This is a genomic window from Brenneria sp. hezel4-2-4, from assembly GCF_013155275.1.
Classification (GTDB): domain Bacteria; phylum Pseudomonadota; class Gammaproteobacteria; order Enterobacterales; family Enterobacteriaceae; genus Brenneria.
In genome coordinates, this window is the sequence record NZ_JABJXS010000008.1 from 1 (window position 1) to 57671 (window position 57671).

47 protein-coding genes, 1 tRNA gene, 1 rRNA gene and 1 pseudogene (1 of these 50 running past the window's edge) are annotated in these 57671 nt (G+C 52.0%); 26 read left to right on the plus strand and 24 right to left on the minus strand.

Annotated features, from left to right (window positions below; all coding sequences use genetic code 11):
* The first annotated feature begins 6 nt into the window (after positions 1-6).
* Positions 7-122 (plus strand): 5S ribosomal RNA (rrf, locus tag HOY33_RS15100).
* A 111-nt stretch (positions 123-233) separates the two neighbouring features.
* Here rrf and mobB read toward each other — a convergent pair.
* Positions 234-752 (minus strand): molybdopterin-guanine dinucleotide biosynthesis protein MobB, encoded by a 519-nt coding sequence (mobB, locus tag HOY33_RS15105; RefSeq protein ID WP_172290967.1) that lies wholly within the window; start codon positions 750-752, stop codon positions 234-236.
* Positions 742-1320 (minus strand): molybdenum cofactor guanylyltransferase MobA, encoded by a 579-nt coding sequence (gene mobA, locus HOY33_RS15110; RefSeq protein ID WP_172290968.1) that lies wholly within the window; start codon positions 1318-1320, stop codon positions 742-744. The genes mobB and mobA overlap by 11 nt, the downstream gene beginning before the upstream one ends.
* A gap of 123 nt (positions 1321-1443) precedes the next feature.
* On the opposite strand from mobA, the gene HOY33_RS15115 reads away from it, so the two are divergent.
* From HOY33_RS15115 to polA, 4 genes are all read left to right on the plus strand, one after another.
* Positions 1444-1713: a YihD family protein gene (locus tag HOY33_RS15115; protein ID WP_172290969.1), complete on the plus strand. Its 270-nt coding sequence runs from the start codon at positions 1444-1446 to the stop codon at positions 1711-1713.
* A gap of 80 nt (positions 1714-1793) precedes the next feature.
* Entirely contained in the window at positions 1794-2780 is a 987-nt protein-coding gene (locus HOY33_RS15120; protein ID WP_172290970.1) for a serine/threonine protein kinase, read from the plus strand.
* A 23-nt stretch (positions 2781-2803) separates the two neighbouring features.
* A complete protein-coding gene (gene dsbA, locus HOY33_RS15125; RefSeq protein ID WP_172290971.1) occupies positions 2804-3427 on the plus strand; it encodes a thiol:disulfide interchange protein DsbA in 624 nt (207 codons plus the stop codon).
* Between the two features lie 380 nt (positions 3428-3807).
* Positions 3808-6597 (plus strand): DNA polymerase I, encoded by a 2790-nt coding sequence (polA, locus tag HOY33_RS15130; protein ID WP_172290972.1) that lies wholly within the window; start codon positions 3808-3810, stop codon positions 6595-6597.
* 376 nt (positions 6598-6973) lie between these two features.
* On the opposite strand, the gene yihA is transcribed toward polA, so the two are convergent.
* Complete coding sequence (yihA, locus tag HOY33_RS15135; protein ID WP_172290973.1) at positions 6974-7618, minus strand: ribosome biogenesis GTP-binding protein YihA/YsxC; 645 nt, start codon at positions 7616-7618, stop codon at positions 6974-6976.
* Between the two features lie 217 nt (positions 7619-7835).
* On the opposite strand from yihA, the gene yihI reads away from it, so the two are divergent.
* Positions 7836-8369: a Der GTPase-activating protein YihI gene (gene yihI, locus HOY33_RS15140; RefSeq protein WP_172291109.1), complete on the plus strand. Its 534-nt coding sequence runs from the start codon at positions 7836-7838 to the stop codon at positions 8367-8369.
* Positions 8370-8630: 261 nt separating this feature from the next.
* On the plus strand, positions 8631-10004 hold the full coding sequence (gene hemN / locus HOY33_RS15145; RefSeq protein ID WP_172290974.1) for an oxygen-independent coproporphyrinogen III oxidase: 1374 nt from the start codon (positions 8631-8633) through the stop codon (positions 10002-10004).
* 99 nt (positions 10005-10103) lie between these two features.
* Here the strand turns inward: hemN and HOY33_RS15150 are convergent, their stop codons facing one another.
* From HOY33_RS15150 to glnA, 5 genes are all read right to left on the minus strand, one after another.
* On the minus strand, positions 10104-11621 hold the full coding sequence (locus HOY33_RS15150) for a cellulase family glycosylhydrolase (protein ID WP_172290975.1): 1518 nt from the start codon (positions 11619-11621) through the stop codon (positions 10104-10106).
* Between the two features lie 397 nt (positions 11622-12018).
* Positions 12019-12141, minus strand: coding sequence for a YshB family small membrane protein (locus tag HOY33_RS15155; protein WP_172290976.1), 123 nt, complete (start codon positions 12139-12141; stop codon positions 12019-12021).
* Between the two features lie 221 nt (positions 12142-12362).
* Positions 12363-13775 (minus strand): nitrogen regulation protein NR(I), encoded by a 1413-nt coding sequence (gene glnG / locus HOY33_RS15160; RefSeq protein WP_172290977.1) that lies wholly within the window; start codon positions 13773-13775, stop codon positions 12363-12365.
* An 8-nt stretch (positions 13776-13783) separates the two neighbouring features.
* Positions 13784-14833, minus strand: a complete 1050-nt coding sequence (gene glnL / locus HOY33_RS15165) for a nitrogen regulation protein NR(II) (protein ID WP_172290978.1) — start codon at positions 14831-14833, stop codon at positions 13784-13786.
* A gap of 294 nt (positions 14834-15127) precedes the next feature.
* Positions 15128-16537 (minus strand): glutamate--ammonia ligase, encoded by a 1410-nt coding sequence (glnA, locus tag HOY33_RS15170; protein WP_172290979.1) that lies wholly within the window; start codon positions 16535-16537, stop codon positions 15128-15130.
* A 369-nt stretch (positions 16538-16906) separates the two neighbouring features.
* On the opposite strand from glnA, the gene typA reads away from it, so the two are divergent.
* From typA to fabY, 4 genes are all read left to right on the plus strand, one after another.
* Positions 16907-18730 carry a ribosome-dependent GTPase TypA gene (gene typA, locus HOY33_RS15175; RefSeq protein ID WP_172290980.1) on the plus strand — a complete coding sequence of 608 codons (1824 nt, stop codon included), beginning with the start codon at positions 16907-16909 and terminating at the stop codon, positions 18728-18730.
* A 159-nt stretch (positions 18731-18889) separates the two neighbouring features.
* Entirely contained in the window at positions 18890-19501 is a 612-nt protein-coding gene (gene yihX, locus HOY33_RS15180; protein WP_172290981.1) for a glucose-1-phosphatase, read from the plus strand.
* Positions 19502-19575: 74 nt separating this feature from the next.
* Positions 19576-20013, plus strand: a complete 438-nt coding sequence (gene dtd / locus HOY33_RS15185; RefSeq protein ID WP_172290982.1) for a D-aminoacyl-tRNA deacylase — start codon at positions 19576-19578, stop codon at positions 20011-20013.
* 42 nt (positions 20014-20055) lie between these two features.
* Positions 20056-20997, plus strand: coding sequence for a fatty acid biosynthesis protein FabY (fabY, locus tag HOY33_RS15190; protein WP_172290983.1), 942 nt, complete (start codon positions 20056-20058; stop codon positions 20995-20997).
* A gap of 30 nt (positions 20998-21027) precedes the next feature.
* Here fabY and HOY33_RS15195 read toward each other — a convergent pair whose 3' ends face one another.
* The 7 genes from HOY33_RS15195 to gmk form a co-directional block, all read right to left on the minus strand.
* Entirely contained in the window at positions 21028-22722 is a 1695-nt protein-coding gene (locus tag HOY33_RS15195) for an AsmA family protein (protein WP_172290984.1), read from the minus strand.
* 160 nt (positions 22723-22882) lie between these two features.
* Positions 22883-24274: an NCS2 family protein gene (locus HOY33_RS15200; RefSeq protein ID WP_172290985.1), complete on the minus strand. Its 1392-nt coding sequence runs from the start codon at positions 24272-24274 to the stop codon at positions 22883-22885.
* A 151-nt stretch (positions 24275-24425) separates the two neighbouring features.
* A complete protein-coding gene (gene recG / locus HOY33_RS15205; RefSeq protein ID WP_172290986.1) occupies positions 24426-26504 on the minus strand; it encodes an ATP-dependent DNA helicase RecG in 2079 nt (692 codons plus the stop codon).
* Complete coding sequence (gene trmH, locus HOY33_RS15210; protein ID WP_172290987.1) at positions 26504-27196, minus strand: tRNA (guanosine(18)-2'-O)-methyltransferase TrmH; 693 nt, start codon at positions 27194-27196, stop codon at positions 26504-26506. The genes recG and trmH overlap by 1 nt, the downstream gene beginning before the upstream one ends.
* 5 nt (positions 27197-27201) lie before the next feature.
* Positions 27202-29301 (minus strand): bifunctional GTP diphosphokinase/guanosine-3',5'-bis pyrophosphate 3'-pyrophosphohydrolase, encoded by a 2100-nt coding sequence (gene spoT / locus HOY33_RS15215; RefSeq protein ID WP_172290988.1) that lies wholly within the window; start codon positions 29299-29301, stop codon positions 27202-27204.
* A gap of 18 nt (positions 29302-29319) precedes the next feature.
* Positions 29320-29595, minus strand: a complete 276-nt coding sequence (gene rpoZ, locus HOY33_RS15220; RefSeq protein WP_048636744.1) for a DNA-directed RNA polymerase subunit omega — start codon at positions 29593-29595, stop codon at positions 29320-29322.
* Positions 29596-29649: 54 nt separating this feature from the next.
* Positions 29650-30273 (minus strand): guanylate kinase, encoded by a 624-nt coding sequence (gene gmk / locus HOY33_RS15225; RefSeq protein WP_172290989.1) that lies wholly within the window; start codon positions 30271-30273, stop codon positions 29650-29652.
* Between the two features lie 315 nt (positions 30274-30588).
* On the opposite strand from gmk, the gene ligB reads away from it, so the two are divergent.
* Positions 30589-32340 carry an NAD-dependent DNA ligase LigB gene (ligB, locus tag HOY33_RS15230; RefSeq protein ID WP_172290990.1) on the plus strand — a complete coding sequence of 584 codons (1752 nt, stop codon included), beginning with the start codon at positions 30589-30591 and terminating at the stop codon, positions 32338-32340.
* A 248-nt stretch (positions 32341-32588) separates the two neighbouring features.
* On the plus strand, positions 32589-34268 hold the full coding sequence (gene eptB, locus HOY33_RS15235) for a kdo(2)-lipid A phosphoethanolamine 7''-transferase (RefSeq protein WP_172290991.1): 1680 nt from the start codon (positions 32589-32591) through the stop codon (positions 34266-34268).
* Positions 34269-34475: 207 nt separating this feature from the next.
* On the opposite strand, the gene uhpT is transcribed toward eptB, so the two are convergent.
* The 4 genes from uhpT to uhpA form a co-directional block, all read right to left on the minus strand.
* Complete coding sequence (uhpT, locus tag HOY33_RS15240; RefSeq protein ID WP_172290992.1) at positions 34476-35867, minus strand: hexose-6-phosphate:phosphate antiporter; 1392 nt, start codon at positions 35865-35867, stop codon at positions 34476-34478.
* A 141-nt stretch (positions 35868-36008) separates the two neighbouring features.
* Positions 36009-37349 (minus strand): MFS transporter, encoded by a 1341-nt coding sequence (locus tag HOY33_RS15245; protein WP_172290993.1) that lies wholly within the window; start codon positions 37347-37349, stop codon positions 36009-36011.
* Between the two features lie 8 nt (positions 37350-37357).
* Positions 37358-38860 carry a signal transduction histidine-protein kinase/phosphatase UhpB gene (gene uhpB / locus HOY33_RS15250; protein ID WP_172290994.1) on the minus strand — a complete coding sequence of 501 codons (1503 nt, stop codon included), beginning with the start codon at positions 38858-38860 and terminating at the stop codon, positions 37358-37360.
* Positions 38860-39450, minus strand: a complete 591-nt coding sequence (uhpA, locus tag HOY33_RS15255; protein ID WP_172290995.1) for a transcriptional regulator UhpA — start codon at positions 39448-39450, stop codon at positions 38860-38862. The genes uhpB and uhpA overlap by 1 nt, the downstream gene beginning before the upstream one ends.
* Before the next feature lie 242 nt (positions 39451-39692).
* Between uhpA and HOY33_RS15260 the strand changes: the two genes are divergently transcribed.
* The 5 genes and pseudogenes from HOY33_RS15260 (at position 39693) to HOY33_RS15275 (ending at position 41711) form a co-directional block, all read left to right on the plus strand.
* Positions 39693-39769: transfer RNA gene (locus HOY33_RS15260), tRNA-Pro, on the plus strand.
* Between the two features lie 159 nt (positions 39770-39928).
* Positions 39929-40066, plus strand: a pseudogene (locus HOY33_RS20830) (integrase); the annotation flags it as partial.
* Positions 40067-40162: 96 nt separating this feature from the next.
* Complete coding sequence (locus HOY33_RS15265) at positions 40163-40402, plus strand: type II toxin-antitoxin system RelB/DinJ family antitoxin (RefSeq protein ID WP_172290996.1); 240 nt, start codon at positions 40163-40165, stop codon at positions 40400-40402.
* Positions 40402-40689: a type II toxin-antitoxin system RelE/ParE family toxin gene (locus HOY33_RS15270; protein ID WP_172290997.1), complete on the plus strand. Its 288-nt coding sequence runs from the start codon at positions 40402-40404 to the stop codon at positions 40687-40689. Before HOY33_RS15265 ends, HOY33_RS15270 begins: the two co-directional genes overlap by 1 nt.
* Before the next feature lie 488 nt (positions 40690-41177).
* Entirely contained in the window at positions 41178-41711 is a 534-nt protein-coding gene (locus HOY33_RS15275) for an Ail/Lom family outer membrane beta-barrel protein (RefSeq protein WP_233356450.1), read from the plus strand.
* A 37-nt stretch (positions 41712-41748) separates the two neighbouring features.
* On the opposite strand, the gene HOY33_RS15280 is transcribed toward HOY33_RS15275, so the two are convergent.
* Positions 41749-43353: an EAL domain-containing protein gene (locus HOY33_RS15280; RefSeq protein ID WP_172290998.1), complete on the minus strand. Its 1605-nt coding sequence runs from the start codon at positions 43351-43353 to the stop codon at positions 41749-41751.
* 196 nt (positions 43354-43549) lie between these two features.
* The gene (locus tag HOY33_RS15285; RefSeq protein ID WP_172290999.1) at positions 43550-44749 is read right to left on the minus strand and encodes an NAD(P)/FAD-dependent oxidoreductase; all 1200 of its coding nucleotides are present in this window, start codon (positions 44747-44749) and stop codon (positions 43550-43552) included.
* Positions 44750-45029: 280 nt separating this feature from the next.
* Here HOY33_RS15285 and pitA point away from each other — a divergent pair, with 280 nt between their 5' ends.
* Positions 45030-46538 (plus strand): inorganic phosphate transporter PitA, encoded by a 1509-nt coding sequence (gene pitA, locus HOY33_RS15290; RefSeq protein WP_172291000.1) that lies wholly within the window; start codon positions 45030-45032, stop codon positions 46536-46538.
* 230 nt (positions 46539-46768) lie between these two features.
* Here the strand turns inward: pitA and uspB are convergent, their stop codons facing one another.
* Positions 46769-47104, minus strand: a complete 336-nt coding sequence (uspB, locus tag HOY33_RS15295) for a universal stress protein UspB (RefSeq protein ID WP_172291001.1) — start codon at positions 47102-47104, stop codon at positions 46769-46771.
* A gap of 566 nt (positions 47105-47670) precedes the next feature.
* On the opposite strand from uspB, the gene uspA reads away from it, so the two are divergent.
* Entirely contained in the window at positions 47671-48108 is a 438-nt protein-coding gene (uspA, locus tag HOY33_RS15300) for a universal stress protein UspA (protein WP_172291002.1), read from the plus strand.
* A gap of 135 nt (positions 48109-48243) precedes the next feature.
* Here uspA and HOY33_RS15305 read toward each other — a convergent pair whose 3' ends face one another.
* A complete protein-coding gene (locus HOY33_RS15305; protein ID WP_172291003.1) occupies positions 48244-48600 on the minus strand; it encodes a YceK/YidQ family lipoprotein in 357 nt (118 codons plus the stop codon).
* Positions 48601-48921: 321 nt separating this feature from the next.
* Between HOY33_RS15305 and ibpA the strand changes: the two genes are divergently transcribed.
* The 6 genes from ibpA to dcuR all read left to right on the plus strand — a co-directional run bounded on the left by ibpA (position 48922) and on the right by dcuR (position 56313).
* Complete coding sequence (ibpA, locus tag HOY33_RS15310) at positions 48922-49335, plus strand: small heat shock chaperone IbpA (RefSeq protein ID WP_172291004.1); 414 nt, start codon at positions 48922-48924, stop codon at positions 49333-49335.
* A gap of 123 nt (positions 49336-49458) precedes the next feature.
* Positions 49459-49911, plus strand: a complete 453-nt coding sequence (ibpB, locus tag HOY33_RS15315) for a small heat shock chaperone IbpB (RefSeq protein ID WP_172291005.1) — start codon at positions 49459-49461, stop codon at positions 49909-49911.
* Positions 49912-50190: 279 nt separating this feature from the next.
* The gene (locus HOY33_RS15320) at positions 50191-51849 is read left to right on the plus strand and encodes a putative transporter (RefSeq protein WP_172291006.1); all 1659 of its coding nucleotides are present in this window, start codon (positions 50191-50193) and stop codon (positions 51847-51849) included.
* A gap of 563 nt (positions 51850-52412) precedes the next feature.
* Positions 52413-53825 (plus strand): anion permease, encoded by a 1413-nt coding sequence (locus HOY33_RS15325; protein ID WP_172291007.1) that lies wholly within the window; start codon positions 52413-52415, stop codon positions 53823-53825.
* A gap of 159 nt (positions 53826-53984) precedes the next feature.
* Positions 53985-55598, plus strand: a complete 1614-nt coding sequence (locus HOY33_RS15330; protein WP_172291008.1) for a sensor histidine kinase — start codon at positions 53985-53987, stop codon at positions 55596-55598.
* Positions 55591-56313, plus strand: a complete 723-nt coding sequence (gene dcuR / locus HOY33_RS15335; RefSeq protein WP_172291009.1) for a two-component system response regulator DcuR — start codon at positions 55591-55593, stop codon at positions 56311-56313. Before HOY33_RS15330 ends, dcuR begins: the two co-directional genes overlap by 8 nt.
* Before the next feature lie 82 nt (positions 56314-56395).
* Here dcuR and HOY33_RS15340 read toward each other — a convergent pair whose 3' ends face one another.
* On the minus strand, positions 56396-57671 hold the 3' portion of the coding sequence (locus HOY33_RS15340; protein ID WP_172291010.1) for a 2-hydroxycarboxylate transporter family protein. Its footprint extends 77 nt past the window's final position; 1276 of the gene's 1353 nt are visible here — the last part of the coding sequence; its start codon lies beyond the right edge, outside the window; the stop codon is at positions 56396-56398.

Here is a 57671-nt window from a genome sequence, read left to right on the forward strand (position 1 = left end):
AATTTGCCTGGCGGCGATAGCGCGGTGGTCCCACCTGACCCCATGCCGAACTCAGCAGTGAAACGCCGTAGCGCCGATGGTAGTGTGGGGTCTCCCCATGTGAGAGTAGGGAACTGCCAGGCATCAAACAAAGCGGAAAGCCTCATGCGAAAGCATGGGGCTTTTTGTTTTATGTGCTGTTACCCCGGAAAAGTAGGATACTGACGTAAGACGGATATCTTGACAGCGGACTGCTATCTTGACCGCTGTAACCAGCGATGGATAAATATGGCGATCTGCTCAGGTTGATTGATATCCAGCTGTGGGATCGATGTTTTCAGCGCCCGATCTGAGGCAACGGCGATGACAAATTCGTCCAGTAAATCCTCCAGCGATCTTCCCAATTCCTGACGAAATAGTACGATCTTGCTGATTTTCTCCTGCTTGAATCCCTCTACTAAAATAAGATCGAGAGCGGTAGCGTCCATCTTCTTCGCCAGATCACATAAATTGGGTGTTTGCTGATCCGGTGTTTCCGTCATCAAAGCCCACCGTTGGCTGCTGACCACCATGGTTTGCTCTGCCCCGGCTTTACGCAGTTCATAGCTGTCCTTGCCCGGGGTATCAATGTCCATGTGATGATGCGTGTGCTTGATTAAGCCAACCCGAATGCCGCTACTCTTAAGGATGGGGATGATTTCTTTTAGTAGCGTTGTTTTACCTGTACCGCTATAAGCCGCAATAGCGAGTAGACAAGGTTGTTCAGGATTCATGGTGGCGCCTCTGGAAGTTTGACAGGTCTTCAGGGAAATTCAGGTTATGGAATGCGTCAGGCTGGTCGGCAAATGAAACGGCGGTTGCTTCCACCTGTTCCATAAAAATCATTAGCTTACGATCGCCATGACTAAGATAATCTTCCAACGGCTTCATAAGGCATCGATTTATCAGCAGCAAAGTGGGATGACCACGGCTGCCGTCAGTGGCGTAAGCGGCGTTTTTCCCTTTCCGCTCTCTCCATAACCGTTTTACCAGGTCTTGCGGCAGCTCAGGAACATCGCAGGGAACGAAGACAATCCATTCTGACGTTACGGCATACATGCCAGTAAGTATGCCTGCCAGCGGCCCGGAAAAATCGTTTTGGAGGTCGCTTATTACCCTACACCCGCTTTGTCGATAGACAGGAAGGTTGCGATTGGCATTAATGATGACCTCGTCGACCTGTATTCTCAGCCGTATCAGTACGTGTTGATATAACGGCATACCCTTTAGCTCCAGCAGACCTTTATCGCAACCGCCCATACGCGTTGCCTGTCCGCCAGCCAGAATCACACCAGTGATCATTGTTCGCCCCGGTTATCTAAGTCAGAGGTTATTTTCTGCAAACATTTACTGGAGACCAAGTTCTTTTCACACCTTAACAAGACTGTTATTTTTGTCATTGTATTTACTTCCGAGGATAAAAAAATGAAATGTCATCGCGTTAATGAATTGATTGAACTGCTACATCCCGCCTGGCAAAAAGAACCTGATTTGAATCTTGTGCAATTTTTACAAAAACTTGCACAGGAGGCCGGGTTTGAGGGGCAGTTTAATGAGCTGACTGATGATATCCTTATTTATCATCTGAAAATGCGTGACTCGGATAAAGAACAGGTCATCCCAGGGCTTAAAAAAGATTATGAAGAGGATTTCAAAACCGCATTGCTTCGTGCTCGTGGAGTAATTAAGGACTAGGGCGGGGAGAAACAGAGTCTGGTCGGCACTGATATCCGCGCGTATTTATCTTACATCGCATGTTACTGGTAGTGGTTGTTATGAACAGTTCGGTTTTTAATTTTCAGACGTTGTTTCCTGAGTTGATAATGGATGCATTATTGGATGCGGGGATACGTGTGGATTCTGGTTTAACAGCGCTAAACAGTTATGAAAACCGGGTATATCAGTTTACCGACGAAGATCGGAAGCGGTTTGTGGTTAAATTCTACCGTCCGGAACGGTGGAGCACCGCCCAGATTCTTGAAGAGCATGCGTTTGCCCGTGAGCTTGCAGACGATGAGGTGCCGATTGTCGCCCCATTGGATCTTAACGGCAGTACGCTGCATCTTTACCAAGGATTTCATTTTGCTGTTTTCCCGAGCGTCGGCGGTCGGCAGTATGAAATAGATAATGAAGAGCAATTAGAGTGGGTAGGGCGTTTTTTAGGCCGAATTCATCAAACGGGCCGTAAATCCTCATTCGCTGAACGACCGACAATCGGTGTGAATGAATATCTGCATGAGCCTTATACGTTGCTGGAGAGTTGTCCGCTAATACCGAAAAAACAGCGAAATGCTTTTTTACAGGCAACCGGCAAGCTGATAGATGCCGTTGGGGCTTATTGGCATACGGATTGGCAATCGATTCGTCTGCATGGCGATTGTCACCCGGGTAATATTTTATGGCGTGATGGCCCTCTGTTTGTTGATTTGGATGATGCGCGTAACGGCCCGGCAATACAGGATTTGTGGATGCTGCTGCATGGTGAACGCCGTGAACAGCGTATTCAGTTAGATATTTTGTTAGAAGCTTATAGCGAGTTTACTGAATTTCAGGATAAAGAGTTGGCGTTAATTGAACCGTTACGCGCTATGCGTCAGGTTCATTATTTGGCCTGGATTATACGACGTTGGGAGGATCCTGCTTTTCCCCGAAATTTTCCCTGGATAAAAGATGGCGATTTCTGGCTTAAACAGACATCGATATTTACCGAGCAGGTTAAGCTGTTGCAGGAGCCTCCGCTACAGCTAATGCCAATGTACTGAATTGAATGGAGAGAGAGTATTTTATGAAAAAATTATGGTTTGCGCTGATTGGCGTCGTTTTGGCATTTAGTGCGTCGGCGGCTGAATTTTCTAATGGCAAGCAATATATAGAATTGGATAAACCTGCCACTCAGGAACCTCAGGTTCTTGAGTTTTTCTCATTCTACTGTCCGCATTGTTATCAGTTTTCACTGGTTTATCATATTCCCGAAGCGGTAGAAAAAGCATTGCCCGCCGGTACGAAAATGACCCGTTATCATGTTGATTTTCTGGGACCGTTGGGAAAAGAATTGACTCAAGCCTGGGCGGTGGCGATGGCGCTGGGCGTTGAAGATAAAGTGAGTCCGCTGCTGTTTGACGCGGTGCAAAAAACGCAAGCGCTACAAAAGCCGGAGGATATTCGTAAGGTCTTTATTAGCGCGGGCGTTAGCGCAGAAGAATTTGACGGCGCATTAAATAGCTTTGTTGTGAAATCTTTAGTTGTTCAGCAGGAAAAAGCAGCGGCGGATTTACAATTACGCGGTGTTCCCGCCATGTTCGTTAATGGCAAATATATGATTAAGAATGATGGTCTGGATACCAGCTCCATGGATACATACGTCAAACAGTATGCTGAAGTTGTAAAATTCCTGATTGATAAAAAATAAACCATCCACTCTATAAACCACGCTGGTTATATCGGCGTGGTTTTATCATACAATCTCAATCACGGGTTTATCGGGAAACCGAGGGTTCATTAATATTGGGTGGAATAATTTATATCCACAAATACGGATTGGCTTTTATTGAACATTAAAACTGATGGGTTTTATTATAAGTATATGAAAAGCATGAATAAAAAATTAATTAAATTATTTATTAGTGTCATAAATAATTAATTTTTTATTTCTATTCACAAACTTATCCACAGGTTGATCTTGCGAGGATCTGTGCAAAAAACGAAACATATCGTGCGTTAAGGATCGTCTCTTTCCTCCAGCTATGGCATGCTTAGCAGTATGGCAGACGACAAAGATCATAACAGGCTATGGCTCAGATTGCAGAAAACCCTTTAATTTTAGTAGACGGTTCTTCCTATTTGTACCGCGCGTATCACGCATTTCCGCCGTTAAGCAATAGCGCCGGCGAACCAACGGGCGCGATGTACGGCGTACTGAATATGCTGCGGAGCTTGCTGTTGCAATATCATCCCAGTCATGTGGCGGTGGTATTTGATGCCAAGGGCAAAACGTTCCGTGATGAGTTGTTTGAGAACTATAAAGCTCATCGTCCCCCGATGCCGGATGATTTACGTGAACAGATTGAACCCTTGCATAATATGGTAAAGGCGATGGGATTGCCGTTACTGGCGGTTTCCGGCGTGGAGGCCGACGATGTTATCGGCACGTTGGCTTTACAGGCTGAAAATGCGGGTGTCCCGGTGCTGATTAGTACCGGAGATAAAGATATGGCCCAGTTGGTTACGCCAAATGTTACGCTAATCAACACCATGAACAATACCATTCTTGGCCCACAGGAAGTATGTGACAAATATGGTATTCCACCGGAATTGATTATCGATTTCCTTGCTCTGATGGGGGACGCTTCCGATAACATTCCCGGGGTGCCCGGCATCGGCGAAAAAACGGCGCAAGCCCTGCTTCAAGGACTGGGCGGTCTGGATATGCTGTATGCGAATCTGGACAAGATTGCCGGATTGTCATTCCGCGGCGCGAAGACCCTGGCGCCGAAGCTTGAGCAGCATAAGGATGTCGCCTATCTTTCCTACCAATTGGCCACCATTAAGACGGATGTCGAATTAGCGTTAACCTGTGAACAATTAACGGTGAATGAACCTGATGTTGATGAACTGCATCGTTTATTTGCGCGTTACGAATTTAAACGCTGGTTGTCAGATATCGAGTCTGGTACGTGGCTACAGAGTAAAAAAAGTCATCAGCCGGCGCAACAAGTCATGAGAGCGGTAGAAGAAAGCGGCAATAAGAAAGAAGAGACGATAACGCTTTCCTCTGAAGGCTATGTCACCATCCTGGATGAGAAGACGTTGCTTGATTGGGTTGAACGCATAAAAAAAGCCGATGTTTTTGCGTTTGATACGGAAACCGATGGTCTGGATACCCTCACGGCTAATCTTATCGGGATGTCGTTTGCCGTGACGCCGGGCGAAGCCGCTTATCTGCCGCTGGCGCATGATTATCTGGATGCGCCGGAACAGTTGGATCGGGCCCAGGTTCTGGCGCTGTTTAAACCGTTGCTGGAAGATGAGACGCTGCTCAAGGTCGGCCAGAATCTCAAGTTCGATAAAGGCGTGATGAAACGTTATGACATCGAATTACGCGGCATCGCTTTTGATACCATGTTGGAATCCTATGTTCTGGATAGCGTTGCCGGCCGTCACGATATGGACAGCCTGGCAGAGCGCCATCTTGGCCACAAAACCATCACCTTTGAAGAGATCGCGGGCAAAGGCAAAAATCAGCTCACTTTCAATCAGATTGCGCTGGAGCAGGCCGGCCCTTATGCTGCGGAAGATGCGGATGTCACGCTGTATCTGCATCAGAAAATGTGGGCTAAATTACAGCAGCACGCAGAACTGCGTAAGGTGTTTCAGGATATTGATATGCCGCTGGTGCCGGTGTTATCCCGGATGGAGCGCGGCGGCGTGCTGATCGACCCCGCCATACTGGCGGAACATTCGAAAGAACTTACCCTCCGTCTGGGAGAGTTGGAAACACAGGCGTACGAACTGGCGGGCGAAGAGTTTAATCTGTCGTCAACCAAACAGCTGCAAGGCATTCTGTATGAGAAGCAGAAGCTGCCGATTCTGAAAAAAACGCCCAAAGGGGCGCCCTCCACCAATGAGGAAGTGTTGGCGGAACTGGCGTTGGACTATCCGCTGCCGAAGCTGATTCTTGAGTATCGCGGGCTGGCGAAACTGAAATCCACCTATACGGATAAGCTGCCGCTGATGATTAATCCGGCAACCAAGCGTGTGCATACCTCTTATCATCAGGCGGTGACGGCGACCGGTCGCTTATCCTCCAGCGATCCCAACCTGCAAAATATTCCGGTGCGTAACGACGAGGGCCGCCGGATACGGCAGGCGTTTATTGCGCCGAAGGGGTATAGCATTGTTGCCGCCGACTATTCACAAATTGAGTTGCGCATCATGGCGCACCTGTCTGGCGATAAAGGGTTGCTGCGAGCGTTCTCTGAAGGACTGGATATTCACCGGGCGACGGCGGCGGAAGTGTTTGGACTGGCGCTGGATAAGGTGACGTCAGAGCAGCGTCGCAGCGCGAAAGCCATTAACTTTGGTTTGATTTACGGTATGAGCGCCTTTGGGTTATCTCGTCAGTTGAACATTCCACGTAGCGAATCGCAGAAATACATGAATCTGTATTTCGAGCGTTACCCAGGCGTTCATGACTACATGGAGCGAACTCGTCAGCAGGCGGCTGAACAAGGTTATGTTTCTACGCTGGACGGCCGTCGTCTTTACCTGCCGGATATTAATTCGCGTAACGCGATGGCGCGTAAAGGTGCTGAACGGGCCGCCATCAACGCGCCAATGCAGGGAACCGCTGCCGATATTATCAAGAAGGCGATGATCGCCATTGATGGCTGGTTACAACAGGACAAACCGCTGGTAAACATGATCATGCAGGTTCACGATGAACTGGTTTTTGAGATCCATGATTCGGTTTTGGAAGAATCCAAACGTAAAATCAGAGAGTTAATGGAAGGCTGCATGCAACTTAACGTTCCGCTGCGGGTTGATATCGGAACCGGACTGAATTGGGATGAAGCGCATTAAGCGGGCGATGGCTTTTTCATTCTGTAATTAAATGACAGTATTGTGTGACCTGGTTTAACTTTGTGTCTTTAGCTGCGATTTTTTATGAAAGTAAACAACAAAAAAACTTTGTTCCGATGAAAAAATAATGTAGAGTTAAAGATGTAGGGTACAGAGGTAAGATGTTCTATCTTTCAGACCTTTTACTTCACGTAATCGGATTTGGCTGAATATTAGCCGCCCCGGTCAGTTTTGACTGGGGCGTTTTTTATTCGTCTCATCCCTGAGACTCACCCTACGGGCCGTCACTACGTGACGTTGAAAAATGCTCCCGGCATTTTTTTATTCGTCACCATCCCTGATGACTCGCCCTACGGGCTACCACCATCCCTGCTGACTACTCGCTTGCCTGCGGGTCTTCCTCTTCTTCCGCCTGCGGCAACGTGCTGAACCAGCTATCGAGTTTTTGGCGGAGCTTATCGACGCCTAATTTCTTCAGTGAAGAGAACGCTTCTACCTGAATATCTCCCATAAATGGCAATACCGCTTCGCGCACCATGTTGAGCTGCGTTTTGCGTGCGCCGGAAGCCAGCTTGTCTGCTTTCGTCAGCAGAACCAGAACGGGAAGCTGCACATCGGCCGCCCATTGCAGCATTTGCTGATCGAGATCTTTCAGGGGATGGCGAATATCCATCAGCACCACCAGCCCTTTCAGGCTATTACGCTTCTGGAGATATTCCCCTAACGCGCGTTGCCACTTAAGCTTCATTTCTTCCGGCACTTCGGCGTAGCCATAGCCGGGCAAATCGACCAGGCGAATCCCCTCAGCCACTTCAAACATATTGATAAGCTGGGTTCTTCCCGGGGTTTTACTGGTACGCGCCAGATTTTTCTGATTGGTCAGCGTATTGAGCGCACTTGATTTACCGGCGTTAGAGCGCCCAGCAAAGGCAACTTCAATACCGCTATCGGTTGCCAGGTGGCGAATATCCGGGGCGCTGATGACAAAATGCGTCATATGGTAGTTATATTGCTGGGTCACAATAATTATCTCTATCTGGATCTCTGTCTGGTTGGGGATTATACCTGTAACTGACAATAAAGGCGGTTTTATCTGTGTTTGAGCGTTTGGCCGCAATCGGTAAAGATTACCGAAATAACGAAAAGCATCATTGGCTGATGTGAGCGCTTTTTTATTGCCGGGCTTTCTGCTAGATTCCGCCGCAATGACCTCCACCTGTGTACCTGAGAGCAACATGATGAACCAACCAGTTAAAGGATCGGGTGGTAATGCCACCAAACCAAAAGTGAAAAGAAAAACCCGTGAAGAATTGGATCGGGAAGCGCGCGATCGCAAGCGGAAGAAAAAACATCGCGGCCATGTTGCGGGAAGCCGCGCTCAGGAAAGCGGCGCGGTAGGAAAAACCGACGGGCAGCGTAAGCTCGCCGATCCGCGTATTGGCAGCAAAAAACCGATATCGTTGGGTAGTAAAGAAAAAACCGTCGCCAAGCCTAAGTCCGTGGCCCCGGAGACCCAACCGATCGCGCTGTCGCCGGAGGAAGAGCTGACGCAACTGGAAAACGATGCCCGCCTGGATGCGTTGCTGGATCGTCTGGATAACGGCGAAACGCTGAGTGCTAAAGATCAGGCGTGGGTGAATGTCACATTGGATCGTATCGACATATTGATGGAACAACTTGGCATTGAACTGGGCGATGACGACGATGAAGAAGAGCAAAAGGAAGATATGCTGCAACTTCTGAAACGTAATAGCTCGAAAGACGACTTTTAATCAATGAAGTGGTTGTTCCTGCTGCTAACATTCCTGGTTACGGTTTATCTTTTTTGTTTGTTAACCAAATTATGGATGCTGTCAAAACGCAAAGCGCGGCTGCATCGTGCGGTTTTTAACGGACGGCAGATGCCAATGAGGCGAGTCTCAGGAATGAGCCGCGTGAAAAAACGCCGGGCGCGTTTTTCAACGTCACGCAGTGACGGCCCGAAAGGCGGTGAGCAGGGATAGCCGCCAATAAAAAAGACTGGAGTGAGCACGATGTCTGAGCAGGCAGTTGACTGGGACCTGGCCCTGATTCAAAAATATAATTATTCCGGGCCGCGTTACACGTCTTACCCTACCGCGTTGGAATTCAGCGAACGTTATGACGAGCCGGCTTTTCGGCAGGCTATCGCACGTTATCCGCAGCGAGCGCTTTCATTATATATCCACATCCCGTTTTGCCATCGGCTGTGCTACTTCTGCGGCTGTAATAAGCTGGTAACGCGTCAGCAGCATAAAGCGGATGAGTATCTGGATGTGCTGGAGCAGGAAATTCGACAACGTGCTCCGCTATTTGCCGGGCGCACGGTCACGCAAATGCATTGGGGCGGCGGTACGCCGACGTATCTTAATAAAACGCAAATCAGCCGGTTGATGTCGCTATTGCGCGATCAATTTTCTTTTTCCGATCGGGCCGAACTGTCGCTGGAGGTCGATCCGCGGGAAATCGAGCTGAATATTCTGGATCACCTGCGTGCCGAAGGATTTAATCGCCTTAGCATGGGGGTACAGGATTTTAATAAAGAAGTCCAACGGCGGGTGAACCGCGAACAAGACGAAGATTTTATTTTCGCCCTGATTGCGCGGGCTAAGCTGCTGGGGTTCACTTCAACCAATATTGACCTGATTTACGGTTTACCGAAACAGACGCCGGAGAGTTTTGCTTTTACCTTACAGCGAGTGGCTGAATTGAACCCTCATCGGCTCAGCGTATTTAATTATGCGCATTTACCCACTTTGTTTGCCGCCCAGCGGAAAATTAAAGAGGCGGATTTACCGGACGCAGAGCAAAAGCTTGAAATACTGCAACAGACCATCAGTACCTTAACGACGGCCGGCTATCAGTTTATTGGCATGGATCACTTTGCCCGCCCGGATGATGAACTGGCGATTGCGCAACGGGCGGGGGAATTGCACCGCAACTTCCAGGGGTATACGACGCAGGGTGATAGCGACCTGCTGGGGATGGGCGTATCGGCGATTAGTATGATCGGTGATAACTATGCTCAGAACCGCAAGGAGCTGAAGCACTATTATGCCCAGGTAGCGGAAACCGGAAATGCGTTGTGGCGAGGGTTACAGCTGACGCCGGATGACTGTATTCGGCGTGATGTGATTAAAACGCTGATATGTAATTTCCGCTTGTCCTACGCAGCGATTGAGGCTGATTACGATATCAATTTCAACGCGTATTTTGCCGAAGATATGCAACAGCTGGCGCCTTTAGCGGCCGATGGGCTGGTGGAGATACAAGAATCCGGGATTATCGTGACGCCGAAAGGTCGTTTGTTGATCCGCAATATCTGTATGTGCTTTGACGTTTATCTGCGTAATAAAATGCGTGCAAGACAGTTTTCGCGGGTGATCTGATTCCTTTCTGCCACGCTTCAGCGGTGTATTATCCGGATTTATTATGACAGGGAGAGGCATCCTCTCCCTGAGTAGTATATCCGAAAGATTAAGGTTCGATTAAGGTTCGGTTCCCCATATCAGTTTACCTTGGTGGTAAACGGTCATGTTGCTCCAATCGACGAAGTTCGTGGCGTCGCGGCTATAAGAGTAATCATTGGTTTCATCATAATTACTCCAGTCGTAAGGATGGATGCGCGCCTGAATTTCGCCGCTCTGTCCTTGCGCCGGGATCGCGCCCGCGCCGCTGCTGAAGGTGAATTCCACGTAGCGGTTTGCTCGCGCGTTGCCGCCGGTAAGCGCGGTGGACGCTGTTTGAACATTGTCCGCTCCGACGGCGGCCCAGTCGATGTATCTCTGATCGCTGGTTTTACCGTCGTCGTTAAAGTAATAACGTACTTTCAGATCGCTCATCTTGATTGCGCTGCTGCCGTTATTTTTGATATTAAACGCCAGGCGGATCGAATTATCGGACGGGTTGCTGTCGTTATTGCGATATTGCAGCACCACGCTCTCGCTGCCGGTACTCGGATTTTGCGGCGTTTGCGGCGTATCGCCGTTGTTGGCGAGATCGGACCCGGCGCGAATCTGCTCCCTGACGAATTTACCCGAAGCGGACAGGTTTGCTTCCGTCCAACCGCCGGTCGTGCTGGCGCCCGGCGCCAGCGCAGCGGAGGCTTCCTGTTTATCCGACAGCGACCAGTTTACCCAACTGATGCCGCGGTTGTTGAGAAAATCGATCCAGACTTTTGATTCCGGCAGGAACGGTCCGCCGTTGCCGGATGCATCGCTGGTGCCCCATTCACTGACGAACACCGGCAGCCCCTGGTTTTGCGCGACATTAATCCGGTCGCGTAGAGACTGTCCGTGCGTACCCGCATAGAAGTGCAGCGCGTACAGGGTGTTCGCATCCGGCAGCGGATTGTTTGCCGCGTCATGGATATCCTGGCTCCAGGTGCCGGTGCCCACGATGATGATGTTGTCGGGATCCCTGGCGCGAATGACCTGCGTCACCTCGGCGGCATACGGACGGATCTGCCCGTTCCAGTTCACGTTGCCGTTCGGTTCGTTGGCGATTTCGTAAATGACGTTGGGCGAATTGCCGTAGAGTCCGGCCATTTCATTGAAAAAAGTTTTCGCCTGCGCCTTATAAGTGTTGGGATCGCCATCCGACAGAATATGCCAGTCAATGATGACGTAGACGCCAAGCTCCTGCGCGGCGGTGACGGCTTCTTTCACTTTGTCGGCGATGGAAGGGTTGGCGATATAACCGCCGTCCGCCGTGTACATGGCGGCGCGGAATACCGAGATCCCCCAGTCATCCCGCAGCCACTTAATCGCATCCCGGTTAACATATTGGCCGTACCATTGCAGACCGTGAGAACTGATCCCTTTCAATTGCACCGGTTCGCCGTTCGCATTAACCAACCTTCCGTTCTTGACGGACAACTGGCCGTATTTTTGCACTGGCGGGGTGGTGGCGTTTACAGAGGATGTCCAGAGGAAGAAGCTTAATATGATGGTTGCCAGGGTGGTCGCCGTTCGCCTGAGCAAACGGTTATTGACCGATATATCCATGTTTGTTTCTCCTTACTAAATAGTTAAATATAACTTTAGTATAAGATGTCTGTTAGACGTTCTTTTCTGCCGGCAGGTGGTAGTTTTTTTATAATGGAACGTGCTGAAATAACGCTTTATTGTTTGGCGGTTATCGCGTGGAGAGACAGTGAAATGATCTGAAAATTGGTCTCCTGACTCAAAAAACATCAGGAAAAGCATTTTTATCTTAAGTGAAATTAATTGAATTGATACGGACATCGGCGGCGGTTTATTTTATCGCTCACATGACGTAACGCGGGGTCGCTCGCTACCGTAAGGGAGAACAAAGAACAATAGTCCGATGCCGGTCAGTTAAACTGACCGGCATCGACCAAATCGCGGGTATTGCGCGGCATATCCAGCCAAGTGTCGGCACTTAGCTAAAGAAGTTAATCAGTGCGGCACACAGTATGGCGGCGATGGCGGCTTGCGGCGAGTGGCTGGCCGCAGAGCTTATTTCAGCGCCGTGCGTCACCACGGAAATTAATGAATCCAACATAGTGCTCCTCCCGAATCAGCGACACGATCATACTGCTGACTCGGGGCAAGTAAAGGACAAATTAGCGACAATTTCGTGCGTCAGATTGTATTTCTTACAGCGGGTTGTCCTTACCCGCTGTTTTGCCGGTCGCCGCCCGGCAAGGATAAATAACGTTTTGCCGTTTTTTACCCTCCGACGATCTTCCGGCGAACACTTGTGCAATAAAAGCGCAACCTCGGTTACTCCATTCCCAGCTCTTTCAGCTTGCGCGTGAGGGTATTTCGTCCCCAGCCAAGTAAACGGGCCGCTTCCTGCTTATGGCCCTGAGTATGACGCAATGCCGTTGTGAGCAGGGTTCTTTCCATCTCCGGCTGAGCTTCGGCCAACAGGTTTTGATGACCGGAACGTAACGCCCGATCCGCCCACTGGGCCAATAAGGTCGCCCAACTGTCAGGCAGCATTTGCACCGTGGCGTCGGGTGCCGTGGTTTCAAAGAGTTCCGGGGGCAAATCCTGGATCAGAACTTCTTGTCCGGCAGCCATCACGGTTAACCAGCGGCAGGTATTTTCCAACTGACGCACGTTCCCCGGCCACGGCAGGCGCGTGAGCGCGGTTTCCGTTTCCGGATGCAGGTTTTTCGGCTCGACGCCCAATTCTTTGGCGGTGGCCTGTAAAAAATAACGAGCCAGACGGGGAATATCTTCGCGCCGTTCACGCAGAGGCGGCAGATGAACCCGAATCACGTTCAGGCGATGGAAGAGATCATCACGAAATTTGCCTTCCTGTACCCGCAACTCAAGATTCTGATGCGTGGCGGCAATAATTCGCACGTCCACTTTTACCGCGGCATAACCGCCAACCCGATAAAACTGGCCATCAGCCAGCACCCGCAATAAGCGGGTCTGAACATCCAGCGGCATATCGCCGATTTCATCAAGAAACAGTGTTCCGCCGTCCGCCTGTTCAAACCGTCCCTGCCGGATTTGATTGGCGCCGGTAAATGCGCCTTTTTCATGACCAAATAATTCCGATTCGATCAGATCTTTGGGGATTGCCGCCATGTTCAGCGCGATAAACGGCGCTTTGGCGCGTGGGCTATGGCGATGTAAGGCATGAGCGACAAGCTCTTTCCCCGTACCGGATTCGCCGTTGATCAATACGCTAATGGAAGAGCGTGAAAGACGGCCGATAATGCGGAATACGTCCTGCATCGCCGGCGCTTCGCCGATGATATCCGTCGTCGGGCCGTTGCTCGGCTGATTGCGAACCGGTTGCTGTTGTTCCAGATAATGGCTGATGGCGCGTTCGACCAAGGCCACCGCTTCGTCAATATCAAAGGGTTTCGGTAAATAATCAAAAGCGCCCTGTTGATAAGCGCTGACGGCGGCATCAAGATCGGAATGCGCCGTCATGATGATGACTGGCAGCATCGGATGCCGTTGTTTTATTTGCTGCAATAACGCCAGCCCATCCATTCCGGGCATGCGGATATCGGACAACAGGACGTCTGGCGTTTGCGTCGCCAGAGCGTGCAGAGCCTGATTTCCGTTATCAAACGTGGCGCAGGTCAAGCCCGCGCCAGTGAGCGCGCGTTCGAGCACCCAACGGATGGAGCTATCGTCATCGACAATCCAGACTATCCCTCGTTGCATTGTGAACCTCACTGGCGAATGGGCAGGTAAACCGAGAATTCGGTATGACCTGGCCAACTGTTAAATTCAATTTTACCGGAGTGTTGATCGATAAGGCTGCGGGCAATCGATAATCCCAAACCGGTCCCCCCCTCGCGTCCGCTTACCATGGGGTAAAACAGCGTATCCTGTAGCTGGGCGGGGATGCCGGGGCCGTCATCTTCAATATCAATACGCGCGGCAAGACGGTAACGCACACCATGTAAGGTGAGCTGAAATGCGGTGCGGGTACGTAAAGTAATGGTGCCGCCTTCTTCACCCAGCGCCTGTAACGCATTGCGCATGATATTCAGCAATACCTGCTCAATCTGATCCGGATCGTGTGTAAGCTCCGGTAGACTGGGGTCATAATCTTTCACCAGCGTCACGTTGTCCGGTTTTTCCAATGAAACAAGCTGGCACACCCGTTCCGCCACCTGATGGATGGTTTGAGTTACATGCAGACCGGGTTGCTGCGGGCCGAGCAGGCGATCGACCAGATTACGCAGGCGATCGGCCTGTTCGATGATAACTTTGGTGTATTCGGTCAGCGCCGGATCGGGCAAGGCTTTGGATAGCAGTTGCGCCGCGCCGCGTAACCCGCCGAGCGGATTTTTAATCTCATGGGCCAGCCCTCTGACCAGATCGCGGGCCGCCTGCTGTTGGGCCTGCTGGAGCTGCTCCTGGCTAAGGCGGCGTTGGTTATCCATTGGCGCCATCTCAAGCAGAATGAAGTTATTCTGTATCCGCTGGGCCGTGAGCGACATAATATGCGCTTTGCCGTCGATAACAATTGTGACTTCGTTATCCGTAAAACCTTGCCCTGAATCCAGACTTTCACGCATCAAATCTATATTCAGAGAAAAGTACCCCAGCAAATCCGGCAGCGGCGTACCTGACAATTTACGCGAGCTTTGCGCCAGTAGTTGTTGTGCTGCTGGGTTGGAATAATGAATAGACAGATCGTTATCCAATAACAAAATGCTGTTTATTAAAGAATTTAGGATCTGCCCAGCATCGGGCAGCGTGCCTGTTGCCATAACGCAGACTCCCGCACCGTATAAGTGCATAGTAGTGTAGATGATGGATAAGATGCCGCAACTTCAGAGCCGGTGGAGAAAAAAGCCCATCCTGAGATGGGCTGAAAAGTTTCCACGGCAACAAAAAATTTTCAGGAAAATTTTTAATAACGCAAAGCGTTAGCTCGACGGCTTTCCTGGAATGACGGGCATGGTTAGCCGGTCACAAAAACTATCTTAAAAACGGTGGTTCCGGCGGTAGCCTGACCGTCAGCACGATCAAACTACCGCCTTACTTATGATGCAGCGCGGTGATTAAACGCTGTAGTACAGTTCGAACTCAACCGGATGCGGCGTCATGCGAACGCGGTCATTTTCCGCTTTACGCAGTTCGATATAGGCATCAATCGTGTCATCGGTGAATACGCCGCCACGAGTCAGGAATTCGCGATCCGCATCCAGCGCGTTCAGCGCTTCCTCCAGCGAACCTGCAACCGTTGGGATTTCGCTCGCTTCTTCCGGCGGCAAATCGTACAGGTTCTTATCCATCGCATCGCCAGGATGGATCTTGTTGATGATCCCGTCCAGGCCGGCCATCAGCAGCGCAGAGAATGCCAGATACGGGTTAGCGGCCGGATCCGGGAAACGGACTTCAATACGGCGCGCTTTCGGGCTGGCAACCACCGGGATACGGATAGAGGCGGAACGGTTACGTGCGGAATAAGCCAGCATGACCGGCGCTTCGTAGCCAGGAACCAGACGCTTGTAGGAGTTGGTGCTGGGGTTGGTCAGCGCGTTGATGGCTTTCGCGTGTTTGATGATACCGCCGATATAGAACAGCGCGGTTTCAGACAGGCCGCCGTATTTGTCGCCGGAGAATAAATTGGCGCCGTTTTTGGCTAACGACATATGGCAGTGCATACCGGAACCGTTATCGCCGAACATCGGCTTAGGCATAAAGGTGGCGGTTTTGCCGAAAGCGTGAGCAACGTTGTGCACCACGTATTTGTAGATCTGAATTTCGTCAGCTTTTTTGGTCATGGTGTTGAAGCGGGTAGCCACTTCGTTCTGACCAGCGGTTGCGACTTCGTGGTGATGAGCTTCAACCACCAGTCCCATTTCCTCCATGGTCAGACACATGGTGGAACGGATGTCCTGTGAAGAATCTACCGGAGGAACCGGGAAGTAACCGCCTTTTACCGCCGGACGGTGACCTTTGTTGCCGCCTTCGTATTCTTTGCTGGAGTTCCAGGCGCCTTCGATGTCATCGATAGTGACATGGGAGCCGGAGATGCTGCTGCCGAAACGAACGTCGTCAAACAGGAAAAACTCAGGTTCCGGCCCGAACAGAACGGTATCGGCAATGCCGGAAGAACGCAGGAAATCTTCAGCGCGTTTGGAGATGGAACGCGGATCGCGGTCATAACCCTGCATGGTGCCGGGTTCCAGGATGTCACAACGGATGATCAGCGTGGATTCTTCAAAGAACGGATCGATGACCGCAGTGCTGGCATCCGGCATCAATACCATGTCGGATTCGTTAATGCCTTTCCAGCCGCCAATCGAGGAACCATCAAACATTTTGCCTTCTTCAAAGAAATCGGCATTAACTTGGTGAGCCGGAATGGTGACGTGCTGTTCTTTGCCTTTGGTATCGGTGAAGCGCAAATCAACAAACTTCACTTCATGTTCATTCAGCATCGTCAAAACATGTTCTGCGGACATACTTGGTTCTCCCGATTGTCATTTATCGTCGTGGAACGAATATCGTTGTGGATTGATGTTGTTACCGTGAGTAGACTAAAGCTAAAAGTGTGCCAACTTTTTAAATTAGTGCGATGTGTTGCCCTTTGGGGCTTTCCTTATCAAAACCCGCTGCACCATTATAGCAGATGGCACCAAAATGGTGCTTTATGGGTAAATGTGTGCACTAATATGGTGCGCAAGTGCCAACTTGTAGCGCTTTTGCACCGTGAAAGGGATCACAAAGTAAGCAGCATCAGGTTGTTTATCATAGATGCTTGTGATCTTGTTTAGTCCCTCGATTAATACGTGTACAATAGCGCGCTATTTCTAAATGCCTGAGGCAAAGCTGTGATCGAAAATTTGCGTAACATCGCCATTATTGCGCACGTTGACCATGGGAAAACCACCCTGGTTGATAAGTTGTTGCAACAATCCGGAACTTTCGGAGAACGCACTGAAGCAACCGAACGTGTAATGGACTCCAACGATTTGGAGAAAGAGCGTGGAATTACCATCCTCGCCAAAAATACCGCCATTAATTGGAAAGACTACCGTATTAACATCGTGGATACACCGGGACACGCCGACTTTGGCGGTGAGGTTGAACGTGTTATGTCGATGGTCGACTCGGTGCTGTTAGTCGTTGATGCAATGGATGGCCCGATGCCGCAGACCCGTTTCGTGACCAAAAAAGCATTCGCTAATGGTCTGAAACCGATCGTGGTAATCAACAAGGTCGACCGCCCCGGCGCGCGTCCAGACTGGGTTGTCGATCAGGTGTTCGACCTGTTCGTGAACCTGGACGCCACCGATGAACAACTCGATTTCCCCATTATCTACGCGTCGGCGCTGATGGGGATCGCGGGTAACGATCACAATGATATGGCGGAAGATATGACCCCGCTGTATCAGGCGATCGTCGACCATGTTTCCGCGCCGAAAGTCGAGCTTGATGCGCCGTTCCAGATGCAAATCTCTCAGTTGGACTATAACAATTACGTGGGTGTTATCGGCATCGGCCGTATCAAACGCGGTAAAGTTAAGCCTAACCAGCAGGTCACCATCATCGACAGCGAAGGCAAAACCCGTAACGGCAAAGTCGGTAAGGTTCTGACCCATATGGGTCTGGAGCGTATCGAAGCGACGGAAGCCGAAGCCGGCGACATCATCGCTATCACCGGTCTGGGCGAACTGAACATCTCCGACACGGTTTGTGATGTGAACGCGGTTGAAGCGTTGCCGGCGCTGTCCGTTGATGAACCGACCGTAACCATGTACTTCAACGTCAACACCTCGCCGTTCTGTGGTAAAGAAGGTAAGTACGTGACTTCACGTCAAATCCTTGACCGCCTGAACAAAGAGCTGGTGCACAACGTGGCGCTGCGGGTTGAAGAAACTGAAGATGCCGATGCGTTCCGCGTTTCGGGCCGTGGTGAACTTCACCTGTCGGTGCTGATCGAAAACATGCGTCGTGAAGGTTTCGAACTGGCCGTTTCACGTCCTAAAGTTATCAATCGTAAAATCGATGGCCGTATGCAAGAGCCATTCGAAAACGTGACGCTGGATATTGAAGAGCAGCACCAGGGTTCAGTGATGCAAGCCATGGGCGAGCGCAAGGGCGATGTCAAAGACATGGTTCCTGATGGCAAGGGCCGTATTCGTCTGGATTACCTGATCCCCGCTCGTGGTCTGATCGGTTTCCGTACCGAATTCATGACCATGACGTCCGGCACCGGTCTGCTGTACTCTACCTTTAGCCACTACGATGACGTGCGTCCGGGCGAAATCGGTCAACGTCAGAACGGCGTACTGATCTCCAACGGTCAGGGTAAAGCGGTCGCTTTCGCCCTGTTCAGTTTGCAGGATCGCGGTAAACTGTTCTTGGGGCACGGCGCTGAAGTGTATGAAGGCCAGATTATCGGTATTCACTCGCGTTCCAACGATCTGACGGTAAACTGTCTGACCGGTAAGAAACTGACCAACATGCGTGCTTCCGGTACGGATGAAGCAACGACGCTGGTTCCGGCGATTAAAATGTCGCTGGAGCAAGCGCTGGAATTCATCGATGATGACGAACTGGTCGAGGTTACGCCATCATCCGTGCGTATTCGTAAGCGTCATTTGACCGAAAACGATCGTAAACGCGCGAACCGCGGTCCTAAAGAAGGCTGATTTTTATCAGTAGCTTCTTATGTGTAACAGGGCGCCTTTGGGCGCCCTGAGTTTTATCTGATTCTCTCCGCTTTCATGTTTCCCGCTTTTCCTCCCTGTTCAGCTTTGCTATTTCCCGTTACAGTGAAAATCCCACGGTTACATCAGGAGGAAGATGCCATGCTTTATATCTTTGATTTGGGTAATGTCGTCATAGATATTGATTTCAATCGGGTGTTGGGCGTCTGGAGCAAGCTGAGCAGCGCGCCGTTGGCGACGCTGAAAGAGCGTTTTGTGATGGGCGAAACTTTTGAACAACATGAACGCGGCGAAATCAGTGATGAGGCGTTTGCTGAACGGTTATGCCATGAAATGGGCATCTCGCTGAGCTTTGAGCAGTTTTCCGCCGGATGGCAGGCTATTTTTGTGGCGTTGCGCCCTGAGGTCATCAATATTATGCAGCGGCTGCGCCGCCAGGGGCATCGGGTGGTGATCCTGTCCAACACCAATCGTCTGCATTGCGGTCACTGGCCGGTATTGTTCCCGGAAGTGGAAGAGGCCGCCGATCGTCTTTATCTCTCGCAGGATATCGGGTTGCGTAAACCTGAAGCCGCTATTTATCACCATGTTCTGACGCAGGAAGGGGTAACGCCCGATCAAGCCATCTTCTTTGATGATAATCCTGCCAATGTCGCCGCCGCCCAGAAATTGGGCATCCACAGTATTCTGGTGACAGACCCTCAGGTGGTGCCGGATTTTTTTGCCTCGCAAGTAGCTGCTATCAATGAGTAACTCACCGCGTGGGGTTTGCGGCTGATTTTGCCGCGAATCTTTCAAAATAATGAAAACAGGAGCTGTAACATTCGATGATCGCGTTAATTCAGCGAGTCTCCAGCGCCAGCGTTACGGTGGAAAATGCCGTTGTTGGGGAAATCGGAGCCGGGTTGCTGGTGTTGCTGGGGGTTGAGCAAGGTGATGATGAGCAAAAAGCCGTGCGGCTTTGTGAGCGGGTTCTGGGTTACCGTATCTTCAGTGATGATAATGGCAAAATGAACCTCAACGTCCGCCAGGCGGGCGGCAGCGTACTGGTTGTGTCGCAGTTTACGCTGGTGGCCGACACCCAAAAGGGAATGCGCCCCGGTTTTTCCCGCGGCGCGCCCCCGGCACAAGCCGATCGCCTGTATCAGTATTTTGCCGAACAGTGCCGCGAGCGGGGTATTCACACGGAAACGGGGCGTTTTGCGGCCGATATGAAAGTCGCATTGGTTAATGACGGGCCGGTGACGTTCTGGCTGCATATATAAGGCGAAGATGTTCTTGTCACTATTTTTTAATGAGGCATGTTTATGTATCACCTGAGAGTACCTGAAAGCGCAGAAGAACTTGATGCGTACTATCAATTCCGTTGGGAGATGCTGCGTAAACCCCTGCACCAACCGCTGGGCTCTGAGCGCGATGCCTATGACGCACTGGCGCACCATCAGACGGTGGTGGATGAACAAGGGCGGCTGGTGGCGATCGGCCGCTTGTCCATCAATGCAGACAATGAAGCGGCGATGCGTTTTTTGGCCGTTCATCCCGATGTCCGTGGCAAAGGATTAGGGACGTTGCTGGCGATGGCGCTGGAATCGGTCGCGCGTCAGGAAGGGGCGAAGCGCGTCGTCTGTAGCGCCCGCGAGGACGCGATAGATTTTTTCGCCAAACTTGGTTTTGTGAATCAGGGGGAAATCACTGCGCCGCAAACCACGCCGATACGCCATTTTCTGATGATCAAACCGGTCGTGACGCTGGATGATATTTTGCACCGCCCTGACTGGTGCGGGCAGTTGCAGCAGGCCTGGTATCAGCACATCCCGTTGAGTGAAAAAATGGGCGTACGTATTAGTCAGTATACCGGTCAAAAATTTATTACCACCATGCCGGAAACCGGTAATCAGAACCCCCACCATACGTTGTTCGCCGGTAGCATGTTTTCTCTCGCCACCCTGACGGGCTGGGGATTGATCTGGTTGCTACTGCGTGAAAGGCATTTGGGCGGCACGATTATTCTGGCCGATGCGCACATTCGCTACAGTACGCCGGTAACGGGCAGACCAAGCGCGATTGCCGATCTCGGTTCGTTGAGCGGGGATTTGGATCGTCTGGCCCGGGGACGTAAAGCCAGGGTGCAACTGAATGTGGATCTGTTCGGCGATGATAAAAAAGGCGCGTTGTTCGAGGGGGTCTATATTGTCTTACCCGCTACGCCGAAAGAGCCGCTGGAACTGGGGGGATCCGAAATACGTTGATGGCGGCAAGGCCATCAACGGTGATTAGCGTTACTGTGCGGTCTGGCTCAATGCGCCTTGCCGCATTTGCTGATTGATCGGTTGTCCGCTGCTGTCAGCCCCCTGAAGAGAACCGTTCAACGTCGGCTTGAGCGGCGTATCGGCGGCGAGCCGCCCATTAAGCTGCAATTGCAGATTGGAATTGCCCGTGGGGTCGGAAGACGATGCCGGCCATCCCCAGCGGGTTAATATATCCAATGGAACGGAGCGCCCGGTCATCGTAACCGAAAAGACCCGGGCGGGGTGTTGCTCGATGGTTGCCTTGGCTTCCAGCAAGCCGTTTTGGGTAAAGGCGCTGAGATCGGTGAATGCGATCTGCCCCTCATTGGCGGTTAAGGCCAAAGAGGGGCGGCGGATATCGACTTTATTGAATGTTGCATCGCTGGCGTTCAGGTTCAGCGAACCGCTCCAGATACCCCACTGATGATTGCGCGCCAGCAGCAGATCGCTGCCGTTTCCATCCAGAGCGGTAAGCTGAAATGGAAAATCCGGGTTGATATCAATCAACAGATTACGGTTGGCGGTGAATTTCCTGATATTCACTTCCGCCAGCCAGTCCGGCAGCGTGGTTTGCCAACGCTGACGCCAGTCGGCCGGTAACGTGTATTCCATGCCCGCCACCACGAATTCATTCAGTTGCAAACGATGGTTGCTGCGTTGCCAGTTGCCGTCGGTACGCAACAGCCCTCTTTCCCAGCGGGTGGTAAACTGTTTGATTTCAACCCCGCTGGGGGAGAGTGTCAGGTTAACGATAGGGTCGATCAGATGCATATCGCCGTTGACGATATCCGTGGCATTGAACGACAGTTCGCCGCCATCGCTTTGCCAGTCGTCTTGTTTGAATGTGACGTTTTGCAGGGTGACGTCGAGATCGATAAACGCCCACCCCGGCCCTTCAATACGGGCATCGATCAAATCAAAACGGGAGACGGCAACCGAAGGCAACGCGGTAATCGGTTGCCAGAATTCCCGTAGGGTGCTTGGCGTTTGCAAGCGAACCTTGCTGAGACGCAGGTTGCCAATCTGCCAACTGCCGTCTTCCGCCCGACTGGCGCTGCCGGTTAACTGGCCTTGCGCCACGTCGGCGCCGAAATTCCCCAGGATAAGCTGATTATGATTAATTTCTCCCTGCATCAGCACCTGGCTGGCGGGGATATCATTGAGCCGCAACGAACGGGCGCTGAGTTGAAAATGCCCCTGTTTGCCGAGTAAACGCCCCGCTTCAGGCTGCCAGGGCATGATCCCGCCATTGACCTGTTGGCCGTTCAAGCGCCAGTCATCATCCTGCGCTTGAAGCGCCATCGTCCGTAGTTGTAATACATCGGCTTCGATCGGCAGGGTCGCGGCGGCGGGGGAGAGATTCAGCGTACCGCCTTCCAGTTCCAGACTGGAAAAATGGCGGGGGTCGGTTATCTGACGCGCGCTCAGCCCTGCCGAAATTTGTTTGGCGGTCAGCGTCGGCGGCTGATCCTTATGGCCGAATATGACGTCCTTCAGCAGAATCCGATCGGGCTTGGACCAGCTATGGTCAATTTTCCCCAATGAGATCTGATAGTCCGTGTTTTGATTCACCCAGTTGCCGATCCGGCTTGAGGCCCAGGTGGTTTGCAGTATTACGTACAATATCACCAGCGCCAGTAATGCCAGCAGCAGTAGGGTCAGCAATAATTTCCCGATAAATCTCATCGTGTCAGTCCATGCCAGTCGTCAGGGATAACTGTTTTTATGCCGCAATTACCCCGCAGGCTCAATAGCTAATGCTGTTACAGACCGTAAAAAGCGACCGGTGTTGCACCCGCGGTCGCTTTTATTCACGCTTATCAGAAATTATTGAAGCGAGTACGAATTATTTTTCTTCCGGGGGGAAAACCAGATTCAGCACAATCGCCGTAATACCGCCGGCGGCGATACCGGAAGACAGCAGCGTTTTCATCCAGTCGGGCGCGAATTGCAGAATCAGCGGTTGCTGCGAAACCCCCAGCCCCACGGCCAACGAGAGGGCGATAATCATGATGGCGCGACGGTTCAGCGGTTCACGCGACACGATACGCACGCCGGAAGCGGCGATCGTACCAAACATGACGATGGTTGCGCCGCCGAGCACCGGTTCCGGAATATGCTGCACAAAGCCGCTGACCGCCGGGAAAAGCCCCAGAATAATCAGCATCAGCGCCACCACAAAGCCGACGTAGCGGCTGGCGACGCCGGTAAGCTGGATAACGCCGTTATTCTGGCCGAAACAGGAGTTTGGAAAGGTATTGAAGACGGCGGACAGACAAGAGTTCAGGCCGTTCGCCAGTACGCCGCCTTTCAGACGCTTCATGTACAACGGCCCGCTGACCGGCTGTTCTGAGACATCGGATGTGGCGGTGATATCGCCGATGGTTTCCAGCGATGTCACCATAAACACCAGCATCAGCGGGATCAGCAGATTCCAGTCAAAGCCCAGGCCGTAATAGAGCGGTGTGGGCACCATGATGAATGAATGCTGTTCCGCCGGCGCGCTGTCGGGCAACATCCCCATCAGCCAGGCGCCCAGATAACCGACCGCCATGGCGATGACCAGTGAGGCCACGCGCAGATAAGGGTTACGCTGGCGGTTCAGCAGGATAATGATCAACAGTACGATACCCGCCAGCAACAGATTCTTCGGTGCGCCAAAGGTGTTGTTATTCATTGCCGCATAGCCGCCGCCGATGGAGGTCAGGCCGACCTGAATCAGCGACAGACCGATGATCATCACCACAATGCCGGATACCAGCGGCGTAATGATTCGGCGCGCAAGGTGCAAGAAGCGCGACAGAATAACTTCCGTCATGGAGGCGACCATTAGCGTGCCAAACAGCGCCGCCATCATGGTGGGGACATCCGCTCCACCATTTTTCAGCGCCAGCCCGCCCATGATTAATGGCGTAACGAAGTTAAAGCTGGTGCCTTGAATGGACAGTAGACCCGATCCTACCGGCCCCCAGGTTTTTATTTGCAGAATAGAGGCCAGACCGGAAGCGAACAGCGACATACTGATGATGTGTTGCGTATCTTGCGCGGGTAAACCAAGCGCCTGACAGATCAACAGCGCGGGAGTGATCACCGCGACAAACATCGCCAGCAGGTGCTGGCTGGCGGCAAACAGGGTTTGCGGCAGAGGAGGACGGTCTTCCAGACGATAAATCAACTCGCTGTGCTTGGGCGCGGCGGGACTGTCGGTTTGGTGGGTATCCGTGGTGGCGGTCGTCATAATAGTTGGCGTTCCTGAAACGACAAAGAGGGCATTTTAATGATCTCTTTAACAAAAGCAAACGTTTGCGGAACGGCGTTTCTGATATGAAATTTGTCTGGCTGGTAATGCCTTATTATTTAAAGGGATATTGTGCTGAATGATGGCGCCGTCAGGCATTGGTATAACGGGTTCTTTCGGGTAACCAGCGTTCAATCAACGCCTTGGCGTGTTCCGGGTAGCGTTGATGGAGATGACGGGCGACGCGCTGCACCTGCGGGATCAGTGCCTGATCGCGGAGTAAATCGGCGACTTTAAATTCCGCGGCGCCGGTTTGGCGCGTACCCAGCAGTTCACCCGGGCCGCGAATTTCCAAATCACGTTGCGCAATGACAAAGCCATCGTTGCTGTCGCGTAATACCTGAAGCCGTTTTTGCGCCGTTTTGCTCAACGGGGTTTTGTAAAGCAGCACACAATGAGAAGCGACCGCGCCCCGTCCAACGCGGCCGCGTAACTGGTGAAGCTGCGCAAGGCCAAGCCTTTCAGGATTTTCGATAATCATCAGGCTGGCGTTAGGCACGTCAACCCCCACTTCAATCACCGTGGTGGCGACCAACAATTGCAGTTCGCCTTGTTTAAAAGCCTGCATGACAGCCTGTTTTTCCTGCGCTTTCATGCGTCCGTGGACTAATCCGACGGTGATGTCAGGCAGGGCGGCGGTTAATTCCTGGCAGGTCGCTTCGGCGGCCTGGGCTTCCAACAGATCGGACTCTTCAATCAGCGTACAGACCCAATAGGCTTGCCGGCCTTCTTGCCGGCAGGCGTTATCGACGCGTTGAATAATCTCATTACGGCGCGTATCCGGTATGGCAACCGTGGTGACGGGCGTTCTGCCTGGCGGCAGTTCATCAATGACCGAGGTATCCAGATCGGCGTAAGCCGTCATCGCCAGCGTGCGGGGGATCGGGGTGGCGGTCATAATCAACTGATGTGGGTGGAACCCCTGTTGTTCGCCTTTTTCCCACAATGCCAGACGCTGATGTACGCCGAAACGGTGTTGTTCATCAATAATCACCAGCGCCAGCCCGTTGAATTTGACCTGTTGCTGGAAGATGGCGTGAGTGCCCAAGACCATGGATACCTGACCGCTGGCAATGGCGTCCTGCTGCGCCTGTCGGGCTTTTCCTTTCTGCTTGCCGGCCAGCCAGCCCACCTCAATCCCCAGTGGCGCAAACCACTGGCGAAAGTTATGGGCATGTTGTTCCGCCAGCAGCTCGGTCGGCGCCATTAGCGCGACCTGTTTTCCGTTCGCTATCGCCCGTAGCGCGGCCAGCGCGGCAACCAGCGTTTTTCCTGACCCGACATCCCCTTGTACCAATCGCATCATGGGGAACTCTTTTGCCAGATCGGCTTCAATTTCACCAACCACGCGTTCCTGCGCGGCAGTCGGCGTAAACGGCAGCGCCGTCAGCAGGCGTAGTTTAAGAGAATCATCAGCCGCCAGGGATAATGCCCGGTAGCTTTGCGCGCCGGCGCGAACGGCCAGCATGCTTAAGTTATGCGCCAGCAGTTCTTCCATAATCAGCCGCTGTTGAGCCGGGTGTTTACCCAGTTCCAGTTCGCTGAGTTGAATGTCCGGCGGGGGACGGTGCAGGATATGCAGGGCTTCGGGCAGGCTGATGAGCGATCGACTCAGTTCTTGCGGCAGCAGTTCGTCGATCGGATTGGCGTCCAGCAGCGCCAGCGCCTGATCGGTCAGTTTACGCAATGTTGCCTGACGAACGCCTTCGGTGGTGGGATAAACCGGCGTCAGCGATCCCTGTAATTCCACCGGTGTGTTATCGCCCTGTAGGTGATATTCCGGGTGGATAATTTCAGCGCCGATTTTGCCGCGCTTGATTTCACCGTAGGCGGTGACCCGCTGACCCGGCGCCAGACTGTTCTTCATGGCGGCGTTGAAATTGAAAAAACGCATGGTCAGCACGCCGCTGCCATCGCTGATTTGGCAAGTCAGCATACGCCGATTGCCGAAGGTAATGTCGTGGCGCAGAATTTCGCCTTCCACCGTGGCAAACATGCCGGGGAGCAGGTCGCCAATCGGGTAAAGGCGAGTGCGGTCTTCGTAGCGTAACGGCAGATGCAGCAACAGATCCTGCACGGTTTCCAGCCCGAGGCGGGCAAGTTTAGCCGCCTGACTGCTACCCACGCCGGCAAGCGTGCTCAACGGTTGGGTATTCAGGCGGCCTTTCATCAGCGCTCCGAGGATTGCATTGAGGCCCACCAGGCGGTATCGGCAACGATCTGGCCGCTGCTATCAATATAAGGGCGCGGCAGCCCCTTACGTTTGGCGACTCGCGCCAGCACTGGGTAGCCGCCTTCAAACAGCAACCGCTGTTGCTCTTCTTCGTCCAATGGGCTGTCCTCGCGCTGGTACATGCCGGCTAACTGACGCTGGCGCTGAGCTTCATACAGAATCAATGCGGATGCGACGGAGACATTCAGCGACTGCACCATGCCGGTCATCGGAATAATGATATCTTTATCGGCCAGCTTTAGCGCTTCCGGGCTAATACCGGTTTTTTCCTGCCCCAGTAAAATACAGGTCGGGCGGGTATAATCAATGTCGCGGAAATCGACGGCCTGTTCAGAAAGGTGCGTCGCCAGAATCTGCATGCCTGCCGTTTGCAGGTGGCTGACGGCGTCATGAATGGTGCGATGGGTTTTAACCTGTACCCAGCTATTGCTGCCGGCGGCGGAAGATACCAGCGTTTTCATTCTGCTGGTGGGCCATATGGCATGGATCTGATGGACGCCCACGGCATCGGCCGTACGAATAACGGCGGAAACATTATGCGGCTTATGCACTTGCTCCATGCAGATTGTCAGATCAGGCTGACGGCAGGTCAGCATCTCTCTTATGCGTGCATAGCGTTGAGGCGTCATAACGGTTAATTTCGGTTACGGTTAACTTTTATTACATCCGGCATTACGCGGATTTTGCGCATAATATTCGCCAGATGAACGCGGTCGAGCGTGGTGAGTCGGATAAACGCGCTGTATACGCGGCCGTCTTTTTCTTCGGTATTGATGCTCTGGATATTTGAGTTCGCCGTATTGATTGCGGCGGCCAGATTAGCCAGCGCGCCCTGATGGTTGAACATATCCACCTTGATTTCGGCGATAAATTCTTGATCGGTCACCTTATCCCACTCCACGGCCATAAACTTTTCCGGCTCTTTCTGATAACCGCGGATGTTGCGGCAGGATTCGTGGTGGATAACCAGTCCTTTACCGGGGCTGACGTGAGCGATAATCGGATCGCCCGGAATAGGGCGACAGCATTTGGCGAATGAAATCATCACGCCATCCGCGCCTTTAATCGGCAATTTGCGCAGCCCGGTATTTTCCAACTGGGATTGTTCGTTCAGCAGATTTTTCGCCACCACCACGCTCATGGCATTGCCCAGCCCGATTTCCGCCATCAGATCGTCCAGCGTGGCAAGCTTCATTCGGTCAAGCTCAAGCTGAATATTTTTTTCCGGAATATCAGACAGTTTACGGCCGCTGCCCAGAGCATGGTTCAGCAAACGACGGCCCAGACTGACGGAGTCATCGCGCTTAAGGTTTTTCAGCATCTGGCGGATTTTGGCGCGCGCTCGAGAGCTGACGACGAAGTTCAGCCAGGCGGCGTTTGGTCTGGCGCCTGGCGCGGTAATGATCTCAATGGTCTGCCCGCTGGTCAGCGGCTGCGACAACGGATAGGGCTGGCGATCGACTCTGGCGCCGACGCAGGCATGACCGATATCGGTATGTACGGCATAGGCGAAATCGACCGGCGTTGCGCCGGCGGGCAATTCCACAATCCGGCCTTCCGGCGTGAAGACATACATTTCGTCGGGAAAGAGGTCGGACTTAACGCTTTCGATAAATTCAAACGAACTGCCCGCGCTCTGCTGCAATTCCAGCAGGCTTTGCATCCAGCGCTGGGCGCGAACCTGGGCGGTGGTGCTGCTTTCGCCTTCTTTATAGGCCCAATGCGCGGCAACGCCCATTTCCGCCATCTGATCCATATCGTCGGTGCGGATCTGCACTTCCACCGGAACGCCGTGCGGACCAATCAGCGAAGTATGCAGCGACTGATAGCCGTTCGCCTTGGGAATGGCGATATAATCCTTTACCCGGCCGGGGCGGGGTTTATACAGACTATGCACCTGACCCAACACGCGATAGCAGGTATCCAGTTCCTTAACGATCACCCGAAAAGCGTAAATGTCCATAATGGAATGAAAACGCTGTTCTTTCAGATGCATCTTGCAGTAGATGGAATAAAGGTGTTTTTCACGGCCGCTTACCCGGCAGGCAATTCCGGCTTCGGTCAAACGGCCTTCAATCTCGGCAAGGATTTTCTGGATCATCTCTTTCCGGTTGCCGCGGGCGGCTTTGACCACCTCTTTGATTACGCGGTAACGGTTGGGATAGAGCGCTTCAAAACCCAGCTCTTCAAGCTCGGTTTTCAGGTGATGGATACCCAGCCGATGCGCCAGCGGACTGTATATTTCCAGCGTTTCGCGGGCAATGCGCCGGCGCTTATCCGGGCGTAAAGAACCCAGCGTGCGCATATTGTGGGTACGGTCGGCCAGTTTGATCAGAATGACGCGGATGTCCTGCACCATCGCCATGATCATCTTGCGAAAGTTCTCAGCCTGCGCTTCTTTCTTATCGCGGAACTTCAACTTGTCGAGTTTGGAGACGCCTTCCACCAGTTCGGCGACGCTCTTGCCGAAGAGCTGTTCCATGTCCTGATAGGTGGCGGGGGTGTCTTCTATCACATCGTGCAACAGCGCGGCCATCAGCGTTTCATAGTCAAGACGCATCTCGGCCAGAATACAGGCAACGGCAATCGGGTGAGTGATATAGGGTTCGCCACTGGAGCGAGTCTGCCCCTCGTGAGCATCACGTGCAACAAGGTAAGCCTGGCGTAAACGTTTAATCTGCTCTTCCGGCAGATAACGTTGAATCAGCAGATTAAGGCTTTCAAAAAGGTACAAGGGCGACTCGCGGTCTGATTAACGGCGGCCTTCAGCAATCGCGGTGACCGCCTGAATTTCCGCGGCTTCCTGCTCTTGCTGCTCCTGACGGTCACGAACGTCCAGGATTTGGGCGTTGATCAGGCCTTCTTCGATCTCGCGCAGGGCGATCACGGTGTACTTATCGTTTTCTTCCGCTACCAGCGGCTCTTTACCACCAGTCTGGATCTGACGGGCGCGACGAGCAGCGACCAACACCAGGTCAAAACGATTACCAATTTTCTCTACAGCGTCTTGAACAGTTACGCGTGCCATAATGTGCTACTCCACAGGGAAATAAAATGACTGGGCATCATACTGAAAGAGCCGTCAGTCTGCCAATAGTTTGGTGATTAATGCCTCATGCCGAACTTTTTGCCTGCCCAGCAGCAGACGTTCGGCGCGAATAATGGTTTTCAGATCGAGCAACGCCAAATCGAAATCATCATTAACGATTAAATAATCATATTCTGCGTAATGCGTCATTTCAGCCACCGCCTGCGCCATGCGGCGGGCAATAACCTCTTCACTATCCTGACCGCGGCCGCGCAGTCGGCGCGCCAGTTCTTCTTTTGACGGCGGCAAAATAAAAATGCTGCGCGCCTGCGGCATATGGGTACGGATTTGCTGGGCGCCCTGCCAGTCGATATCCAGAAATACATCTACGCCCGTCGCCAATATCTGTTCAATGGCTAACCGGGACGTACCGTAGTAATTACCGAAGACTTCCGCATATTCCAGAAATTCGTTTTCCTGGATCATACGCTTAAATTTATCAACCGAGACAAAGAAGTAGTGCTCGCCGTGGCTTTCCCCCGGTCGTTTGGCTCTGGTGGTATGGGAGATCGATACCTGAGTGTCATAAAGCGGCTGCGTTTTTAATAGCGCCTGAATCAAACTGGACTTTCCGGCCCCACTGGGAGCGGAAACGATATATAACGTGCCTTGAGCCATAGTGAAGTTTTATTAATTGCAATTAATTATTGATATAAATGCGGCGGAACCCGCATTTCCCCACATTATACACGCCAATACGCCATCAGTCGCGCTGTGATAAATGTCATTGCAGAATGTTTTACCGTTATGCCACCAGAAATGCTTTCTGCCAACCTTTTCCGCATACGTTGCGCAGCCGTTCCCGGTGATTTTTCATACTGATTGCAAACGACAAAAAACGTTGCGAAGCGTTTTGCATTCCTCGGTTTTTACTCTCGTTTTTTGTTCGCGGCTGCGTTGTACTGCGCTCAGTCGGTACTTATGGGAGGTTACATGAATTGCGGGTTCAGTCGGTTTGTCATCGTAATATTGGCGGGCGTCGCCGGTTGGCCGTTAATCGCCGCGCCGTCTTGTCCGGACTGGCCGACGGGTCGCGCCCAAAAAGAAATGGGGATGTTGAACCGGCAGTTGGCGCAGTGGGATGACGCTTATTATAAAGCCGGCGCCAGTCCGGTGGATGACGAGGTTTATGATCAGCTCAGAAGCAGACTGAACCACTGGCGGCGTTGTTTTCAACCCGAGGGCGCGGATTTTGCCGTCTGGCTGCCGGACAATGGTAAACAGCGTCATCCGGTCGCGCATACCGGTTTAAAAAAGCTGTCCGAACGCGGGCAACTGTCGCGATGGATAAAACAGCATCAGGATTTATGGATCCAGCCCAAAATTGATGGCGTGGCGGTAACGCTGGTGTATCGGCAGGGGAAATTGGCATCGGCCATCAGCCGCGGCAATGGCTTGCGCGGGGAAAACTGGACGAAAAAAGTCCTCGCCATGCCGGATATCCCTAAAACGCTGACCGGGGCGCCGTCAACCTTGGTGCTACAGGGGGAGCTATTTCTCAACGTTGTCGATCATCGGCAAAATCTGCACGGTGGAATAAATGCCCGCGCGGTGGTCGCCGGGGAGATGCGGCGCCATGACTCTTCGGCTGTTTTGCCGCGAATCGGCATCTTTATCTGGGGTTGGCCCGACGGCCCGGCCACGTTGCCTGAGCGCCTTAAGGGATTGCAGGCGATGGGGTTCGCCATGACCGCTGACTACACGCACAGGATTTCCTCGTTGGAGGAGGCTGAGCGTTGGCGGGAGCGCTGGTATCGTCATCCTCTTCCTTTCGTAACCGATGGCGTGGTGATCCGTCAGGGCAAAGAATCGCCGGGACGCTTCTGGCGGGATACGCCGGCCGACGGGGCCGTCGCCTGGAAATATCCGCCGGTGCGGCAGGTGGCGGAGGTTAACGGGGTTAATTTTGCTATCGGCCGTACCGGCAAGATCAGCGTCGTACTGAGCCTCAACCCGTTGCGGCTGGATGACAAGTCGGTTCGCCGGGTCAATGTCGGATCGCTATCACGCTGGAAACAATGGGATGCTCTGCCCGGCGATCAGGTCAGCATCAGTCTGGCGGGGCAAGGTATTCCACGGCTGGATAACGTGGCGTGGCGGGTTGCCGAGCGTTCGCCGGTAACGCCGCCGAAAGAGAACGACTTTCACAACTTCAGTTGTTTTCAGTACAGCATAGCCTGCCGGCAACAGATGCTTTCACGGCTAATCTGGTTAAGTAGCGATCAGGGGCTGAATCTTAAAGGCATCGGTGAAGGGATATGGCGGCGTTTGATGCAGCAGGGCGTATTGCGGGATGTCGTGTCATGGTTGGCGCTGACCAGAGCACAAATAAAGGACGTTAAAGGTATTGGCGCCAGGCAGGCCGAGAGTATTTATGAGATTCTACAGCAGGCTCGTCAGCAGCCTTTGGTTCGCTGGCTATGGGCGCTGGCGGTTCCCTTGCCTCGTTCGGCGCGGGGAGCGCTGGAGAATATGAGCTGGTTACAGTTACAACAGCGTACCGCACGGCAGTGGCGGCAGTTTCCGGGGGTTGGCGCCAGGCGAGCGGAAGAGATCATGGCTTTTTTGCATCATCCGGTCGTGGTGGAGCTTATTGCCTCGTTAAGTAACGCGGGGATAGATATTAAAAACCGGACGGAGGCCGTACCCCAAAACATGGTTATTATTTCCAGACTGAGTGAATAATAGCCAGTGCCGAAACGGACGGGAAAAAATTAAAGCATCATTAAAGGCTATAACACTACCGGACATATTAGATATTAGCGCAATAATCATAAATAACATTTATGATTAGCCATCGGATTTATCTATTTTTTGTAATTATTGTCGCATACGGGAAAGAATAAATGCGAGGTTTAGTAATGAACTCCCTCATTGCCCCGTTGTCCTACTAGCTTCAGATAATAATTCGTTTTATCGGAGCACTTGAAGCGATGAAGTTTGGCCCCGCGATTTCACAGCCTAAGTTATCGTTCTTTCTGGCAATATATATCGGTCTTTTCCTTAATCTTTCAGTCTTTTATCGAAGATTTGATGCTTTTTCGGTATTTACAGGTAAGCAGCTATCAAAATTTACCCCGGCAATAATTGAATTGCTGGCCTGTATATTGTTTACCTTTTTTCTTATGCGGATTATTTCTCTGGGCGGGCGCTATTTTTATCGCGTCGTTGCCTCACTGCTGGTGCTGATTTCTGTCGCCGCCAGTTATTACATGACGTTTTTTAATGTCGTTATCGGCTACGGCATTATTGCCGCGGTTATGACGACGGACATTGATCTTTCTAAAGAAGTTATCGGTTTCCGTTTTATTCTGTGGATGCTGGCGGTAAGCGCATTACCCTTGTTATTGATTTGGAAAAATGCCTTACGTCATACACTAATTGAACAGCTAACGTCGCCGGGGAAACGCCTGACGCCGGTGTTGATCTTACTGGCTGTGGTTGCCCTGGTATGGTTACCGATCCGCTATATGGATAAGGCCCAGTCGGTCTCGGAAAAGCTCTCTAATGTTGACTTACCCAGCTATGGCGGCGTGGTTGCGCATTCGTATCTGCCATCGAACTGGCTGTCTGCTTTGGGATTATTTGCCTATACGAAATATGACGAAAGTCAGGACGCGACGAATTTGTTCGATCCCGGCAAACATTTTACTTACCTTCCGCCAACCGGGATTGATGATACCTATGTGGTTTTCATCATTGGCGAAACCACCCGTTGGGATCACATGGGGCTGTTAGGGTATGAGCGCGATACCACGCCCCGCTTGTCGAAAGAAAAAAATCTGGTGGCTTTCCGCGGAAAATCCTGTGATACCTCGACCAAACTCTCCATGCGTTGCATGTTTGTACGGGAAGGTGGTACGGAAGATAATCCTCAGCGGACATTGAAGGAGCAGAATATCTTTGCGGTATTAAAGGAACTGGGGTTCACGTCCGAGCTATTCGCGATGCAGAGTGAAGTTTGGTTCTATAACAGCATTGAAGCCGATAACTACTCTTTCCGTGAAATGATCGCGTCGGAAAAAAGCAACGACGGTAAGTCGGTGGATGACATGCTGCTGGTGGATGAAGTCAGGGAGTCGCTGGAGCGCTACCCGAAAGGTAAGCATCTGATTGTGCTGCATACCAAGGGGTCCCACTATCTTTACTCGATGCGCTATCCCCGTAGCTATGCCCGCTATCAGCCGGAATGTATGGGCGTCGATGCATCCTGTTCCCGTGAACAGCTGATTAATGCGTTTGATAATAGCGTGCTGTACACCGATAGCTTTATCGAAAACGTGATTAACCAGGTGCGGGATAAGAAAGCATTGGTGTTTTATGCCTCCGATCACGGTGAATCCATCGATGATAACTATCATTTACACGGTACGCCGCGCCAAATGGCGCCGCCGGAACAGTTCCGATCGCCGATGATAGTCTGGGCATCGGATAAATTTCTGGCTGACTCAGGTAATATGAATGCGTTTGATCGGTTAAAAGCACAGCAGCGAATCGGCAAAACCCATCGCCATGAAGAGCTGTTTGATACCATTTTGGGATGTCTGGGATATACCTCGCCGGATGGCGGCATCAACCCGAAAAACAACTGGTGCAACAAGACCGGAAGCTGACGATGATGTTTGGCGCGGTTAAGCCTAGACTGGGCAGAGGTTGCTGACAAAGTCGTTTGTAAGCCTGAGATACCCGGGCCTAGCGTACCGAGGGGCGCTCCGGCGGCTTACGCCGCTACGGCCCCTAGCCACGTTCTCCCTAATAACGGGCTTTGTCAACGGTTTGAGCCCAGTCGATAGACTGGGCAATGGCATATTATCAACCGGTCACGCGGATTTCAGTTGATGAACCTGTTTTTCGCGGCGGATTTTACGTTCTTCCATCACCGCAACGATGGCCATCAGACAGATACAGCAGATGGCGGCCGTATCCAGCGCGGCGAAAGTGCCGGCCCAGCCGGTCAGACCGAAGATCGGCGTACCGTCCGCAATCATCCCCAGGCCCAGTTTCGCGAAGCTATCGCCAATCAGGTAGGCAAAGGTGCCTTTAATGCCGTCGGCCGCACTAATGGCTTTTTTCGGTACAAAGCCTACGGCGGCGACGCCAATCAGCAGTTGCGGACCAAAGACCAGAAAACCCAGCGCAAACAGCGAGGAGAGGTAAACGTACGCATTGCTGGCATGCTGGTAGACGCTGAGGGTGGCAATGATCAGCGCCAGCGCGATACAGGCAACCAGGGCGCGGCGGCCGTTGGCAAGGTCGGAGAGATAGCCCCACAGCAGCGTACCGACCAGCGCACCGGCTTCAAACAGGGTAAAGCCCTGAATCGCCACTTCTTTTGACAGCTTCAGTTCCTGAAAGGCGTAGACCGTCGACCATTGGTCGATACCGATACGCACCACATAAAGGAAGACATTGGAGAAACACAGCAGCCAGATCACTTTGTTCTTCAGCACGTACTCGACAAAGATCTGCCATTTGGTCATCGAGCCGTCTTCCGTCTCTTTGTCCTCATCGCTGATCGCTTCGCCAAACAGCTCTTCCGCTTTACCCAGACCGTAAGCTTCCGGCGAGTCGCTGCCGTAGCGCAGACCGATAAAGCCGACAATCAGCGCGATAACCGACGGTACGATAAACATACCGATCACATGGCCGTCGAACAGGTAGTTCGCGCCGAACAGCGCCACGCCCGCCGCGCCCGCGCCACCCAGATTATGCGAGATGTTCCACATGCCAAGATAGGTTCCGCGCTTACGGCGCGGCGTCCATTTAGTGATCGTGGAATAGCTGCACGATCCGCCGGTGCTCTGGAAGAACCCGCTCAGCGCGTAGAAGGCAATCATCAAAAACAGGCTGATGGAGCCGGAACCCATGCTGGCGCTGAAGCCAAGCATACAGATACTGGACAGGATCAGCATCAGCGGCAGGAACTGCTTGGTGTTTTTGCCATCCGCATAATAGGAGACCAGCGTTTTCCCCACGCCGTAGGTGATGGAGAAGCCCAGACCAATCATCCCCAGTTGAGTCATACTCAAGCCGTAGGTGGAGATCATGTCATTCTGCGCGATATTAAAATTCTTGCGGATCAGGTACATGGTCAGGTAGCCGATAAAGACCACCAGATAGGACTGCATAAAGGGCTTGAACCACATTTTGCGCCGCTCTTCGAGCGGCAGATTCAGGGTCGGCTTGCGCACCTGATTAAGAAAGGCCAGCATGGTTGTCTCCTCTTACTACGCAAACGCTGGAAGTGGCTGCATTGTAAGAAACGGAGGTCGGTACTGGCTTAAGACATCATCCAGTAAAAACTAGGAAATTTTCCCGGTTTTGGTCTTTGAGGTGAAAAAGAGTGAAGTGAGTCACGCTTCTGCGGGGATTTTTGCTCCGCTGCGCGGCGCCTGAGCATTTAAAAACGGCAGCAGCAGCAGAGCGGAGACGCCGGCCGCCACCGCAATGACCGCAAAAAAACCGGTCCAGTGCCAGATATCCATAATTTGCGCCAGCGGCCAGCCGGAAAGCGATGCGCCGAGATAGGCAAATAGTCCGACGAAGCCGGTGGCGGCCCCCGCCGCGTCTTTGTGCGAGCATTCCGCCGCCGCCATGCCAATCAGCATCTGCGGGCCAAAGACAAAAAAGCCGGTGGTAAAGAAACAGGCTGCCTGCATCACATAGCTGGCGAACGGCATTAGCCAAAGCGAGCCGACCGATAGCAGGATGCCGGCCGCGAAGATCAGATTCATCGGCCCGCGATTGCCGTTGAACAGTTTGTCCGACCCCCAGCCCGCAACCAGCGCGCCAATAAATCCGCCCAGTTCGAACATGGTTACCGCCGAATTGGCGGTGACCAGGTTTACGCCGAGCGTCTCTGACATATACAGATTGCCCCAGTCGTTGATGGCCGCCCGCACCACGTAAACCAGCACATAGCACAGCGCCAGCAGCCAGATGTAAGGGTTGGTGAGTACGTACTTATGGAGAATTTCCCGGTGCGACAGCCCCACGCCTTCCTGCTGTTGCGCGATCTCCAACGCATCGCGGCGCCACTCGCCCACGCTGGGTAGCCCCAGGGTTTGCGGACGATCGCGCAGCCGCCAGCATAAAAACAGCCCGACCAGAATAGCCAGCGTTCCGGCGATAATCAGCCCGGCTCGCCAGCCGTAGTGCAGCGCCGCCGCACCCACCACCATCGGTATCAACGCGCCGCCCACGTTATGCGCCGTGTTCCACACCGCCCACCAGCCGCCGCGCTCGGTACGCGAGTACCAGGTAGTGAGTAAACGCGCGCACACCGGCGAGCCCCAGCCCTGAAAGAACGCATTCGCTACCCACAGTAGGGCGAATACCCATAGCGACGAGGAAAAGCCGAACAGAATGTTCACCACGCCGCTGGCAATCAGCCCCAGCCCCATAAAGTAGCGGGCGTTAGACTGGTCGCTGACGATACCGGAAAAGAATTTCGACACGCCGTAAGTGACGTAAAACAGCGTGGCGAGCAGGCCGATGTCGCTGCGCGTCAAAATGCCGTTAACCAGAATTTCCGGCACCGCTGCGTTAAAACTTTTACGCGTAAAGTAAAATAGCGCGTAGCCCAGATAGATAGAGATAAGAATGTGCCGTCGCCAGTAGCGGTAAGTTTCGTCAATCGCTTGCCGATCGGTGAGCGGCGGTATGCCGGGCGGAATTTTCAGAAAACCAAACATGACGATCCTTATTGATTACGCAGCGGCAGACTGACGGTGACGCGGGTTCCGCGGGTGCAGGAGATAGTCAGCGAACCACCGAGGGCCGATACCCGTTCGCGCATGCCGGTCAGGCCCAGGCCCAACTGTCCTGAATTCGGCGGCAGGCCGCAGCCGTCGTCTTCAATCACCAGCAGGAGTTGATTGTCTTTGCACCCGCATTGCAGCGTGACCGTACTGGCGTTGGCGTGTTTGACGATGTTGTTCAGTCCTTCCTGACAGACGCGGAACAGCGTGACGCGCTGGCTTTCGCTGAGCATCGCTTCGTCAATTTGCCAACTAAGGCGGCTTACGATGCCGCGCGCTTCCAGTTCCATCTCTCGCGTCAACGAACGCATCGCCTGCTCAAGAGAAAGATCGTCCAACTGGCGCGGCCGCAGGCGGCCCAGCAAACGGCGCACCGAATCGTAAACGCCAAGAGACAGCGTCTCAATCAACGCGCCGCTCTGCTTCACTCCGGCATTTTCCGGCGCCAGCCGTTGCAAAATACCGGCTTGCGTGCGGATCGCGGTGATGGTCTGGCCGATATCATCGTGCAGTTCGCGCGCTACTTCCCGCCGGACGCTCTCTTCGGTTTCCAGCAGCCGCTCAGCAAGGCGATGATTGCGGGCCAACTGGTTTTGCAGGGACAGATTAAGTTCCCTTAAGCGCTGGATGCCCGCCCCCAGCAGCAACCCCGTCAGGCTCTGGGCCAGCAACGAGAGCAGTAAATCCACCTGATGATCGTGCCAGGTCTGACTGGCGATCAGGGCAATGGCATTCATCAGCGTCGCGATGAGCGCCCCCTGCCAACCGTAATGCCAGGCGAGGGCGATAATCGGCAGCGCCAGACAAAACGGCGTAAAGCGCGCCAGCTCATTCGGCAGCCCTAACTGTAGCCATAGGCTGACGGCAAACAGCAGCAGATACCAGAGCAGATGCCGGGTGCGCCAGTTGATCGGCTGTGAAACCAGCGCCGGGCCGAGCGGCAACCAGGTGGCGCTGGTGAGATAGTGCCAGATAACCAGACAGGTGGGCGCCAGCGTGAGTCCGCCAGTCAGGGTCAACAGCAGTACGGTAAGCGCGTCTTCCCCGCTTCCAATCCAGGGCAGAGACTGTAATAGCGCGGCGGCGATCAGGGCGCCGCCCTGTAGCAACAAGGTATGCCAGTCATTCGGGCGTCGCCGGCGGCTGACCAATGCGACGGGCAACAGTGACAGCAGGCTTCCGATCGTCAATAAGGGCAGGTGAAGCAGGTTCACTTCCTGCGACAGCCAAACCAACAGCAGCCATTCACTGGCGAGCAATACCGGCCAGTAACTGCGCGGGCATTGCAACATCAATCCCAGACGCAAACCAAACGGAAACAGCAACGCCGCCAGCTCCGGTCGCTCCACCAGATGCAGGCTAATGCCCCACAGGCAGAACCACGCGGCGGAGAAAATAAAGAAGCTGGCGGTAACGGAGATGAGCCGGGCGAGTAACGGATGCATTACCAACCAGCGAATAGTCGACGGGCCAGTTCGACGTCATTGCTGATGCCGAGTTTTTCCATCAGGTTGGCACGGTGAACATGCACGGTTTTCGGCGATAGCCCCAGTTCGGCGGCGATCTCTTTGACCGCCATCCCCTGCGCGAGTTTTTCCGCTACCTGATGTTCGCGGCGGGTCAGCGGATCCTGCTTGGCGGAGGCGAGTTTCAGGGCCACATCCGGCGTGAGGTAGCAGCCGCCGGCCGTCACCGTACGGACAGCGGCAATCAGTTCATCGGGGCTGCAACGTTTGGACAGAAATCCGTGCGCGCCGGCATTCAGCGCCTGTTCAATCAGCGCCGGGCTATCGTGGACGGAGAGCATCACCACCGCCATGCCTTTCGGCAACTGGCTTAAAAGTTCCAGACCGGAAATATCCGGCATCGAGATATCGCATATGCAGACCTGCACGGCGCGCCCCGGTAGCCCGGCCAGCGCCTCGCGGCCTGAACCAAACTCGCCGACAACCTGCATATCCGGTTCAAGCGCCAGCAATTGGGCGAAACCAGAACGAACGATACGGTGATCGTCAATGAGAGCAATCGTGATCATGGGGGTGAACCAGGCGATATAATAAGCGAGTACCTTAACGTCACTGATAGTGTCGTTCAAGTCTTGTTGGCGTGTTCCGTATTTAACACGTTTTCCAAACCGTAATTCGCCCGATCGCCGTGGATTTGCATTCGGGGGATTGGGGGAGAGATCGGTTACTGGATACTTTACCAACAGGCATAATCCTTTTTCTAAAAAGGGATTGACGCTTCAATGGGGTAGCAGTAATATGCGCCCGCATTCGGTGAGTGGCGCAGCCTGGTAGCGCACTTCGTTCGGGACGAAGGGGTCGGAGGTTCGAATCCTCTCTCACCGACCAAATCGACTTTCGGTAAGGATCTGGAATAGACGGATATCACCGGAAAGTACCAAGAAACCCGCATCCTGTCTGGATTGGCGGGTTTTTTAATGCCCGTTATCTATCGGTATACCCCGTTTACAGCTGGAAAGTTTAGTTATACCACCCCATATAATTACGATGGCACGTATAACTACCCCTCTGACCAATACCGAAATCAAATCCGCAAAACCTGCCGAGACGGAATACACGTTACAGAACGAGAATGTTTTAAGAATTAATAACCTACTTACCAAGCCCAAGAGCCCTTGGCTATTTTTTCCTATTATGAGCAAGGATTACCCCTCCCCTTGCACCTGAGTAAAAAAAGCGCGACACTACGTAAAGACATATGTAAATACAAAGGTGAACATGATGGGTAGCATTAATCTCCGTATCGATGATGATCTTAAAGCACGCTCCTACGCCGCACTTGAAAAATTGGGGGTTACGCCTTCTGAAGCATTGCGTCTTACGCTGGAATACATTGCTGAAAATGAACGTCTTCCCTTCAAACAAACGTTACTTAGTGATGAAGATGCTGAATTAGTAGAAATTGTCCGTGAACGCCTTCGCAACCCTAAACCAGTACGTGTGACGTTGGATGATCTTTAATGTCGTATTTTCTGGATTTTGACGAACGCGCACTAAAGGAATGGCGCAAGCTGGGCGAGACGGTTCGCAATCAATTCAAAAAGAAACTGGCCGATATTCTGGAAGCACCGCGTATAGAAGCAAACAAATTACGAGGGATGCCGGACTGCTACAAAATAAAGCTGCGTTCTGCTGGCTACCGGTTGGTTTACCAGGTTCAGGATGAAAAAGTGGTGGTTTTTGTCGTGTCAGTTGGCAAACGTGAGCACTCCGAAACCTACGACGATGCGATAAAACGATTACGCTAGTAATAAATACATCCCTCCTTCAGCATCCTGTCTGGATTAGCGGGTTTTTTATTGCCTGTTGTCCATCGGTATACCCTGTATAACTACTTCTGAAATCAAAGCCGCGTAACTGTTCATCTCCGTCGCTCGCTGTGTTTTTTACTTACCGGTAAAAGGAGGCATTCACGGAGTTTACTCAGAATATGATTTTGAAAGCGATGTTCCCAGCCAAGCCTGCCGCTTATGGTTTTTTACACTTCCCTTACCTAAGAAATTTCTCAAAATCACGTTTCAAACTGGCTTTGTTTTGTTGTTTTTGTTTTATAACATTTTGTTTTTTAATTAATTTAATGTATCCATTTTATAAGTTATCTCAGATAACCGGCTTTACATGATTTTTATTAAATGCAATTTTGTGTGCGAAAAAAATACGTACAGTGTCCGGATGTTACTGAATTCATACGCTGTATGGCTCACTTTTGTATTGTTCAAACATGGAAGATATGTTGATGATGAAAAAAACGACACTGCTGCTTTCCGCCCTGGCTGCCTGCGGTATGGGAATGTCTGTTGCTCATGCGGCGCAAACGATCTCCTTAGGTTATGCGCAAGCGAACGTTGATGGTTTCAAAGATCTGAAAGGTATTACCGCCAAGTATCATTATCAGGGAACGTCTCCTGTCGGCATTATCGGCTCTTTTACCTACCTGAGTGGAAAAGACGATTATTACGATTCGGAGTTTAATTCCAACGATAGCTTTAAAGTGAAGTACTACTCCCTGATGGCCGGCCCGTCTTATCGCTTTAACGATCTGGTAAGCATCTATGGTCTGGCCGGTATCGGTCATGGGAAAATTGACTGGAAATATAACTACGGCCCATTTGTTGAATCAGGAAGTGAGGATGAGTCGCGTTTTGCTTATGGCTTAGGTATTCAAATCACGCCAGCGGTTAACTGGGCGATTGATATCGGCTATGAAGGCACCAAAATTGATGACGCAAAAATCGACGCCTTCAATATCGGTGTAGGCTACCGCTTCTGATTTAGAGTATAAATAGCCGGCGAGGAAAACCTGCTGGCTATTTTTCGTCCTGAGCATCGTCTTTTATCATAAAACTCTCCAATGATTTATCGTGGTTGTAACGTAGCCAGGCGATTAACGATTCGTTGTCCATGGGTCTGGCGTAAAGAAACCCCTGCATGTAAATCACACCGCGCTGTTTTAAGTAAGTCAGTTGTCTGGCGTTTTCAACGCCTTCCGCCACCATTTTAAGCTTCATCCGGTGGCTTAGGTTAATGATGGCATCAAGTATTGGCGCGTCCTCATCCAATGACGAGATGGCGCTGACGAATCCCTTATCGATTTTCAGATAATCCAAAGGGAAGTTTTGCAGGTATGAGAGCGAACAATGACCGGTGCCAAAATCGTCAATAGCTATCAGGAAACCCTCTTCACGCAGTTGATGTAACCGCTGTATGACGTCGGAACCATTGCTGATAAGGCTTCGTTCCGTAAGCTCCAGCGTAATCTTCAGTTGGTGAGACGCGACCTTGGCTTCGAAACGGCGGACGTCTGAAACAAAAGTCGGATGCTGTAAATGTTCCGCGGCGACATTGAGGCCCAGATGGAACCCCGGACTTACCCGCCAGCCCGCGATGTCCGTCGCGACGAGGTCAAACAGGTGTCGGGTAATGGGAATAATCATGTTTTCCGCTTCGGCGGCCGCGATAAAGATGTCCGGCCTAATCCATTTTCCGCTGTTACGTCGCCAGCGCAGTAGCGCTTCGACGCCGAGACAATGGTTTTCCGCTGAGTCGTAGATTGGCTGGTAATAAACGGAGAATTCACCATTAGCGATCCCTTTTTTAATTTCATCCCGAAATAATAGCTTGCGCTTTTGCCAGTTCCACACGCCGAAGGTAAAAAACAGGGATAAGATTAACGTGATGGGAAGAAAGGTAAAAAACGTTTGTTTCCAGGTTCTTATCGATTCTTCGATCGGCGCGGTCACCTGTACGGCAATCGGGAACTTATCCGATTTTATTTCAAACTCAGCGAGGGGAAAGAGGCCTGAAACCGCAGGGAATGGCTGGCCAACCTGAATGGGATAGCCGTTATTTACCGTTAACGTCAATTGGTAGCCACGCGCCTCCCCGATCGCCAGCATCAGGTCGATAAGATATTGGGCGTCGACCATGGCGTAGGCGCCATAGCCATGGAGCGGCATTTGAACGAAGATGATTCCCGGGCGGCTTTTCACACTGGATGAGCCAGCGATTGACAGACTCCAGCGTGTTGGCAGAGGGGAAGGTAAAGGCTGCATGATCACGACGTCCATGGGGGGAGAGGCATGACGGAACGTCGACGAACAGTAGACAGTAGTATCCTTGGTGACGCCGATCGCGCGAAAGTAGGAAAACACCGAGCCAAGCCGCTGCAATTCAGCGCCGATCACATTGCATGGCTGACCGCTCAAGCGCTGGATTTCGGCAACCATCTCCCACGCTTGTTCGGTGATGTTTTCCGCGTGATGCAGAGCGATTAACGCAGTAGATTCGAGATTCCGTTTAACCATCACCCGGGATTCGACGAAGGTGAATAGCAATCCAAGTAGCAGCGGTAATACACTTGCTGTCAGCAATAACGGCCAGTGACTTTTATATTTGCCATATCCGGGAATCATCCACATCTCCTTTTTTGGCGGATCCAATGCCTAGGATGAGGATACGTGAGTCGACGGCAGTGGCAAGTCTACAGAACCAGAAGATGTTGTATTCACTCTTAATTTCTGAGGCTGCTCGAATAAGTCGTGTCCGTAAAAAGCCTTTCTCTCAAGGTGATGGCGATTGGATATAACCAGGCAATTATTATTATAGTTTCTATTTCACGGCTACGAGCGCTTGGGCGCAGGCCCAGGCCGAACTCCAGGCCCATTGGAAGTTGTAGCCGCCGAGCCAGCCGGTGACGTCGACCACCTCGCCGATAAAATACAATCCCGGAACGTTGCGGGCTTCCATCGTTTTGGAGGATAACTCACGGGTATCCACGCCGCCTAACGTCACTTCCGCCGTCCGATAGCCTTCTGTGCCATTGGGTTGCACCCGCCATTGCTGGAGGTTGGTTTCAATTTGCTGTTGCTGGATGTTGTTCAACTGCTTCAGCGTGACGTCCGGCAATTGTCCCAGCGTTTGCAGACAGTCGACCAGCCGTTTTGGCAGCCATTGCGCCAGGGTGGTTTTCAGACTTTGATTGGGGTGAGCCGCCCGTTCATCATTAATCAGCGCCGCCAAATCCTGATGCGGCAGCAAATTGATCGTGACGAACTCGCCGGCCTGCCAGTAGCTGGAGAGTTGCAGCACCGCCGGGCCGGAAAGCCCCCGATGCGTAAACAGCATGTTTTCCCGGAACGTCGCGCCGTTTTCGGCCGTTATCACCGCGGGTACGGAGACGCCGGATAGCGTCTGCAAGTGTTCCAGCAATGGTTTATGCAGCGTAAAGGGCACCAGCGCCGCGCGCGTCGGCAGGACGTTTAACCCAAATTGCCGGGCGATTTGATAACCAAACGGCGTCGCCCCCAGGCCCGGCATCGACAGGCCGCCGCTGGCGATCACCAGCGCCGGGCTATGAAGCGTCGTACCGTCGGCTAATTGCAAAATGAACGCACCATCCGGTTTTTCCACCGTCGCCACTTCGCTGCGTAAACGCATCGTGACGTTAGCCTGCTCGCATTCCTTAAGCAACATATCGACGATCTGCTGAGCGGAATCATCGCAAAACAGTTGACCGAGGGTTTTCTCGTGGTAGGCGATATTGTGGCTATTCACCAGGCTGATAAAGTCCCATTGGGTATAGCGCGCCAGGGCCGATTTACAAAAGTGGGGATTTTGGGACAGATAAGCCGCCGGCTCGGCGTACAGATTGGTAAAGTTGCAGCGTCCCCCTCCGGACATCAAAATTTTACGTCCGGGTTTTTTACCATTGTCGAGCAGCAGAACGCGCAGTCCCTGTTGTCCGGCCTGTGCGGCACAGAACAATCCCGCGGCTCCGGCGCCGATAATGACAACGTCAAACTGTTCCACAATGGTTTCTCCGGTTATTGGCGCTGGCGTCCTCTGCCCTGACAGGAAGCCTGCAACGTTCAGGGCGGCAAATTGTAGTGTCCGTTTCTGTCAGATGCCAGCGTAACAATTTGCGTGTTTTGGTAAAAATGTATAATACATTGATTTTTATTGACTAAGTGGACTTTTCATCCGTATCCATCACACCCTAAGTCAAAAAAAAGTCATATTTCCCTTTTCCCCGCCCCCGCTTGTCGCCGATAATGCGCCGCGTTCATGACCACTAAATGGCCTAACGCTTATGCTACATTTATTTGCCGGACTGGATTACTACACCGGCCTGATGTTGATACTGGCTTTGTTGTTTGTATTATTTTATGAAGCCATCAATGGCTTTCACGATACAGCCAACGCTGTCGCTACCGTTATTTATACCCGTGCCATGCGAGCGCAGTTCGCTGTCGTTATGGCGGGCGTGTTTAATTTTTTCGGCGTGCTGCTGGGGGGACTCAGCGTTGCTTACGCAATTGTCCATCTGCTCCCCACGGATTTATTGCTGAATGTCAGTTCAGCTCACGGGCTGGCGATGGTCTTTTCCATGCTGCTGGCCGCCATCATCTGGAATCTCGGCACCTGGTATTTCGGGCTTCCCGCCTCAAGTTCGCACACGTTGATCGGCGCCATCATCGGTATTGGTTTAACCAACGCCTTACTGACGGATACCTCCGTGGTGGATGCGCTCAATGTTCCCAAGATGATCGCTATTTTCCTGTCGTTAATTTTATCGCCGATCGTCGGGATGATTATTGCGGGTCTGATGGTTTTCCTGTTACGCCGTTTCTGGAGCAACAGTAAAAAACGCAAGCGGGTACACCTTACGCCAAGCGACCGTGAAAAACAGGATGGTAAACGCAAGCCGCCATTCTGGACGCGTACCGCGCTGATTTTATCCGCTATCGGCGTCAGCTTTTCACACGGCGCGAATGATGGTCAGAAAGGTATTGGTCTGATCATGCTGGTACTGATTGGCGTGGCGCCCGCCGGCTTTATCGTCAATATGAACGCCTCCGGCTATGACATCAGCCGTACCCGCGATTCCGTGGTCAATTTACAGGAGTATTATCAGCAACACGGCGCGGCGCTGGCGCATGTCATCGACCTTTCTCCGCCGCTGATCCCGGCGCCGGAAAAAACCATTCCGGCGAACGGCAACGTCGATTTTCACTGCGATAGCTCGCGCGTCATGATTGCCATCGAGCAAACCCAGGTGTTGTTGAGCAACCTGAAAAGCTACGAGCAGTTAAGCGCGGACGATCGCGGTAAAGTGCGCCGCTTGCTGATGTGTATTGCCGATACCATGGATCGGATCGTCAAACTGCCGGAAACGCCGACGGAAGATAGGCGCTACCTGAGCAACCTGCGTAACGACCTGCTGCATACCATTGAGTATGCGCCTATCTGGATCATCATCGCCGTCGCGCTGGCGCTCTCTCTGGGTACGATGGTGGGCTGGAAGCGTGTTGCAACCACGATTGGCGAGAAAATCGGCAAGAAAGGAATGACCTATGCGCAGGGCGTCTCGGCGCAGGTCACCGCCGCGCTGTCGATTGGCGTCGCCAGCTATACCGGGATGCCGGTCTCCACCACCCACGTGTTGTCATCGGCGGTCGCCGGGACGATGATCGTTGATGGCGGCGGCGTTCAGGGTAAAACGGTGAAAAATATCCTGCTGGCCTGGGTATTGACGCTGCCGGTATCGTTGTTGCTGTCCGGCACCTTGTACTGGTTGGCATTAAAAATTATTTTGTGAGGGTGATGGGCAGGGATAGCCCACATAAAAAATTTCCTGGAGAAATTTTTAACGTCGCTTGCGACAGCCCGCAGGGTGATGGGCAGGGATAGCCCACATAAAAAATTTCCTGGAGAAATTTTTAACGTCGCTTGCGACGGCCCGTAGGGTGATGGGCAGGGATAGCCCATCATAAAAAAGGCGATTCTTACAGGATCGCCTTTTTATTACTCTGGATAACCGTTCATTGTTTAATACCAAATCAGCATCGCTACCAAGCTGATGACCACTAATCCGCATAAGGCTGTCGTGAGCAGAAACTGACCGCGCACCCTTTCACAGCGCCGCATAAACTCAGGATCGTGATGTTCAAGATAACGCTGCGCGTAGATATAACGTACCAGTCTGATTTGTTTGCTTGGCTGACCGTGTGATGTGAAAAAACCACCCCCATCCACGTACTGATAAAGCAACGGGTCACAGTCACGTAATATCAGCAGTAATACGCGTAATGAGGAATAATATCGCGCCATATTGATGATGCAGACAACACATAAAGCCCAGAAAAGCGCAAATGTACTGATCATGCTCCCCTCCCGGTTCCCGATTGTGTTATTCGTCGGAGGCAATGGCTATACAGGTTTTGCCGGCGGCGCCTCGGCGAATATTTATGCCACACGTTCTTGACGTGATTTTATCATGCGGCCGGATGATCAATTTCATCACCGTTAACCCCATTGTTATTTCTCACCCTTTGAGAATGGCGGCATGCGCCGGCCGCTCTCACTTTTATTGTAGAAGAGGAACGTATTTTTTTGCTACAGATAGAGCAAAATCGGCGCAGTAGGCGACTTTCTCTGCCGTAATGCCCTCAGTCGAAGAACAAACTGCGTGATTTGACCGCGAAAAGAAGCGCTTTCTACTACACTTACTCATAATATTGACAGGATTGAAAACAGTCTTTGATGAGATAATCAAGATGTTAGGTCTTCATAACCCGCGGTTTTCCTCATGACTGGCTAAAACGTGGCGTTGTGATCTGCTGAACATAACCATAATGCAGTGAAGTGTTATCATATAAGCCGCTGTTAAGTATCAGATTGGCAGGAAAATCTGCTGACCGATTATTAGTCTTTACGGAAGGAGTCTTATTATGGCTTACAAACATATCCTTATTGCTGTTGACCTTTCTCCGGAAAGCAAAGTGTTGGTGGAAAAAGCGGTCTCTATGGCGAGGCCGTATAACGCAAAGATTTCCTTAATTCATGTCGATGTGAATTACTCCGATCTTTATACCGGGCTTATCGACGTCAATCTGGGCGATATGCAGCAACGTATCTCTGAAGAAACCCAGAATGCGTTGACCGAACTTTCTCAGAATGCCGGTTATCCCATTACCGAAACATTAAGCGGCAGCGGCGATCTGGGGCAGGTGCTGGTGGATGCGATCAAAAAATATGATATGGATTTGGTGCTGTGCGGTCATCATCAGGATTTCTGGAGCAAACTGATGTCTTCCGCGCGTCAGCTGATTAATACCGTACATATCGATATGCTGATTGTTCCGCTGCGCGAAGATGACGATGAATAAAAAGTGGGTGCGGGCTGATTGATCTATTCCGATAACCAAAAGGCATGGCTTGTACGCTGTGCCTTTTTTGTATAATAAAAAATTATCTCTTATCCGATAAGCGCGTTTGTCCGCGGAGGAAAGGGGAAAGCAAGCTTAAAGCTGATTGTGGGGGATGCCGGCAGCCTGTGAAGTGACGGTCTGGTTTTGCTGTTCGCTGTGTAGAATACGATCGTGCGTCGAGGTGCTGGTTTTATCACGGTCCGCCCGGTAATAGTCATAGGGCAATAGTAGCGTGTCCGCCACGGCGGAGAACGGCAGATCGAGCGCCACCAGCGGCATCATCACCCAACTGGTGTCGTCATCGCGCAGCATATCCATACTGGCGCGCGTGCCGGCATAGTAGCCCTGATCGGCGCCGGTGTGGGTCATCACGCTGGAACAACCGCTGATTGCCATCACTCCGCTGCCGGTGATGATGAAAGAAAACAGAGCACTTTTCAGTATGGTCATATTATCGTCCGTTAGAGCAGAGCGAACCTTGCCTCGGTTATAAAACGCGGCGTCGGATAAGCGAACATCCGGTGGTTACGCGACGGCCTTCTTGTCTATCTCATCATTGAGTGTATGTGATAACACGCGCTTCATCGGTGAATATTGCATGAAAAACGCCAATTTTTCTTTTCGAGCTATTGAAAGTCTGAGAGGGGTCACCATATTGATGACAAGCCTGATGAGAAAGATATGCCGTAAGGGTATCGCTTCAGGCGGCTAACCTGTCCCGAGGGAAGGTTGATGGTTAAATCCTCGCTGAATGTTTTAGGAGGCTGTTTTATGCGTAACCCTGATTTTTCACCGCTTTATCGTTCCGCCATTGGTTTTGATCGCCTGTTCAATCTGTTGGAAACCGGCCAAACCCAAAGCAACGGCGGCTACCCTCCCTACAACGTCGAGTTAGTCGACGAAAACCAATATCGTATCGCGATTGCCGTCGCCGGTTTTGCCGAACAGGAACTGGATATTACGGCCCACGACAATTTATTGATCGTGAAAGGGGCTCATGCCGGCGAACCGGTGGCTCGTAACTATTTATATCAAGGTATTGCCGAGCGTAATTTTGAACGCAAGTTCCAGTTGGCCGAGCATATTCAGATCAAAGGCGCCAATCTGGAAAACGGTTTGCTGTATATCGATCTGGAACGCGTTGTGCCGGAAACGATGAAGCCGCGTCGGATCGAAATCAAATAACCGCGGCCGACGGCCACCTATTTATTGCGTTAATGAACCAAACATCGTCCGCCGAATGGGGACGAACCCAGTAACGTTCCGTGACTGGGAGAAATTGTCTCGCTTCATAGAAGGAGTAATAGTATGCGTAACTACGATTTATCACCCTTATTGCGTCAGTGGATCGGTTTCGACAAATTAGCCAGTTCGATGCAGGGGGGACAGGAGTCTATTGAGTTTCCTCCCTATAACATTGAGAAAAAAGACGATAATCATTATCGCATCACGCTGGCTTTGGCCGGTTTCCAGCAAAGCGAGCTGGAAATTGAAGTGGAAGGCCCGCGCCTGACGGTGAAAGGCAATCCGACGCCGACAGAGAAAAAAGTGGAATATCTGCATCAGGGGTTGGTGTTTAAGCCATTTTCCCTGAGCTTTACGCTGGCGGAACATCTGCACGTCTCCGAGGCGCAGTTTGAACATGGGTTGCTGCATATCGATCTGGTGCGCGACGTGCCGGAAGCATTGCAGCCGCAGCGGATTGCCATCGGCAATAGCCGCCCGGTATTGACCCAGTCATCTGCTGATGATGAAGCATAATTTCCGTTGATCATCGTTTTGTTTGTTGCGCCCGCTGCTTAGCCGAGTAGCGGGCGTTTTTTTGCGTGCTATCCCTGCCCGCCCCCTGACGGGCCGACGCTTCGCGTTGTTGAAAAACGCTCCCGGCGTTTTTTTCTTATGGAAACTTTTTGTGCTGCCCGCCACGTTTCCTACGGTGTCATTCTGCCAGAATCAGTGACAGTAAAAGCTAATGCTTAACTAAAGAGCGTGTTTTTAGTTTTCTTTCCAATAAGATACGTCCGCACAAGGATACAAGGTATGAGTGATATCGCGCTTACCGTTAGTATGTTGGCGCTGGTGGCGGTTTTAGGGTTATGGATCGGCAACTGGCGGATTTACGGGGTAGGTCTAGGGATTGGCGGGGTGTTGTTCGGCGGGATCATCGTCGGACACTTTGCTCAGAGCTATCAGTTCACCCTGAATGACGACATGCTGCATTTTATTCAGGAGTTTGGGCTAATTCTGTTTGTGTATACCATCGGTATTCAGGTCGGGCCGGGTTTTTTCTCTTCATTACGCGTTTCCGGGCTGCGCCTCAACGGTTTTGCGATCCTGACCGTGTTGCTTGGCTGTGTGGTGACGGTGATTATTCATAAAATGTTCAATGTGCCGTTGCCGATTATTCTGGGGATTTTTTCGGGCGCCGTTACCAATACGCCTTCTTTGGGGGCGGCTCAGCAAATCCTGACCGATCTCGGTTCCAGCGGAACGCTGGTCAATCAGATGGGGATGGGGTATGCGATGGCTTACCCGCTGGGCATCTGCGGCATTTTGCTGGTGATGTGGCTGCTGCGCGTTGTGTTTCGCGTGGTGGTGGATGCGGAAGCCAGGCAGTTTGAGAACAGCAACGGCATGCATCATGAACAACTGCATACCATGAATGTGGCCGTCTCCAACTCAAACCTGCAAGGGCTGGCGATACAGGACGTTCCCATTCTGAATCGCGACGCCATTGTGTGCTCCCGTCTCAAGCGCGGAGATGACCTGATGGTGCCGTCTCCCGCAACCATTATTCAACTGGGCGACTATTTACATCTGGTCGGCGCGAAAAGCGATCTGGAACAGGCCCGGCTGGTGATCGGCAATGAAGTGGACACGTCATTGTCGACCCGCGGCACAGAGTTGCATGTCGAGCGGGTGGTGGTGACCAATGAAAAAGTGCTGGGGCGCAAGATCCGTGAATTAAACCTGAAGCAAAATTATGACGTGGTGATTTCCCGCCTTAACCGTGCCGGCGTCGAACTGGTCGCCAGCAATAACGCCAGTCTGCAATTCGGCGATATTCTTAATCTGGTCGGGCGCAAGAGCGCGATTGACGCCGTGGCGGATATTGTGGGGAATGCTCAGCAGAAGCTCCAGCAGGTGCAAATGTTGCCGGTGTTTATTGGCGTCGGCCTCGGCGTGTTGCTGGGATCTATTCCGCTGTTTATTCCCGGTTTTCCGGTCGCCTTACGGTTGGGGCTGGCCGGCGGGCCGCTGGTGGTGGCCTTGATTCTGGGGCGTATCGGCGGTATCGGTAAGCTGTATTGGTTTATGCCTCCCAGCGCTAACCTTGCCTTGCGCGAACTGGGAATTGTGTTGTTTTTAGCGGTGGTCGGGCTGAAGTCCGGCGGGGATTTTGTGGAAACGTTGTTGCATGGTGATGGTATATGGTGGATTGGCTACGGGGGCTTAATCACCATTATTCCTTTATTGATTGTCGGGACGCTGGCGCGCGTTGTCTGCAAAATGAATTACCTGACGCTGTGCGGCATGTTGTCAGGATCGATGACGGACCCGCCGGCGCTGGCGTTCGCCAATGGGCTGCATCCCACCAGCGGCGCGGCGGCATTGTCCTATGCCACGGTGTACCCGTTAGCGATGTTTTTGCGCATTATTTCGCCACAGCTTCTGGCCGTCCTGTTTTGGGCGATGTGACAAAGGCTTAGGCGGGGATGGCAAGGTCATTGTTATGACTGGAAATAAAATAATAAAGGAGGGGGAAACCTCTCCTTTATTATTTAGGGCGAGGATAATTATCGGGAAAAATAAATAAAAATTTGTTATTTATCTTTTTTAATGGTTAGTTTTACCGTCTTTAATAATTCCAGTGTTTTATATTTTATTTATAAAAAATGAATCAGGTTAATTTTATGTGCCTTAATTGTTATTTATCCTTGTTTTTAGCGTTTAATATTTATTTTTAGAAAATATCGATTCGATATATAAGTTAATAAACAGCTTTAGTAACTAAAGTAACACGGCTTTCACTATGTGTTATAATATTATATTTCCATGAATTATTGGATTTGATAGGGCGAGAAAAATACCGTGGCACGACTATTTTCTCGCCTTTTTTCTACTGATGTTTCCTGTTGCGCGAGTTAATGGGTTATTGACCGGCAGGGTGATGAAGGAAGAATAAAAGAAACGCCGACTCCTCCGCACGGAACATCCGTTGTGAATTAGTGAATTTTGTTTCAATGGAGAGTGGTGTTCCTATGTCTGCAAATAGTAGCAGGTTGTTAAAGCTTCTGATTATATTCTGTATCGCCGGTGGATTGTGGTTACTCCCGGTTCCTGACGGCGTTAAGCCCGATGCCTGGCACTTAATGGCGATTTTCGTTGCCACAGTGGTCGGCCTGATCCTTTCCCCTTACCCTTTGGGCGCGATGGCGATGTTCAGCCTGACATCGGTCGCCATTCTGGGTTTGCTCTCCATTAAAGATGTTCTGGCTGGCTTCAGCGATCCGACTATCTGGATGATTGCCTGCGCATTCTTTATTTCCCGCGGCTTTATTAAAACCGGGTTTGGCCGGCGCATCGGTTTGCTGTTTATCAGCAAGTTGGGTAACAGTTCGCTGGGCCTGGCTTACGGGCTGGTGTTCACCGATTTGCTGTTCGCCCCGGCGATGCCGTCGACGTCCGCACGCTGCGGCGGGATTATTACTCCGCTGTTCCGTTCCATCGCCGAGGCATACGACTCAACGCCGGAAAAAGGCACACAACGGCGTATCGGCGCCTTTCTGGTGCAGTCCATTTTCCAGTGTAACGCCGTGACTTCCGCCATGTTTATGACCTCCATGGCCGGTAACCCGATGGTGGCGAAACTGGCTTCTCAGTTCGGCATTCATATCAGTTGGACTGACTGGGCGCTGGCAACGCTGCTGCCCGGTTTCCTCTCGCTGGCCCTGATCCCGTACCTGATTTACCGCTTCTATCCGCCGGAACTGAAGAAAACCTCGGAAATGCGCGCGATTGCCGTTGAAAGATTGCGTGAAATGGGGGCGATGAGCCGCGACGAGTGGGTGGTGTTAGGCGTATTCCTGGGGCTGGTCACATTCTGGGTGTTGGGTTCCACGCTGAATATTGACGCGACGCTGACCGCGCTGGCGGGCCTGAGCGTTCTGTTGCTCAGTCGCGCGTTGAGCTGGGATGATGTGATCGGCGAAAAAGAAGCCTGGCATACCGTGGTATGGTTCGCCGTGCTGATGACGCTGGCCGGGCAGCTCAACAAAATGGGTCTGATTTCCTGGCTTGGCGGTCTGGCCGGCAACGCGGTAAGCGGTATGCACTGGCTGCCGATGCTGGGCCTGCTGCTGCTGATTTACTACTACAGCCACTATCTGATGGCGAGCGCGATCGCCCATATCAGCGCGATGTATGCGATTTTCGTTTCGATTGCGCTGGCGGCGGGCGCGCCACCGATGCTGACGGTGTTAGTCTTCGGTATTTTCAGTAACCTGTTTATGTCCACCACCCACTACTCCAGCGGCCCTGCGCCGATTCTGTTCGGCTGTGGTTACATGCCGCTGAGCACCTGGTGGAAGATCGGTTTCCTGGTCAGCCTGGTGATTATCCCCATCTGGCTGGGCGTCGGCGGCATGTGGTGGAAACTGCTCGGTTTTTGGTAATACCCGATAGATCCCTTTGGTTATAACGATTTACGTTCCTTCCTAAGATGATGCGCTCTGCCCCCGGAGGTAGAGCGCATTCAGCGTCCTCCTCGACACGCGAAAAGCGACGAAACAGTATAAGATGGCGGTGTAACGATGGTCATTCCGGAGAGCGACATGAGTATGAAAAAAACACCGTTGAAATTGGGAACTTCGGTGTTTCTGATGGTTTCGGCGGTGATTGGCGCTGTGCTGTTGGTCGTATACGCCTTACTGTTTTTCCGCATTAACCAGCTATCAGAGGATCATCTGCGGGAAAAAGCCTTCGCCATTGCCCGCACATTTGCCGCTTCACCGGTGGTCATTAATGAGTTACAGGGGGTCGGCAATCCAAAAGCGGTGCAGGATTCGGCGGAAGTGATCCGCCTGCGTAACCAGTTGCTCTTTGTGACCGTCACCGATATGGACACCGTTCGCCATACCCATCCCGAGCGGGAAAGGATTGGTGAATATTTTGCGGGGCGGGATATTTATCCGGCCTTGCTGGGGATGGAGAACACGTCTATTAGCCGGGGAACGCTTGATCCGGCGCTACGGGTTTTTACGCCGGTCTTTGACGGTAATCACCGGCAGATTGGCGTGGTGGCCTTGGGGATCGCACTGACTAGCGTGCAAAAGGTCATCAGCGAGAACCGCTGGATGATCCCCTGGACTATCCTGGCCGGCGCGCTGGTTGGCTGGTTCGGCACCTTGATTCTGGTGAAAATACTCAAACGAATCATGTTGGGTTTTGAGCCGTTTGAGATCTCTAATCTGTTTGAGCAGCGCAACGCGATGTTGAAGCAGATTAAGGAAGGGGTGATAGCGGTTGACCGGCATGCTCGCATTACGGTGATCAATGATGAAGCCAAGCGGTTGTTTCGACAAAGTAATCCGACGACCAATAAGTCGACCGAGAGCGTCAGCGAACAGTGGCTGGAGCATCTGCATCTGAAACAGGTTCTGGAGAGCGGCACTCCGTGCCGCGATGAAGAAATCAACGTTAACGGACATCTGTTGCTGACCAATACGGTGCCGGTGTTTGTTAAAGGCGATATTATCGGGGCCATCGCCACATTTCGTGATAAAACGGAAATCAGCCAGCTGCTACAGCGTTTGAGCGGTATGTCCTATTATGCGGACGCCCTGCGGGCGCAGTCGCATGAATTTATGAATAAGCTGCACGTGATATTGGGAATGCTGCACTTAAAATATTATCCTCAACTGGAGGATTATATTTTGAAAACCGCCAATAATTATCAGGCGGAAATCGGCTCCATTATTCGTAAGGTAAAATCGCCGGTGATCGCTGGTTTCCTGTTGGGTAAAATTAACCGCGCCCGCGATCTTGGCATCGTGTTATCCATCAGCGAAGAAAGCCTGCTGCCGGATACGGATGATGTCGATGCCACCAATGAATTGATTACTGTGTTGGGTAACCTGATTGAAAACGCCATGGACGCCATAAACGGCCAGGAAAATTGCGAAATCAGCGTCAGTTTCCATCATCAGGATGGGCGTTTGCATGTTACCGTCGGTGATGACGGGCCTGGGATTGCGTTGGCGGATCAGGAACGTATTTATGAACAGGGTTTTTCCACCAAAGGCAGTGGACGCGGTATTGGTCTGTATCTGACCAAACAGAGTCTGGAGAAGATCGGCGGCAACATCGATTTTGAGTCGGAACCTGAGGTATACACCCAGTTTTTCGTTAATATTCCTTATCAAGCAAGGCTGTTTGACCATGATTAATGTACTGATTGTTGATGACGATGCCATGGTTGCAGAGCTGAATAAATCATATCTGAATCAGGTTTCCGGATTTAGCTGTTATGCGACGGTGCCCACCTTGCAGCAGGCGAGAAATCTACTGATGCAACCGAATTCCGATATCGATCTGGTATTGCTGGATATCTATATGCAGCAGGATAACGGGCTGGATTTATTGCCCACCATCCGTGAATTCAGCGAGAAGACGGATGTGATCATTATTTCTTCCGCCAGCGACGTCCATACCATCAAAAAAGCGCTGCACTACGGCGTGGTGGATTACCTGATCAAGCCTTTCCAGTTCTCACGATTTGAACAGGCATTGACGGCTTATCGTGAAGAAGCCAATTTACTGAAACACCGCGATTTCGTTGCGCAGTCCGATATTGATAATCTGATCCGCCGCACCAGCGGCAATTCAGCCAGCGAGCGTAAGAAATTGCCGAAAGGGCTGACCAGCTTAACGCTGCGCACCGTGTGCGAATGGATTGAAGGGAATCAGGGCGCGGAGTTTTCAACGGAAATGCTGGCCAATGCGATCGGCATTTCTCGTGTCTCATGCCGTAAATATCTGATCTATCTGGCTGAAACCGGGATTCTGGCGACCAATATTCTGTACGGCTCTACGGGTCGCCCGGTCTATCTCTATCGCCTGTTGCCGGAAAAGCAGGATGCATTGCGGCAGTATTGCGAATAGGCGACGTTCCCACCGCTTTTTTCGTAAAAAAACGCCACGGCAACCACCGTGGCGTTTTGCATTATGGATGAATCGTTGGGGGCTATACCATCCAGCCGAGCAGCAACGTCGCGCCGATAACCGTTGAGGCACCGCCGATGCGGGTAGCGATCTGTGCGAACGGCATCAGTGACATACGGTTAGATGCTGACAGAATCGCAACATCACCCGTACCGCCCAGCCCGCTGTGGCAGGTGGTGACGATAGAGGCTTCTATCGGGTACATGTTCAGGTAAGGGGCGATGAAGAAGCTCACCAGAGCCATGGAGAGCACCACTGAGCCACAAACGATCACATATCCAACAGAGAATACGGCCACGACGCTTTCTAACGGGATATATAGCATACCTAGCCCAATCATCAGCGGCCATACCAGCGAACTGGACACAAACTTGTAAACGCTGTGCGCGCCGGTTTCCATGCTGGAAGGGATCACTCGGCTGTATTTACAGAACACGGCGATCAGAATCATGAGCACGGGGCCTGGAATATGCACCAGTTGTTCAAACAGACCGCCGACGATGAAGAAGGCGCAAATCATCAGTAAACCACCGCCCATCAGATGAAAATCAACCGGTTTAGGCGCCTCGGTCACGTTGAATAGCGCATTATCTTCATCGCTGCGTACCAGACGGCCTTCACCGTTCAGGTCTTTACGACGCATGCCAAGACGGGACAATATGCCGGCACAGAAAATAGCAAAGATATTGCCGACAACGGCGGCCGGCGCCAACTGTGCGACATAGACATCCGGTGTTTGCCCTAAAATGGCGGAATATGCCAGTGATAACGGCAGAATACCTTCGCCGATCCCGCCGCCGATAATTGGAACGATGATAAAAAAGAACGTGTGGTAGACGCTGTAACCACAGAGCTTACCGACGAGCAAGCCTGTCACCAATGCGGTTGCAGTGCCGACAACCAGCGGAACGAACATGCGAATCATCCCTTGAATCAGGATTTTCCGATTCATTCCCAGAATGCTGCCGACAACCAGGCAGGCAATAACGAAATAAAGGAAATTCGCTTCCTTCATCAGCAGGTGGACCGTTTTCATGGTGTTGTCATTGAATAAATGAAAATACACCAGAATGGATGGCACCATCAGACAAAGAATCGCCGGACCGCCGATATCTTTAAATACCGGTATTTTATGTCCGATATGGGCCAGTAAAAACCCCATGGTCATGATAACGGCAAAGCCGCCAATCATATTCTTAGGCAGAAATCCTTTATAGGCGGCAATAAACACAATGGCGCTAATTGCAATAAAGAGAGCAACAGGAACGGAGCCAATGGTTTTTTTTAAGAGACGTATC

What these genes read in the sequence shown, in the direction of transcription:
- HOY33_RS15305 (WP_172291003.1), bottom strand. Translation starts at nt 48,600, where the DNA reads ATGACCATACTGAAAAGTGCTCTGTTTTCTTTCATCATCACCGGCAGC.
- ibpB (WP_172291005.1), top strand. Translation starts at nt 49,459, where the DNA reads ATGCGTAACTACGATTTATCACCCTTATTGCGTCAGTGGATCGGTTTC.
- mobA (WP_172290968.1), bottom strand. Translation starts at nt 1,320, where the DNA reads ATGATCACTGGTGTGATTCTGGCTGGCGGACAGGCAACGCGTATGGGC.
- trmH (WP_172290987.1), bottom strand. Translation starts at nt 27,196, where the DNA reads ATGACGCCTCAACGCTATGCACGCATAAGAGAGATGCTGACCTGCCGT.
- uhpB (WP_172290994.1), bottom strand. Translation starts at nt 38,860, where the DNA reads ATGCATCCGTTACTCGCCCGGCTCATCTCCGTTACCGCCAGCTTCTTT.
- mobB (WP_172290967.1), bottom strand. Translation starts at nt 752, where the DNA reads ATGAATCCTGAACAACCTTGTCTACTCGCTATTGCGGCTTATAGCGGT.
- rpoZ (WP_048636744.1), bottom strand. Translation starts at nt 29,595, where the DNA reads ATGGCACGCGTAACTGTTCAAGACGCTGTAGAGAAAATTGGTAATCGT.
- HOY33_RS15150 (WP_172290975.1), bottom strand. Translation starts at nt 11,621, where the DNA reads ATGGATATATCGGTCAATAACCGTTTGCTCAGGCGAACGGCGACCACC.
- yihI (WP_172291109.1), top strand. Translation starts at nt 7,836, where the DNA reads ATGAACCAACCAGTTAAAGGATCGGGTGGTAATGCCACCAAACCAAAA.
- yihX (WP_172290981.1), top strand. Translation starts at nt 18,890, where the DNA reads ATGCTTTATATCTTTGATTTGGGTAATGTCGTCATAGATATTGATTTC.
- eptB (WP_172290991.1), top strand. Translation starts at nt 32,589, where the DNA reads ATGAAGTTTGGCCCCGCGATTTCACAGCCTAAGTTATCGTTCTTTCTG.
- dcuR (WP_172291009.1), top strand. Translation starts at nt 55,591, where the DNA reads ATGATTAATGTACTGATTGTTGATGACGATGCCATGGTTGCAGAGCTG.
- ligB (WP_172290990.1), top strand. Translation starts at nt 30,589, where the DNA reads ATGAATTGCGGGTTCAGTCGGTTTGTCATCGTAATATTGGCGGGCGTC.
- glnG (WP_172290977.1), bottom strand. Translation starts at nt 13,775, where the DNA reads ATGCAACGAGGGATAGTCTGGATTGTCGATGACGATAGCTCCATCCGT.
- gmk (WP_172290989.1), bottom strand. Translation starts at nt 30,273, where the DNA reads ATGGCTCAAGGCACGTTATATATCGTTTCCGCTCCCAGTGGGGCCGGA.
- HOY33_RS15195 (WP_172290984.1), bottom strand. Translation starts at nt 22,722, where the DNA reads ATGAGATTTATCGGGAAATTATTGCTGACCCTACTGCTGCTGGCATTA.
- dsbA (WP_172290971.1), top strand. Translation starts at nt 2,804, where the DNA reads ATGAAAAAATTATGGTTTGCGCTGATTGGCGTCGTTTTGGCATTTAGT.
- ibpA (WP_172291004.1), top strand. Translation starts at nt 48,922, where the DNA reads ATGCGTAACCCTGATTTTTCACCGCTTTATCGTTCCGCCATTGGTTTT.
- HOY33_RS15115 (WP_172290969.1), top strand. Translation starts at nt 1,444, where the DNA reads ATGAAATGTCATCGCGTTAATGAATTGATTGAACTGCTACATCCCGCC.
- glnA (WP_172290979.1), bottom strand. Translation starts at nt 16,537, where the DNA reads ATGTCCGCAGAACATGTTTTGACGATGCTGAATGAACATGAAGTGAAG.
- HOY33_RS15320 (WP_172291006.1), top strand. Translation starts at nt 50,191, where the DNA reads ATGAGTGATATCGCGCTTACCGTTAGTATGTTGGCGCTGGTGGCGGTT.
- HOY33_RS15155 (WP_172290976.1), bottom strand. Translation starts at nt 12,141, where the DNA reads ATGTTGGATTCATTAATTTCCGTGGTGACGCACGGCGCTGAAATAAGC.
- recG (WP_172290986.1), bottom strand. Translation starts at nt 26,504, where the DNA reads ATGAAAGGCCGCCTGAATACCCAACCGTTGAGCACGCTTGCCGGCGTG.
- dtd (WP_172290982.1), top strand. Translation starts at nt 19,576, where the DNA reads ATGATCGCGTTAATTCAGCGAGTCTCCAGCGCCAGCGTTACGGTGGAA.
- uhpT (WP_172290992.1), bottom strand. Translation starts at nt 35,867, where the DNA reads ATGCTGGCCTTTCTTAATCAGGTGCGCAAGCCGACCCTGAATCTGCCG.
- fabY (WP_172290983.1), top strand. Translation starts at nt 20,056, where the DNA reads ATGTATCACCTGAGAGTACCTGAAAGCGCAGAAGAACTTGATGCGTAC.
- HOY33_RS15280 (WP_172290998.1), bottom strand. Translation starts at nt 43,353, where the DNA reads ATGATTCCCGGATATGGCAAATATAAAAGTCACTGGCCGTTATTGCTG.
- HOY33_RS15265 (WP_172290996.1), top strand. Translation starts at nt 40,163, where the DNA reads ATGGGTAGCATTAATCTCCGTATCGATGATGATCTTAAAGCACGCTCC.
- uspA (WP_172291002.1), top strand. Translation starts at nt 47,671, where the DNA reads ATGGCTTACAAACATATCCTTATTGCTGTTGACCTTTCTCCGGAAAGC.
- HOY33_RS15325 (WP_172291007.1), top strand. Translation starts at nt 52,413, where the DNA reads ATGTCTGCAAATAGTAGCAGGTTGTTAAAGCTTCTGATTATATTCTGT.
- uspB (WP_172291001.1), bottom strand. Translation starts at nt 47,104, where the DNA reads ATGATCAGTACATTTGCGCTTTTCTGGGCTTTATGTGTTGTCTGCATC.
- polA (WP_172290972.1), top strand. Translation starts at nt 3,808, where the DNA reads ATGGCTCAGATTGCAGAAAACCCTTTAATTTTAGTAGACGGTTCTTCC.
- hemN (WP_172290974.1), top strand. Translation starts at nt 8,631, where the DNA reads ATGTCTGAGCAGGCAGTTGACTGGGACCTGGCCCTGATTCAAAAATAT.
- HOY33_RS15120 (WP_172290970.1), top strand. Translation starts at nt 1,794, where the DNA reads ATGAACAGTTCGGTTTTTAATTTTCAGACGTTGTTTCCTGAGTTGATA.
- HOY33_RS15330 (WP_172291008.1), top strand. Translation starts at nt 53,985, where the DNA reads ATGAGTATGAAAAAAACACCGTTGAAATTGGGAACTTCGGTGTTTCTG.
- glnL (WP_172290978.1), bottom strand. Translation starts at nt 14,833, where the DNA reads ATGGCAACAGGCACGCTGCCCGATGCTGGGCAGATCCTAAATTCTTTA.
- HOY33_RS15245 (WP_172290993.1), bottom strand. Translation starts at nt 37,349, where the DNA reads ATGTTTGGTTTTCTGAAAATTCCGCCCGGCATACCGCCGCTCACCGAT.
- uhpA (WP_172290995.1), bottom strand. Translation starts at nt 39,450, where the DNA reads ATGATCACGATTGCTCTCATTGACGATCACCGTATCGTTCGTTCTGGT.
- HOY33_RS15200 (WP_172290985.1), bottom strand. Translation starts at nt 24,274, where the DNA reads ATGACGACCGCCACCACGGATACCCACCAAACCGACAGTCCCGCCGCG.
- HOY33_RS15270 (WP_172290997.1), top strand. Translation starts at nt 40,402, where the DNA reads ATGTCGTATTTTCTGGATTTTGACGAACGCGCACTAAAGGAATGGCGC.
- pitA (WP_172291000.1), top strand. Translation starts at nt 45,030, where the DNA reads ATGCTACATTTATTTGCCGGACTGGATTACTACACCGGCCTGATGTTG.
- HOY33_RS15275 (WP_233356450.1), top strand. Translation starts at nt 41,178, where the DNA reads ATGATGAAAAAAACGACACTGCTGCTTTCCGCCCTGGCTGCCTGCGGT.